This window comes from Kribbella sp. NPDC050281 (assembly GCF_040655855.1).
Lineage (GTDB): Bacteria > Actinomycetota > Actinomycetes > Propionibacteriales > Kribbellaceae > Kribbella.
Genome location: NZ_JBFAKS010000054.1, coordinates 1 through 57,069 on the forward strand (window position 1 = coordinate 1; position 57,069 = coordinate 57,069).

Annotated in this window: 48 protein-coding genes and 1 riboswitch; of the genes, 26 read left to right on the top strand and 22 right to left on the bottom strand. The window is 68.9% G+C overall.

The window, feature by feature from the left end:
* Positions 1 to 137 precede the first annotated feature (137 nt).
* A complete protein-coding gene (locus AB0I34_RS39155) occupies positions 138 to 1,451 on the bottom strand; it encodes a hypothetical protein (protein WP_360455983.1) in 1,314 nt (437 codons plus the stop codon).
* A 10-nt stretch (positions 1,452 to 1,461) separates the two neighbouring features.
* The gene (locus AB0I34_RS39160; RefSeq protein ID WP_360455986.1) at positions 1,462 to 3,081 is read right to left on the bottom strand and encodes a Wzz/FepE/Etk N-terminal domain-containing protein; all 1,620 of its coding nucleotides are present in this window, start codon (positions 3,079 to 3,081) and stop codon (positions 1,462 to 1,464) included.
* Between the two features lie 184 nt (positions 3,082 to 3,265).
* Here AB0I34_RS39160 and AB0I34_RS39165 point away from each other — a divergent pair, with 184 nt between their 5' ends.
* The 3 genes from AB0I34_RS39165 (at position 3,266) to AB0I34_RS39175 (ending at position 8,795) form a co-directional block, all read left to right on the top strand.
* Positions 3,266 to 5,479 carry a LamG-like jellyroll fold domain-containing protein gene (locus tag AB0I34_RS39165; protein WP_360455989.1) on the top strand — a complete coding sequence of 738 codons (2,214 nt, stop codon included), beginning with the start codon at positions 3,266 to 3,268 and terminating at the stop codon, positions 5,477 to 5,479.
* A gap of 159 nt (positions 5,480 to 5,638) precedes the next feature.
* On the top strand, positions 5,639 to 7,162 hold the full coding sequence (locus tag AB0I34_RS39170; RefSeq protein WP_360455992.1) for a fibronectin type III domain-containing protein: 1,524 nt from the start codon (positions 5,639 to 5,641) through the stop codon (positions 7,160 to 7,162).
* Between the two features lie 133 nt (positions 7,163 to 7,295).
* Positions 7,296 to 8,795, top strand: a complete 1,500-nt coding sequence (locus AB0I34_RS39175) for a fibronectin type III domain-containing protein (RefSeq protein WP_360455995.1) — start codon at positions 7,296 to 7,298, stop codon at positions 8,793 to 8,795.
* On the opposite strand, the gene AB0I34_RS39180 is transcribed toward AB0I34_RS39175, so the two are convergent.
* The 5 genes from AB0I34_RS39180 to AB0I34_RS39200 are packed head-to-tail and all read right to left on the bottom strand — an operon-like array spanning position 8,782 to position 14,254.
* A complete protein-coding gene (locus AB0I34_RS39180; RefSeq protein ID WP_360455998.1) occupies positions 8,782 to 10,053 on the bottom strand; it encodes a hypothetical protein in 1,272 nt (423 codons plus the stop codon). The two genes, AB0I34_RS39175 and AB0I34_RS39180, sit on opposite strands and share 14 nt — an antisense overlap.
* A 9-nt stretch (positions 10,054 to 10,062) precedes the next feature.
* Positions 10,063 to 10,851, bottom strand: coding sequence for a WecB/TagA/CpsF family glycosyltransferase (locus tag AB0I34_RS39185; protein WP_360456001.1), 789 nt, complete (start codon positions 10,849 to 10,851; stop codon positions 10,063 to 10,065).
* 3 nt (positions 10,852 to 10,854) lie between these two features.
* Positions 10,855 to 11,838, bottom strand: coding sequence for a GDP-mannose 4,6-dehydratase (gene gmd / locus AB0I34_RS39190; RefSeq protein ID WP_360456003.1), 984 nt, complete (start codon positions 11,836 to 11,838; stop codon positions 10,855 to 10,857).
* Positions 11,835 to 12,764 carry a GDP-L-fucose synthase gene (locus tag AB0I34_RS39195; RefSeq protein ID WP_360456006.1) on the bottom strand — a complete coding sequence of 310 codons (930 nt, stop codon included), beginning with the start codon at positions 12,762 to 12,764 and terminating at the stop codon, positions 11,835 to 11,837. The genes gmd and AB0I34_RS39195 overlap by 4 nt, the downstream gene beginning before the upstream one ends.
* The gene (locus AB0I34_RS39200; RefSeq protein ID WP_360456009.1) at positions 12,764 to 14,254 is read right to left on the bottom strand and encodes a sugar transferase; all 1,491 of its coding nucleotides are present in this window, start codon (positions 14,252 to 14,254) and stop codon (positions 12,764 to 12,766) included. The genes AB0I34_RS39195 and AB0I34_RS39200 overlap by 1 nt, the downstream gene beginning before the upstream one ends.
* A gap of 264 nt (positions 14,255 to 14,518) precedes the next feature.
* Here AB0I34_RS39200 and AB0I34_RS39205 point away from each other — a divergent pair, with 264 nt between their 5' ends.
* Entirely contained in the window at positions 14,519 to 15,202 is a 684-nt protein-coding gene (locus AB0I34_RS39205) for a phosphatase PAP2 family protein (protein WP_360456012.1), read from the top strand.
* A gap of 15 nt (positions 15,203 to 15,217) precedes the next feature.
* Here AB0I34_RS39205 and AB0I34_RS39210 read toward each other — a convergent pair whose 3' ends face one another.
* The 11 genes from AB0I34_RS39210 to AB0I34_RS39260 are packed head-to-tail and all read right to left on the bottom strand — an operon-like array spanning position 15,218 to position 26,596.
* Positions 15,218 to 16,111 carry a phytanoyl-CoA dioxygenase family protein gene (locus tag AB0I34_RS39210; protein WP_360456015.1) on the bottom strand — a complete coding sequence of 298 codons (894 nt, stop codon included), beginning with the start codon at positions 16,109 to 16,111 and terminating at the stop codon, positions 15,218 to 15,220.
* 54 nt (positions 16,112 to 16,165) lie between these two features.
* A complete protein-coding gene (locus AB0I34_RS39215; RefSeq protein ID WP_360456018.1) occupies positions 16,166 to 17,491 on the bottom strand; it encodes a glutamate-1-semialdehyde 2,1-aminomutase in 1,326 nt (441 codons plus the stop codon).
* Positions 17,488 to 18,036, bottom strand: a complete 549-nt coding sequence (locus AB0I34_RS39220) for a dTDP-4-dehydrorhamnose 3,5-epimerase family protein (RefSeq protein WP_360456021.1) — start codon at positions 18,034 to 18,036, stop codon at positions 17,488 to 17,490. Before AB0I34_RS39220 ends, AB0I34_RS39215 begins: the two co-directional genes overlap by 4 nt.
* Positions 18,037 to 18,044: 8 nt before the next feature.
* Positions 18,045 to 19,298, bottom strand: coding sequence for a polysaccharide pyruvyl transferase family protein (locus AB0I34_RS39225; RefSeq protein WP_360456024.1), 1,254 nt, complete (start codon positions 19,296 to 19,298; stop codon positions 18,045 to 18,047).
* A complete protein-coding gene (locus tag AB0I34_RS39230) occupies positions 19,295 to 20,245 on the bottom strand; it encodes a glycosyltransferase (RefSeq protein WP_360456027.1) in 951 nt (316 codons plus the stop codon). The genes AB0I34_RS39225 and AB0I34_RS39230 overlap by 4 nt, the downstream gene beginning before the upstream one ends.
* On the bottom strand, positions 20,242 to 21,552 hold the full coding sequence (locus AB0I34_RS39235) for a hypothetical protein (protein WP_360456030.1): 1,311 nt from the start codon (positions 21,550 to 21,552) through the stop codon (positions 20,242 to 20,244). Before AB0I34_RS39235 ends, AB0I34_RS39230 begins: the two co-directional genes overlap by 4 nt.
* A 1-nt stretch (position 21,553) precedes the next feature.
* Positions 21,554 to 22,693 (bottom strand): class I SAM-dependent methyltransferase, encoded by a 1,140-nt coding sequence (locus AB0I34_RS39240; RefSeq protein WP_360456033.1) that lies wholly within the window; start codon positions 22,691 to 22,693, stop codon positions 21,554 to 21,556.
* Positions 22,694 to 22,707: 14 nt separating this feature from the next.
* On the bottom strand, positions 22,708 to 23,373 hold the full coding sequence (locus tag AB0I34_RS39245; RefSeq protein WP_360456036.1) for a PIG-L family deacetylase: 666 nt from the start codon (positions 23,371 to 23,373) through the stop codon (positions 22,708 to 22,710).
* Positions 23,373 to 24,239, bottom strand: coding sequence for a glucose-1-phosphate cytidylyltransferase (locus AB0I34_RS39250; protein WP_360456039.1), 867 nt, complete (start codon positions 24,237 to 24,239; stop codon positions 23,373 to 23,375). Before AB0I34_RS39250 ends, AB0I34_RS39245 begins: the two co-directional genes overlap by 1 nt.
* Positions 24,240 to 24,287: 48 nt before the next feature.
* Positions 24,288 to 25,520: a class I SAM-dependent methyltransferase gene (locus AB0I34_RS39255; RefSeq protein ID WP_360456042.1), complete on the bottom strand. Its 1,233-nt coding sequence runs from the start codon at positions 25,518 to 25,520 to the stop codon at positions 24,288 to 24,290.
* On the bottom strand, positions 25,520 to 26,596 hold the full coding sequence (locus AB0I34_RS39260) for an SDR family oxidoreductase (protein WP_360456045.1): 1,077 nt from the start codon (positions 26,594 to 26,596) through the stop codon (positions 25,520 to 25,522). Before AB0I34_RS39260 ends, AB0I34_RS39255 begins: the two co-directional genes overlap by 1 nt.
* Positions 26,597 to 26,770: 174 nt before the next feature.
* Here AB0I34_RS39260 and AB0I34_RS39265 point away from each other — a divergent pair, with 174 nt between their 5' ends.
* From AB0I34_RS39265 to AB0I34_RS39315, 11 genes are all read left to right on the top strand, one after another.
* Positions 26,771 to 28,093, top strand: a complete 1,323-nt coding sequence (locus AB0I34_RS39265; RefSeq protein ID WP_360456048.1) for a nucleotide sugar dehydrogenase — start codon at positions 26,771 to 26,773, stop codon at positions 28,091 to 28,093.
* Positions 28,090 to 29,319 (top strand): glycosyltransferase family 4 protein, encoded by a 1,230-nt coding sequence (locus AB0I34_RS39270; protein WP_360456052.1) that lies wholly within the window; start codon positions 28,090 to 28,092, stop codon positions 29,317 to 29,319. Before AB0I34_RS39265 ends, AB0I34_RS39270 begins: the two co-directional genes overlap by 4 nt.
* 1 nt (position 29,320) lies before the next feature.
* Positions 29,321 to 31,240, top strand: coding sequence for an asparagine synthase (glutamine-hydrolyzing) (gene asnB, locus AB0I34_RS39275; RefSeq protein ID WP_360456055.1), 1,920 nt, complete (start codon positions 29,321 to 29,323; stop codon positions 31,238 to 31,240).
* 27 nt (positions 31,241 to 31,267) lie between these two features.
* Positions 31,268 to 33,556, top strand: coding sequence for a bi-domain-containing oxidoreductase (locus AB0I34_RS39280; RefSeq protein ID WP_360456058.1), 2,289 nt, complete (start codon positions 31,268 to 31,270; stop codon positions 33,554 to 33,556).
* Positions 33,553 to 35,514 (top strand): alginate lyase family protein, encoded by a 1,962-nt coding sequence (locus tag AB0I34_RS39285; RefSeq protein ID WP_360456060.1) that lies wholly within the window; start codon positions 33,553 to 33,555, stop codon positions 35,512 to 35,514. Before AB0I34_RS39280 ends, AB0I34_RS39285 begins: the two co-directional genes overlap by 4 nt.
* A 78-nt stretch (positions 35,515 to 35,592) precedes the next feature.
* Positions 35,593 to 36,807: a hypothetical protein gene (locus tag AB0I34_RS39290; protein ID WP_360456063.1), complete on the top strand. Its 1,215-nt coding sequence runs from the start codon at positions 35,593 to 35,595 to the stop codon at positions 36,805 to 36,807.
* Entirely contained in the window at positions 36,804 to 38,438 is a 1,635-nt protein-coding gene (locus AB0I34_RS39295) for a hypothetical protein (protein WP_360456066.1), read from the top strand. The genes AB0I34_RS39290 and AB0I34_RS39295 overlap by 4 nt, the downstream gene beginning before the upstream one ends.
* A complete protein-coding gene (locus AB0I34_RS39300) occupies positions 38,435 to 39,682 on the top strand; it encodes a hypothetical protein (protein ID WP_360456069.1) in 1,248 nt (415 codons plus the stop codon). The genes AB0I34_RS39295 and AB0I34_RS39300 overlap by 4 nt, the downstream gene beginning before the upstream one ends.
* A complete protein-coding gene (locus tag AB0I34_RS39305) occupies positions 39,679 to 40,881 on the top strand; it encodes a glycosyltransferase (protein ID WP_360456072.1) in 1,203 nt (400 codons plus the stop codon). The genes AB0I34_RS39300 and AB0I34_RS39305 overlap by 4 nt, the downstream gene beginning before the upstream one ends.
* A gap of 34 nt (positions 40,882 to 40,915) precedes the next feature.
* Positions 40,916 to 42,529, top strand: coding sequence for a right-handed parallel beta-helix repeat-containing protein (locus AB0I34_RS39310; RefSeq protein WP_360456075.1), 1,614 nt, complete (start codon positions 40,916 to 40,918; stop codon positions 42,527 to 42,529).
* Positions 42,530 to 42,534: 5 nt separating this feature from the next.
* On the top strand, positions 42,535 to 42,903 hold the full coding sequence (locus tag AB0I34_RS39315) for a hypothetical protein (protein WP_131350811.1): 369 nt from the start codon (positions 42,535 to 42,537) through the stop codon (positions 42,901 to 42,903).
* 41 nt (positions 42,904 to 42,944) lie between these two features.
* Here AB0I34_RS39315 and AB0I34_RS39320 read toward each other — a convergent pair whose 3' ends face one another.
* The 4 genes from AB0I34_RS39320 to AB0I34_RS39335 form a co-directional block, all read right to left on the bottom strand.
* Complete coding sequence (locus AB0I34_RS39320) at positions 42,945 to 43,544, bottom strand: sigma-70 family RNA polymerase sigma factor (protein WP_360456078.1); 600 nt, start codon at positions 43,542 to 43,544, stop codon at positions 42,945 to 42,947.
* Positions 43,545 to 43,640: 96 nt separating this feature from the next.
* Positions 43,641 to 45,167: a sugar transferase gene (locus AB0I34_RS39325; protein WP_360456081.1), complete on the bottom strand. Its 1,527-nt coding sequence runs from the start codon at positions 45,165 to 45,167 to the stop codon at positions 43,641 to 43,643.
* Between the two features lie 273 nt (positions 45,168 to 45,440).
* Complete coding sequence (locus AB0I34_RS39330) at positions 45,441 to 45,716, bottom strand: hypothetical protein (RefSeq protein WP_360456084.1); 276 nt, start codon at positions 45,714 to 45,716, stop codon at positions 45,441 to 45,443.
* The gene (locus AB0I34_RS39335) at positions 45,713 to 46,525 is read right to left on the bottom strand and encodes a PspA/IM30 family protein (RefSeq protein ID WP_360456087.1); all 813 of its coding nucleotides are present in this window, start codon (positions 46,523 to 46,525) and stop codon (positions 45,713 to 45,715) included. Before AB0I34_RS39335 ends, AB0I34_RS39330 begins: the two co-directional genes overlap by 4 nt.
* A gap of 165 nt (positions 46,526 to 46,690) precedes the next feature.
* Between AB0I34_RS39335 and AB0I34_RS39340 the strand changes: the two genes are divergently transcribed.
* From AB0I34_RS39340 to AB0I34_RS39390, 11 genes are all read left to right on the top strand, one after another.
* Positions 46,691 to 47,278 carry a DUF3043 domain-containing protein gene (locus AB0I34_RS39340; RefSeq protein WP_360456089.1) on the top strand — a complete coding sequence of 196 codons (588 nt, stop codon included), beginning with the start codon at positions 46,691 to 46,693 and terminating at the stop codon, positions 47,276 to 47,278.
* Positions 47,279 to 47,302: 24 nt separating this feature from the next.
* On the top strand, positions 47,303 to 48,316 hold the full coding sequence (locus AB0I34_RS39345; RefSeq protein WP_360456092.1) for an aldo/keto reductase family protein: 1,014 nt from the start codon (positions 47,303 to 47,305) through the stop codon (positions 48,314 to 48,316).
* A complete protein-coding gene (locus tag AB0I34_RS39350) occupies positions 48,313 to 48,522 on the top strand; it encodes a hypothetical protein (protein ID WP_360456095.1) in 210 nt (69 codons plus the stop codon). Before AB0I34_RS39345 ends, AB0I34_RS39350 begins: the two co-directional genes overlap by 4 nt.
* Positions 48,523 to 48,554: 32 nt before the next feature.
* A riboswitch (cobalamin riboswitch) is annotated at positions 48,555 to 48,620 on the top strand.
* Between the two features lie 115 nt (positions 48,621 to 48,735).
* The gene (locus AB0I34_RS39355) at positions 48,736 to 49,446 is read left to right on the top strand and encodes an SCO2322 family protein (RefSeq protein WP_360456098.1); all 711 of its coding nucleotides are present in this window, start codon (positions 48,736 to 48,738) and stop codon (positions 49,444 to 49,446) included.
* On the top strand, positions 49,446 to 50,534 hold the full coding sequence (locus tag AB0I34_RS39360) for an energy-coupling factor transporter transmembrane component T (RefSeq protein WP_360456101.1): 1,089 nt from the start codon (positions 49,446 to 49,448) through the stop codon (positions 50,532 to 50,534). Before AB0I34_RS39355 ends, AB0I34_RS39360 begins: the two co-directional genes overlap by 1 nt.
* Complete coding sequence (locus AB0I34_RS39365; protein WP_360456104.1) at positions 50,531 to 52,141, top strand: ATP-binding cassette domain-containing protein; 1,611 nt, start codon at positions 50,531 to 50,533, stop codon at positions 52,139 to 52,141. The genes AB0I34_RS39360 and AB0I34_RS39365 overlap by 4 nt, the downstream gene beginning before the upstream one ends.
* Positions 52,138 to 52,947: an ECF transporter S component gene (locus tag AB0I34_RS39370; protein ID WP_360456107.1), complete on the top strand. Its 810-nt coding sequence runs from the start codon at positions 52,138 to 52,140 to the stop codon at positions 52,945 to 52,947. The genes AB0I34_RS39365 and AB0I34_RS39370 overlap by 4 nt, the downstream gene beginning before the upstream one ends.
* Positions 52,940 to 53,470, top strand: a complete 531-nt coding sequence (locus AB0I34_RS39375) for a bifunctional adenosylcobinamide kinase/adenosylcobinamide-phosphate guanylyltransferase (protein WP_360456110.1) — start codon at positions 52,940 to 52,942, stop codon at positions 53,468 to 53,470. The genes AB0I34_RS39370 and AB0I34_RS39375 overlap by 8 nt, the downstream gene beginning before the upstream one ends.
* Before the next feature lie 107 nt (positions 53,471 to 53,577).
* The gene (gene cobS / locus AB0I34_RS39380; RefSeq protein ID WP_360456119.1) at positions 53,578 to 54,324 is read left to right on the top strand and encodes an adenosylcobinamide-GDP ribazoletransferase; all 747 of its coding nucleotides are present in this window, start codon (positions 53,578 to 53,580) and stop codon (positions 54,322 to 54,324) included.
* A 181-nt stretch (positions 54,325 to 54,505) separates the two neighbouring features.
* Entirely contained in the window at positions 54,506 to 55,693 is a 1,188-nt protein-coding gene (locus AB0I34_RS39385; protein WP_360456113.1) for an ROK family transcriptional regulator, read from the top strand.
* A gap of 162 nt (positions 55,694 to 55,855) precedes the next feature.
* Positions 55,856 to 56,929: a substrate-binding domain-containing protein gene (locus AB0I34_RS39390; protein WP_360456116.1), complete on the top strand. Its 1,074-nt coding sequence runs from the start codon at positions 55,856 to 55,858 to the stop codon at positions 56,927 to 56,929.
* Positions 56,930 to 57,069: the final 140 nt, after the last annotated feature.

A 57,069-nucleotide genomic window follows, 5' to 3' on the forward strand; every position in this document is an offset into this window, starting at 1 on the left:
GCCCTGGCGGCCGCACTACAGTCGGAAGAGCCGATCCGCTGGTCCACGATCGGCGACAGCATCGCCCAGGGCTAGCTGCAGGGCGGCGGTCAGGCCGGCACGCTGAGCAACTGGTGTGGCGGGGCTGCCGAGAGGTGTTAGCGGGTTAGAGCTCTGGCCTGGTTTCGGGATCTTTGGCGGATTCGGTCGGCGTCGCAGATGGCGGCGGCTACCAAGAGGTGGACGGTCATGGAGCTGAGGTCGGAGAGGCCGCTTTCGTTGAGGGAAGCGGCGGTGACGTAGCCGAGGAGGAGGGCGCCGCAGGCTCGGATGTACGGCGTGGGGGCTCGGAGAACCGAGACCCACGCGAGGATCAACGCGATCGCGACGATCGTGACCGCGAGCAGACCGGTCTCCCAGTACAGGCCGAGCCAGCTGTTGTCGATCGCCATCACATCGATGTCGCCCTCACCGCGACGCAGCAGTACCCGCTTGTTGCCGAGGCCGTGGCCGATGATCGCGGTCTGGATCGACACCTTCTCGTCCAGCACCGCCTGCCAGCTCGTCGTACGCCCACTGAGCGAGCTGATCTGCTGTGTCCCCTGCCCACGCAACACCCACGTGTGCAGCGATCCGATGGTCAGGAACGCGATCCCGATCAGCCCCGGCACCACCAGACTCGCGATCCGCCCGGCCCACGTCTTCCGGGTGATGATCAACGCGATCACCAAGCCGAACGCGATCGCCGCCGCCGACGTACGGGTCCGGCTCAACGCCACCAGAACGACGCCCAACCCCATCAGCCCGACCGACGGGATCATCGACAGCTTCCGGCACAGCAGCCCGAGCAGCGCCAGCCCGAACAGGATCGCGCCGACCTCACCGACCCGCGGCGGCAGCATCGGGATGATGACACCCTGCAGGCGATACCCAGTGCCGAGCGAGCTGAGCGGCCGCCACGCCTGACTGGGTGCGTACGCCAGACTCGCCACGACCGTGGCCGCCAGCAACACATGCGCCCACAGATGCGCCCGCACCAACCGCTCCGGCACCTGCACCAGCGGCCGCCAGAGCAGGAACACCAGGATCAGCCCGATCATGAACCGCGCCAACCGGGTCAGCGGCCCGAGCGGCTCCGCCAGCAGGAACGCCGTGGCGACCGCGAACATCACGTACAGCACGTAGAGACTGCTCGCCGGATTCACCCGGGTCCGGAATCCAGGCTTGGTCGCAGCCATCGCGATCAGGAAGATCGCCCCGAGCAGCAGCCCCTTCATCACACTGTTGGTCGACCCGGTGGTCCCCTGCGGCGCCGCGACTCGCGACGACCACGGCTGCACACCCAGGACGAACAAGCACCACAACACCAGCCAGAACCACGCCGGCTTCTGGATCTCGCCGTCGACCGTGCCCGGCACCGGCGGCGCCAGACGAGTCCCACCAGAACGGTAGGCGGTCGCGGATCGCATCATGACAACACGATCAGCGCAGCGGTGCGGCGGTGTCGAGCGGCTTGTAGTTCAACGGAATGCCCAGTGTCTCGTCGTGCGGCGAGGCACCGATCAGTACGACGCCCAGCACCGGAGCACCGGCGAACTGCAACGCACCGGTCAGCCGAGCCACGTCCATCTCCTTGTCGTGCCCGACCTGCACCACCAGCACCGACGCGTCCACAGCCGCGGCCAGCGGCGTGATCCCGTGCCGGCCGACCGACGCCGGTCCGTGGATGACGACGGAGTACCCAGGCGGCAGGTCCGCCACGATCCCCGGCACGAGCGACGGACCAACGGCCGCAGCCGTCTCCTCGTGGTTCAGGCCGGGCGGAAGCACGTACAGATCGGCGACCGTGCCCGGGCGGAACAGCTTCCGCGCCCGGATCGCCCGCGTCGCCGCAGGCTCCATCACCAGGTCGGTCAGCCCCTCGTGCCCGGTCACGTGCGACAGAACCGGCGTACCTTCGATGTCTGCCAGGACCAGCAAGGTCTCCCGGCCGTCGCGAGCGTTCGCTTCGGCCATCGCCAGCGCGATACCGGCCGAGTTCGGCGTCGGGGATGCGGAGACGACAAGCATCGCGCCCGGACCGCCACCGGCGAAGGCGCGCGGGTTCAACTCGCGGCGGGCAAGCGCACCGCTCGCCTCCGCACCCAGCGCAGTGATCTCGTACTGCGGCAACTCGGGAGCCGTCCGATGCCAGAACCGGCGCCGGTTGCCTTCCGACGCGGCGATGACCGGCGAGCTCGCCGCACGGGCCGCCTGGTCGCGAGTCACGATGTACGGCGTCAGGTGCGACCGGAGCAGCGCCAGACCGAAGCCGAGCACCAGACCGAGGATGCCGCCCACCAGGATGTCGCGGGCAACCATCGGTGAGGACGTCGCGGTATCCGTGGTGGCCGGGGTGACCAGTTCACTACCAGAGCCGACCGTGGTCAGCGCCTTCACCATCGCGGCCGCGTCGTCGGCCGCCTGCCGGGCCTCGGTCGCCAACCCGACCCGCTGGTCGCGCAGCGCGGCGGCGGTCTGGGAGTCGCCCCGCTGGACTGCCTCGTCGATCTGGCTGACCAGGCTCTTCGACTGCTGGGTCGCGGTCTTGGACCGGTCCTGGGCCTGCCCGGCGAGCGTGGTCAGCAGCGCCTTGGCCTCGTCGTTGCGCTGCTTCAGGTAGATGCTGGAGATCGCGTTGGCCCGCTCGACCGCCTTCGCCGCGGTCGGTCCGTCGGTGGTGACCAGGTACGCGTTGTCGGTGACCGCCTTGACCCGGGTCACCGACGCCAGTTCCTGGATCGCGTCGTCGGTGGTGTCCATGCCGAGCGACTTCGCCACACTGTGCAGCAGCGTCGGGCTGGCCATCACGCGGGCCTGCGTCTCGGCGGGCAGATCCATCCCGAGCGGACCGGTCTTGTCCGTGGTGGGCAGCTTCCCGACCAGGGCCGGCGGGACCGCCGGCCCGAGTACCAACTGGCTCGAGGCGGTCCACCGCGTCGTCTGGGACAGCGCGAAGACAGAAGCTCCGAGCAGGCCGAGGACGATGCAGCCCATGATGAGCCACTTCTGCCGTAGCAGTGACTGAGCGGTCTCCCGCCAGACCACGGTGCCCGGTTCCATCCCTACCCCACTTCCATCGCCCACAGGCTCGGTGCCAGCGACCCAGGATATAGGCAGCAGGGATCGTGCGTACCGAAGAGTCCGGTCCATGCCCTACTGTGACCTCCGGGGGATTCCCGGGGGCTGCCGGGAATTTGATTTGGCGCCGTTTCGCGCGCCTTCCGTCCGAGGGGGACACCGCAGGATGAACAAGAGATGGTTGCTCACGCGTCTGGGGCTCGTGGGCGCTCTCGTCGCCGGGGCACTGGTGGTCGTTTTCGCGCCGCCCGCCCAGAGCGTCGAGGCCTCGCTGTCAGCAGTGGCGAGCCCGACCTGGCAGACCAACGGAAGTGTGCAGGGCATCACGGTCGCAGCGGGCAAGGCGTACGCCGGCGGCCGATTCACGAGCGTGCGGCCACCGGGCGCCGCAGCCGGGACCGGAGAGGTCGCGCAGGCGTACCTCGCCGCTTTCGACGAGAACACCGGTGCTCTGGTCACCGCGTTCAACCCGGTCCTCAACGGCCAGGTCTACGCGGTCGCGGCCTCCGCCGACGGATCGCGGATCTTCGTCGGTGGTGACTTCACCACCGTCAACGGCGTCACCCGCAACCGGATCGCGGCCTTCGACACCGCCACCGGTGCGCTGGTGACGACCTGGAAGCCGTCGGTCTCCTTCCGGGTCAAGGCGATCGCCGTGCACGGCAACACCGTCTACTTCGGTGGATCCTTCGGCCTGGTGAACAACCTGACCCGGAACCGGCTCGCGGCCGTCAGCGCGGACGCCGGCACCCTGCTCCCGTTCGCCCCGTCGGTGAACGGCGACGTGTACGCCGTCGACGCCGCGGACGACGGCTCCAAGGTGTACGCCGGTGGCCAGTTCAGCGCGGTCAACGGCACCAACCAGAACACCGTGACCAGCCTCGACCCGGCGACCGGCGCCGTACTGCCGTTCCCGGGTGCGTCCGCGGTCCCGCCGCCGAACGGCTCCTGCACCACCCGGGTCAAGGCGATCGACGCCAGTGGCGACACCGTGTACTTCGGCAACGGCGGTGACGGCGGCGGCTGCTTCGACGGCACCTGGGCGGTCGACGTCTCGACCAACGCGCTGAAGTGGAAGAACTCGTGCCTGGGCGCGACCGAGGCGGTCAAGGTCGTCAACGGCTGGCTCTACAAGGGTTCGCACGCGCATGACTGCGCCAACCAGGGCGCCGGCGGCTTCCCGCAGGGCTTCGACTACCGGTACCTGCTGGTGGAGAAGATCTCCGACGGCACGCTCGGCCCGTGGTACCCGAACACCGATGCCGGACCGCCCACCGAGGTCGGACCGCTCGCGTTCGCGACCGGTGGCGACGACCTCTGGGTCGGTGGCGACTTCTTCAGCACGAACGGCGTCGGCCAGCAGGGCCTGACCCGCTTCACCAACGCGACGCCAGGTGCGGCTCCGGCCAAGCCGGCCAAGCTGCTGCCGTACAGCGTCCAGCCGGGTGTGGTGCAGATCCACTTCCCGACCGTGGTCGACAACGACGACAGCACGCTGACCTACCGGCTGCTGAAGGGCTTCAGCAACACCACGATCGCGACCTGGACAGCCAAGTCGACCCCGTGGGACCGGCCGTGGCTGCACTACACCGACACCAACGTGGTGCCGGGCGAGACGCCCAACTACCGGGTCGAGGTGACCGACGGAAGTACGACGTTGCGCGGCAACTACTCGGACCCGGTCACGGTCGCCAGTGCGCCGTCCACGGCGTACGACCAGATCATCAACGCCGACGGTCCGCAGGGCTACTGGCGGCTGGGTGAGGCGGCCGGTGCGACGACGTCCGTCGACTCGTCCGGGCAGAGCAACAACGGCACCTTCGGTGGCGCGGTGCTCGGCCAGCCCGGTGCGATCGCGGGGAACACCGCGATGACGGCGACGCTGACCAGCGGCCGGATGACGTCCGAAAAGGGCTACAGCATGCCGCAGCAGTTCACCGTCGAGGCCTGGGTCAAGCAGAGCGGCACCAACCGCGGCGGACGCATCATCGGCTTCGGCAACTCCAAGGCCGGCACAAGTGCGACCGGTGGCGACCGGCAGCTGTACATGCGCACCAACGGGTCGATCGTGTTCGGGGTGAACGACGGCGCCCAGAAGACGCTGACCAGCACCTCGGGCAAGAACGACGGCCAGTGGCACCACGTCGTCGGCACCTTCGACAACGGCGCGATGAAGCTGTACGTCGACGGTGCGCTCGCAGGAAGCGCAAGTGTCGGAACCGCGTCGCTGTACTACGGCTGGTGGCGGCTCGGGTACGACAACAACACCAACTGGCCGGGCGGTGGAGCGAGCCAGGTCGGGATGAGCATCGACGAGGGCGCGGTGTACCCGTACGCACTCACTCCGGTCCAGGTGCAGTCGCACTTCAAGGCCCGCTGAGTAAGGCTTCGGACAAGTTTTTCGGGTTTGCGACACAAAGTCATAACGCGGGTGGGAGCTCGCCTTCCGGTCGAGCTCCCACCCCGCTAATGTCCGCTGCTGGTGTGTGTTTTGAGGCCACGCACCGTTGTGAGGCACCCGCCCGTCCGAAGGACATAAATGAAGAAGTTAGTTCTGGCCATCGTCACCGGCGCGGCGGTGGTGGCCGCCGCACTGATTCCGTCCGGTCCGCCAGTGGTGGCGGCGGCCCCAGGTTTCGGTTCCGCCGTCTCGGCGATCAAGCAGACCTCGTGGCAGACCAACAACAGCGTCAACGCGTTGGCCATCGCCGGGAACACCGTCTTCGCCGGCGGTCTGTTCACCCGGATCCGCCCACCCGGCAAGGCCGCCGGTCAGGGCGAAGTAGTCCGCACCTACGTCGCCGCCTTCGACCGGACCACCGGCGCACCGACCACGTTCGCGCCGACCCTCAACGGCCCGGTGTACAGCATCGCCACCAGCCCGGACGGCAAGTGGGTGGTGATCGGCGGTGACTTCACCGTCGCGAACGGCCTGAAGCGCAGCAAGATCGCGATGTACAGCACCGTCACCGGCCGGATCGTGCAGGCCTGGAACCCGGTCGTCGCGGCCCGCGTCAAGGCGCTCGCCATCTCCGGCAGCACCGTCTACATCGGCGGCGCCTTCGGCCGCGTCGACGGCCAGACCCGCAACCGGCTCGCCGCGGTCCGGCTGCTCTACGGCGACCTGACGGCGTGGAACCCGAACGCGAACAAGGACGTGTACGCGATCGACGTGTCCGACAACGGCACCAGGGTCTTCGTCGGCGGGCCGTTCAGCACGATCAACGGCAAGGACCACTATTCGCTGGCGATGGTGAACACCACGACCGGAGCGGCGTACTCGATGCCGGCCGCGGCGGCGATCCCGAAGCCGACGGCCACGTGTACGACCAGGGTCAAGGACATCGACACCCTCGGCGACAAGGTGTTCGTCTCCAACGGCGGTGACGGCAGCGGCTGCTACGACGGCGTCCTGGCCGCCAACGCGACCACCGGCGAACTGCTCTGGCAGAACAAGTGCCTGGGCGCGACGGAGGCGATCAAGGCGATCGGCAGCTGGGTCTACAAGGGCTCGCACGCACACAACTGCAGCTCGTCGGGCGCCTTCGGCGACGGCACCGGTACGCACTACCTGCTGGTCGAGAGCGGCACCAACGGCAAGCTCGGCCCGTGGTTCCCGAACACCGACGCCAACCCGAACAGCACCACCAAGGTCGGACCGCTGGCGATGGCCGGCACCAACACCGACCTGTGGGTCGGCGGCGACTTCCTGCACGTGAACAACGCGGTGCAGCAGGGCCTGGCCCGGTTCACCAACACCCCGGGCGGCGCCTACCCGGCCAAGCCGACGGCACCGACCCTGACCAGTACGACGGCCAACCAGGTCCGGGTGGCGTTCAACGACGTCTACGACGTGGACAACCTGACGCTGACGTACAACGTGTTCCGGGGCTCGACGAACGTCGGTTCGTACAACTACGTCTCCTACTACTGGGAGAAGCGCAAGCTGTACTCGATGGTCGACACGGGTGTGAAGAGTGGCCAGACGGTCACCTATCACATCGAGGTGCACGACGGCCGCAACATCGTGAAGGGCCCGTCGGTCTCGATCAAGGTGAAGTAGGTCGTCAGGGGGTCTGCTCGAAAGGGCAGACCCCCTTCGGCTGTGGATCGGCGCGGGCCTGCCGGTCGTAGCCTGGGAGTCCGGGGAACTGGGGTACGGGGACATCTGAGGTACTCGGGAACTGGGGGGAATCATGGGGAGAAGACTGCTTGCTGTGCTCGGGGCGGCGGGTCTGGCGTTCGGCCTGATCCCGGCACCACCAGCTGTCAGCACCGGCGCGTCACTGACCGCCGTCGCGGGATCGTCCTGGCAGACCGATGCGAGTGTGCTCGGCCTGGCCGTTGCCAAGGGCAAGGCGTACGTCGGCGGCCGGTTCACGAAGGTCCGTCCGCCGGGTGCGGCGGCCGGGACGAACCAGACGACGCGGACTTATCTGGCGGCCTTCAACCAGACGACCGGTGCGCTCGACACGAGCTTCAACCACACCCTGAACGGTTTCGTCTGGGCGATCGTCGCGTCGGCCGACGGATCCCGGGTGTACGTCGGCGGTGACTTCACCCGCGTCGACGGCCAGGTGCGCAACCGGATCGCGGCGTTCGACGCGGCAACCGGCGCGCTGGTGTCCACCATCAAGCCGAGCGTCTCTTACCGGGTCAAGGCACTCGCGATCGGCGGGACCAGCCTGTACTTCGGAGGATCGTTCGGACTGGTCAACAACATCGCCCGGAACCGCGCGGCCGCGATCAGCACGGTCAACGGCAGCCTGCTGCCGTGGAACCCGAACGCGGACGCCGACGTCTACGCGATCGATGCGGCCGACGACAACTCGAAGGTCTATCTGGGCGGCACGTTCGCCAAGGTCGGCGGAGTGAGTCGCTGGGCCGTCGCGAGTGTGAACAACTCGACCGGCGCACTGCTCCCGTTCGCCGCGGCGTCCGCCGTACCGCTCCCGACCAGTGGGTGCACGTCCCGGGTGAAGGACATCGAGACGTCCGGGAACCGGGTGTACTTCGCCAACGCCGGCGACGGCGGTGGTTGCTTCGACGGGACCTGGGCCGCGGATGTTGCCACCGGCAACTTGGTGTGGAAGAACACCTGTCTGGGCGCGACCGAGGCACTGACCGTGGTGAACGGATGGCTGTTCAAGGGATCGCACGCGCACAGCTGCCCGGGTGCCTTCAGCGACGGCACCGGCACGCATTTCCTGCTGCTGCAGAACCCGGCCAACGGGTCGCTCGGACCCTGGTTCCCGAACACGAACGCCGGTCCGCCGACGCTGGTCGGTCCGCTCGTGTCCGCGACCGGTGGGAGCGACTTGTGGGTCGGTGGCGACTTCACCAAGGTCAACGGCGTGGGTCAGCAGGGCCTGACCCGCTTCACGAACCTCGGCAACGGCGCCGCTCCCCTTGGTCCGGTCCTGCCGACGCTCTCCAGTACGACGGTTGGTCAGGTCAAGGCCACCGTCCAGACCTCGCTGGACAACGACGACATCACCCTGACCTATCGGCTGCTCCGCGGCGCCACCAACACGATCGTCGCGACCACCACCGCCAACTCCACCTTCTGGAGCCGTCCGACCATCACCCTCACCGATCCGACTGCTCCGTCCGGTACGACGCAGATGTACCGCATCGAGGCCTACGACGGCCACAACGCCGTACGAGGCGGCTACTCAACAATCACGGTGCGCTGACGGCGCGGCGGTGGGCGGCGATAGCTCGGTGGGCTTCGTTCCACCACAGGAGAAGGGTGCAGAACGAAGCACTGGCCAGGCCCCAGGCGGCGCCTTTGGAGCCGGCCAGGACGGCACCGCCGACGCCGAAGGTGATGAGGATGACGGAGGACATGAGCCGCACGCGGAGGCCTCGGGTGGCGGCCGCGAGGGCGCGGAGGATGGCGAAGGCACCGGCATTGGAGGCCCCGAGAGCCTGCAGCAGGATGACGGGGATCAGTACGGCGTGAGCCTGCGTCCAGACTCCGGGTCCGAGTAGCTCACGGCCGACGGTGGCCGGCAGCAGAAGGAAGACGGCTCCCCAGGCAAGGGCGCCCGCGCCGACGCCCAACGAGATCGCGAGACCGACCAGCCACAGCCGGCGGTACGAATGGCGCAAGGCCCTGGCGGCTTCGGGGACGGAGATCATCCGGATGCCCTGGTTGATGACGTTCACGGGACCCAGCAGCACCTGCGCACCGCGGATGCCGGCCGTAGCGGCAAGACCGGCCGCGGCGGTGATGCCGAGCATGTAGACCTGGATCGTGCCGGAGACCGCGAGCATCTCCCCCATGTACTTCGGGGTGAGGTCCCAGTTCCGCCGTACCCATTCGCGGATCAACTGCCGGCGCGGCGAGATCCCGGCCTGGAACCGCCCGGCGACAGCCGCGATCACCGCACCCAGTCCCCACGCGAACGTCAGGGTGGACGCGGATGCCGTGTCGGTGAGATACAGCCCGCCGAAGATCACCAGCATCGCCAGCAACCAGATCAGGTCGTTGACGAGCGCCTTCTGCCCTTCCCCCACGACGAAGAACGCCCACCGCCACGCGTCCTGCAGCAGCAACCCCGGCATCGTCACCGCGAAGGCGATCAGCACTCCCTTCGACGGCACGCCCGGGAACGCCGCGATCCCCAGCCCCACGAGCATCCCGAGGAACCCGGCCAGCAACGCGGTCGCCGTACTGGCGCGCACTGCTCGTTCCCAGTCAGGAGTCCGGTCTCCGGAATGCCGGACTGCCAGCGGCTCGGTCGCGACCGCACGGGACACGTTCAACGCGATCGTGTAGCCCCCGAAGGCCAGCGCGTAGACACCGAAGTCAGCGACAGTGCTGGAGCGGGCGACGACGACTCCGACGGCGAGATTGCTCAGACTCGACAGCGCCTGGTCGGCCAAACCCCAACTGGCGCGACCGGCCGGCCCGGCCAGCCGACGTAGCTTCGGCCGCCGGAACCTCACTGAAGCACCCTAGACCGGACGCGGAGGTCGCCGGAGGATGCCGACGCCGAAACGGGGGATGCCCAGCAGATAGCGCTTCCAGAGGCGCCGCGGCTCCTTGTACAGCCGGTAGCTCCACTCCAGCCCGGACCGCTGCATCCACAGCGGTGCCCGGTCCAGGCGGCCGGTGTGGAAGTCGAAGGCGGCGCCGACCCCGATCAGGATCGACGCGTTCAGCCGGTCCCGGTGTTCGGCCATCCAGCGCTCCTGCTTGGGCGCGCCGAGACCGACCCAGACAATGTCCGGCTTCGCCGCGTTGATCCGTGCGACGGCCGCGGCGTCCTCCGCCTCGGTGAGCGGCCGGTACGGCGGGCAGTCGGTACCGACCACCTTCAACGCGGGGTGGCGCTCCTGGAACGTGTCCCGCAGATCCTCGGCCACGCCCTCGGCGCCGCCGTAGAAGTACTGTGTCCAGCCCCGATCGGCAGCCTCTGCCATCACGCGCTCGAGCAGGTCCGGGCCGGCGACGCGCGCCATCCGGTCGAAACCGGCTCGCTTGCCCGCCCACACCAGCGGCATCCCGTCGGCGACCGTCAGCCCGGCGTTGTTGTAGACCTCGGTCAACCATTCGTCGGCGCGCGCGTGCAGCAGCGCGTTCACGTCCGAGACGCAGACCAGTTGCCGCTCACCGTCGTCGATCCAGCGCGCGAACGTCTCGACCGTCTCGTCCAGATCGGTCACGCTCACGTGGATCCCGAGTACGTCGACGCGATCGTGCGCCGACGTGGCGAGCCGGGGGTCAGTGGTCTCCGCAGTCATTCCTCAGTCCTCGCGGGTCAGCGCGGCCAGGTCCGCGTCGACCATGATCCGGACCAGCTCGGGCACATGCACCTGGGCTTTCCACCCGAGCTCGGTCGTGGCTTTGGACGCGTCCCCGATCAGCGAGTCCACTTCGGTCGGGCGTTCGTACCGCGCGTCGTAGTCGACGTACTGCTCCCAGTCCAGCCCGACGTGGTCGAACGCCAGCGAGACGAAGTCGCGGACGGAGTACGACGTCCCGGTCGCGATCACGTAGTCGGCGGGGGTGTCGTGCTGCAGCATGCGCCACATGCCCTCGACGTACTCCGGCGCATAGCCCCAGTCGCGGGCGGCCTCCAGGTTGCCCAGGTACACCCGCTGCTCCAGGCCGAGCTTGATCCGGGCCACCGCGCGGGAGATCTTCCGGGTCACGAAGGTCTCTCCGCGGCGCGGGCTCTCGTGGTTGAACAGGATCCCGTTCACCGCGAACATGTCGTACGCCTCGCGGTAGTTCCGGGTCATCCAGTAGCTGTAGAGCTTGGCCGCGCCGTACGGCGACCGCGGGTAGAACGGGGTCTCCTCGTTCTGCGGCGGCGGCGTCGCACCGAACATCTCCGACGACGACGCCTGGTAGAACCGGCAGTCCAGCCCGATCATCCGGATCGCCTCGAGCAGCCGCGTCGTCCCCATCCCGGTGGTGTCACCGGTGTACTCCGGCTCGTCGAAGCTGACCCGGACATGGCTCTGCGCAGCCAGGTGGTAGACCTCGGCCGGCTGGATCGACGCCAGCAGAGTGACGAGCCGCGACCCGTCGGTCAGGTCGCCGTAGTGCAGGAACAGCCGCTTGTCCTTCGCGTGCGGATCCTCGTACAGGTGGTCGATCCGGCGCGTGTTGAACGTCGACGCCCGGCGGATCAGGCCGTGGACCTCGTACCCCTTTTCCAGCAGCAGCTCCGCCAGGTACGACCCGTCCTGCCCGGTGATCCCGGTGACGAACGCCTTCTTCATGAGGTCCGCCCCTGATACCAGGCGTAGGTGGCCGCGACGCCTTCCTCGAGCCCGATCGACGGCTTCCAGCCGAGTGCCCGCAACCGGCTCACGTCGAGCAACTTGCGCGGCGTACCGTCCGGCTTGGACAGATCGTTGCTGATGGCACCGGTGTAGCCGACCACCCGGGCCACCAGTTCGGCCAGCTCGCGGATCGTCACATCCTCGCCGACGCCGACGTTGATCGGCTCCGGCTCGTCGTAGTGCTCCAGCAGGTGCAGGCACGCATCGGCCAGGTCGTCGACGTGCAGGAACTCCCGCCGCGGCGTCCCGCTCCCCCACAGCACGACCTCAGCGGCATCGGTACGACGGGCGTCGTCGAACCGCCGGATCAACGCAGGCAGCACATGCGAGCTGGTCAGGTCGAAGTTGTCGTTCGGCCCGTAGAGGTTGGTCGGCATGGCCGAGATCCAGCGCAGCCCGTACTGGCGGCGGACCGCCTGGACCTGCATGATGCCGGCGATCTTGGCGATCGCGTACGCGTCGTTGGTCGGCTCCAGTTCACCGGTCAGCAGGCTCGACTCGCGGATCGGCTGGTCGGCGTACTTCGGGTAGATGCAGGACGAGCCGAGGAACAGCAGCCGGGGCGTGCGGACCTCGAGGGCCGCGTCCATCAGGTTCACCTGGATGCGCAGGTTGTCGCTGAGGAACTCGGTCGGGTGGTCGCGGTTCGCGAGGATGCCGCCGACGCGGGCCGCCGCGTCGATCACCACGGCCGGCCGGTGGTGGGCCAGGAACGCGAACGTCGCGGCCCGGTCCCGCAGGTCCAGGTCCGCCGACGACGCGCCGATCAGTTGGGTGAAGCCGGCCGCTTCCAACCGCCGCCAGATCGCGGACCCGACCAGGCCGCGGTGGCCCGCGACGTACACCGGTGCTTTCAGGTCCATCAGTACGCTCCTGCGCCGTAGATCACCGCGCGCACGGTCTTCCAGAGAATCAGCAGGTCCAGCGTCATCGACCAGTTGTCGACGTACCGCAGGTCGAGCCGGACCGACTCGTCCCAGGACAGGTCGCTGCGGCCGCTGACCTGCCACAGTCCCGTGATGCCGGGCTTGACCAGCATCCGGCGGGAGTCGTCGGCAGCGTACAGCGCGACCTCCTCCGACAGCGGAGGGCGGGGGCCGACCAGGGACATGTCGCCGCGCAGCACGTTGAACAGCTGCGGGAGCTCGTCGAGCGAGAAGCGGCGGATCCACCGGCCGAACGGGGTCATCCGCGGGTCGTCGCGCATCTTGAAGATCACGCCGTTGCCGTCGCTCAGTGCGAACAGGTCACCGAGCCGGTGCTCGGCATCGGCGTACATGCTGCGGAACTTCAGCATGGTGAACTCGGCGCCGCCCCGGCCGACCCGCTGCTGACGGAACAGCACGGGTCCGGTGCTGGACAGCCGGACGGCGATCGCGAGACCGATCAGCACCGGCGCGAGCAGGACGATCATCCCGAGTGCCAGGATCCGGTCGAAGACCGCCTTCATCAGGTGCGGGCCGCCGCTGACCGACGGCCGCTCCAGGTGCAGCAGGGACAGACCGGCGACCGGCCGGACCGAGATGCGGGGACCGGCGACCTCGATGATGCCGGGCGAGACGATCAGCTCGATGCCGCGCTGCTCCAAGGCCCACGACAGCCGGCGCAGCGACTGCCCGGCGAGCTCGGGCTCGGTGGCGATCGCCACGACCTCGACCGCGTGCCGGTCGGCGGCGGCCAGGATGTCCGGCTCGTCCAGCTCCTCCGACGGCATCGGCCCGGTCCCGTGCTGGTCGCCGCGCGGGCGGCAGGTGGCCACGACGCGGAAGCCGTCCGTCGGACGGCTCTCCAAGTGCTCACAAAGTGTTGCGGCCGGGCCATTTCGCCCGACCACGAGAACCCGATGCATGCAGCGGCCTCTGACCCGGTGCCGGTGCAAGTCCTTGCGCAGGGCGTACCGCAGTACCAAGGCAGAACCGACCATCACCGGAATCGCGAGTACAACGAAGCCGCGCGCGATCTCGGTCTTGGTCACGTACGCCGCCATCGCCACGGCTGCGGTGAGGCCAACTCCGGACCGCAGCAGCGACCGGAACTCGTCCGGTCCGGCACCGAAGTAGCGAGGGTCGTACCCCTTGGACATGGCGACCGCGCCGACCCAGGCCAGCGGGAGCAGGCTGCTGACAATCAGATAGCCGCTGCCGACGTGGTAGCCGAACCGGGTCAGCAGAGCGATGGAGACACCGAGCATGGCCGCGAGCAGGTCACCGCCGACGGCGGCCCAGCGGTACACACCGATCCAGCGCGGCTCGGTCGACCGCGACGGGAGCGGGACGATCGCCGGCACCTCGCGCGGAAGCACCCACAGCGGACGGCGGCCGTCAACCGCATCCGGCGCCTCTGCTCCGCTCAAAACGGCCCCTTGCTCCAAGCTGCAAGTGCACGAACACGGTACGTGTCCGTCGCAGCGTGCAGTCTGCCATCAACACTGTCCAACGGAGATCGCCACCCACGGCGACGACAAAGCATGCGTGCCCCACATCCCCAGAAATTCACCCGCCCGTCGGCGGTGCGACATCGCACAGTACTACGACCGAGGGCCGTCGGCGACGGCGGCTCAGGAACCCTTGGATAGAATTTGCGTCGGGGTGCGGGACTGGTGGGGTGGGGGTAAGGAATGGCGTCGCAGGATGCTGCTCGGCCGCGTGCGGCCATGCGGCCGGCGTTGGTGCCGGCGGTCCGCGGGCCGGCCGTCGTACTGGCGGTCATCGGGGCGGTGCTGTGGATCGTCCCGGCCGTGCTGTACGCCGGCGACACCGGCCCGAGCCGGCTGGATGTCCGGGTGCAGAACCTCGTCGACGACTCGCCCGCCGGGGCGTGGAACCTCGTCCGCGCGATGGACTGGCTCGGGGAGCCTGTCGGCCGGGTCGTCCTGGTGTTCGTCACCGCAGCGCTCTGCCTGATCGCCGGACGCCAGGCTCTGGCGGTCGCCGCCGTCCTCGGCATCGTGACGACCAGCGTGCTCACGACGGCGCTCAAACCGCTGGTGAACCGCCGGATCCACGACGACTTCCTGTCCTATCCCAGCGGACATGTCGCCGCGGCCACAGCGGCGGCGATGGTGATCGGCCTGCTCCTGGCCGACCTGCTGCGCACGGGCCGGATCGCGGGTACGGCGATCCTGCTCACCGTCACCGTCATCGGCGGTGGTCTCAGCGCCTTTGCCCAGATCCACCTGACCGCTCACTACCCCACCGACGCGCTCGGCGGCTTCGGCTGCGGGCTGTTCGTGATCCCGCCGACGGCGCTGGTGATGAACCGGCTCGCCCGGATGCGAGCGGCCCGGCCGGCGTCGGAGTGACGCCGGCCGGAGCAGTCACGCGATCGCGTGGCTCGGCGTGTCGTACTCACGGACGACGTCGGCCGGGATGTGCTCCAGGTCGCTGACCCGAAGGTAGTCGCCCATCGTCGTACCGGTGCACTCCGAGTCGATGTTCGGCGCCGACCGGCGATCCATCGCGTCGCCCAGGTGCACGGTCCGCAGGTCGATACTGAACCGCGTCCGGCCCGAGGTGTTCGGCACGCTGGAGTGCAACTGCGCACCGGAGAACAAGATGATGCCGCCCGGCTTGCAGATCGGCCGGATCTGCGGCAGCAGTTCCACCTCTTCCTCCGGCACCGGCTGGACCCGGGTGTCGGTGCCGATCTGGGTCGCGGCGATCTTCCGGCTGGTCGCGTTCCACTCCGCGTAGTTGTAGACCCGGGAGCTGTTCCTGACCGGGGTCTGCCAGTACTTCGGATGGAAGGCGAGCCCGTTGTCCGCGGTGATCGGGAAGATCGGCAGCCACCAGTTGAGCTGGAAGTGCGGCGCCGAGTACCAGGTGTCGCGGTGCGGGTGGAAGGCGAACGCGATCCCGGTGGTCAGGTAGTCGTTCGACGTCGAACTCCGCATCCGCGGTACGTCGAAGTAGACCTGCTCGGTGTCGCAGCCGAAGTCGGCCAGCATCGCCTGGATCAGCCGCTTCGACTCCGGGTGATGGATGAAGCGCGGCTTGAGTTCGGCCAGCAGCGCCGCGTAGTCCTCGACGGCCATGTCGAACTGCGCCGTCTCCGGATCCAGCGGTGCGAACGCCGCCCGGGCCATCTCACCGGCGAACTCGGTGAGGGCCAGAGTGGACGGCCGCGGTGAGTAGACGAACAGGTCGCCGTCGTACAGCTTCTGCCTGCGTTCGTCGTCGCCGAACTCGGCGTCGACATAGATGGAATGCATGATGGAACCCCCCTCTTACGGAACCGGCCCCGCGCCGGCACTTCGCCGAACCGTCTACGCAAATCGGCGGAACACCGGCTTGACCGGACGTCCGCCCATCCACCCCCTCGGGTCGTCGGCGTCGAGCGCCTTGCGGTAGACGACACATGCCTGCGCGACCGCCTCGACCGTGCGGGCGATGTCCTCGTCGGTCAGGGCCGCGCTCACGACGAACGACGGACCGACCACCCCACCGAGGATCAGCTCACGCAGGAACAGCGTCCGGTACTCCTGGGACGGCTGCAGGTCCTGGTCGAGGGTCGCGAAGACCAAGTTGCTGGAGCGGCCGCGGGTCACCACGTGATCGCCGACACCGGCCGCCTCGGCCACCTCGCGGACGCCGCCGGCCAGCCGGTCGCCCAACGCGTGCAGCCGGGCTGCGATGCCTTCGTTCTCGTAGGTGTCCAGCACCGCCATCGCCGCGGCCAGCGAGTGGCTCTCGGCGCCGTGCGTGGTGGAGAGCAGGAAGACCCGTTCGCGGTCGTCGCGCAGGCCACCCCGCTCCATGAACTCGCGCTTCCCGGCCAGTGCCGAGATCGCGAAGCCGTTGCCGAGTGCCTTGCCGAAGGTCGAGAGGTCGGGCGTGACGCCGTACACGGCCTGCGCGCCGGCCTCCGACCAGCGGAAGCCGGTGATCATCTCGTCGAAGATCAGCAGGCAGCCGTGCCGGTGGGCCAGGTCCCGTAGGCCGGCCAGGTAACCGTCCGGCGGGTCGTGCTGGGTGGCTGCCTCCAGGATCAGGCAGCTGACCTGTCCTTCGTGCTCCTGCAGCAGCCGCTCGGTCGCGGGCAGATCGCCGTACGGGAAGCGGACCGTCAGGTCGGCGGCCGAACCAGGGATGCCGGCCGACATCGCCGTGGTCGAGATGAACCAGTCGTCGATCGAGAAGAACGGCTGGTCCTCGCAGATCGCCACCAGCGGCCGGCCGGTGGCGGCCCTGGCCAGCTTGACGGCGGCGGTGGTGACGTCCGAGCCGTTCTTGGCGAACTTGACCATCTCGGCCGTCTGCACGGTCGCCAGGAAACGTTCGGCGGCATCGAGCTCGATCACCCCCGGCCGGACGAAGTTCGTGCCCAGGCCGAGCTGGGCGCGGACCGCTTCCAGCACCGCCGGGTGGGCGTGCCCGAGACTGACCGCGCGCAGGCCGGATCCGTACTCGACGTATTCGTTGCCGTCGGCATCCCAGACGTGGGCGCCGCGACCATGCGTCATCACCGGCGCCATGTTCTCCGGGTACTGGTCCACCCCCTTGGCGTAAGTGTGCGCGCCGCCGGGTACGACGTCCTGCAATCGTGCGTTCAGCTCGACCGAACGGCCGAACGACTTCTCCGTCGGTGTCATGTCAGCCTCCTGCTGGCCTCCGCCAGCGACGGTGCGGCCTTGTCCCGCTCGGACATCAGCGTGACCGGCAGCGGCCACTCGATGGCCAGACCCGGGTCGTCGAACCGGATCGACACGTCCTCTCTCGGGTCGTGGGCCCGGTCGATCCGGTACGACACGTCGGCCGGATCGGTCAGAGCCTGGAAGCCATGCGCGCAGCCGGCCGGGACGTACACCGTGACCTGGTTCTCGCCGGTCAGATCGAAGTACTCCGTGTTCCGGTACGTCGGTGAGTCCGGCCGCAGGTCGACCACCACGTCGAGCACGGCACCGGACGAGCAGCGCACCAGCTTGGCCTCACCGGCCCCGGACCGCACATGCATGCCACGGACGACACCCTTGACCGAGCGGGAGATGCTGTCCTGCTCGAACGCGTCGGGATCGAGCCCGGCCGCGGCGACCACCGCGCGGTCGAAGGTGCGGCAGAAGAAGCCGCGCTCGTCCACGTAGGGCTCAGGCAGGAACAGCAGCGCGCCGGCGATCCTCGGAACCTGAATGACGTCCATCGATCCTCCTACTGGTCGCTGCCTGTCGCCATCGGCCGTCCGGCGCCGAAGAACCGGTCGGACAGTACGGCGAACTGCTGCTCGAGCTGCTCGACGTACTCGGCGTTCCTCTCCTGCATCACGGCCTCGAGGCCGCCCGCACGCGCTTCGAGCGCCCGCAGCTGGTCCATCAGCCGGGTCACGTCGAGGTCCTTGATCGGCTGCCGGAACTCGGCCAGCCGCATCCCCTCCATCAAGATGTCGTTCTTGACCGCGTAGCTGACCGAGATGGTCGGCTTCGACAGCTTCAGCGCCGACTGCACGTTGTGGTAGCGCGAGGCAACGACCAGGTCGACGCTCGCCAGCTGCTCCATCAGTTCGCCGAGCGAGTCCGCGGGCTCCCGGACCAGTCGCTCGTCGACCAGGTCCGGCCGGGTCCGGCGCAGGTCGTCGGAGATGGCGGTGACGACGGCCTCGTCGGCCGGGTCGCCGGTGACGAGCCGGATCCGGTAGCCCTCGTCGACGACCTGGCGGGCGACCTCGACGATCTTGCCGACGTACTCGGTGTAGATCTCGTCCGACCGGGACCGGTCGGTCGATGCGCCGTGGTACTCCATCACGCCGAGGCCGATGGTCCGGCGCGGATCGCGCGACTCCGGCTCCTTGGGTTCCGGCAGCGCGAACGCGAGGTCCGGGTAGACCGCGTCGTTGCTGGTGTCCAATCCCATCTGCCGCATCGCGTCGCGCGAATAGCTGTCCCGATAGGACCGGTACGTCGCCATCCGCGCGGCGTTGGTGAACAGGTAGCGGATCGACCGTTCGCGCGCGAAGTTCGCGCCGATGCTGACGAACGCGACCTGCGCTCCCACGATCCGGGCCGACAGGCACATCAGGAACAGGGCGTACGGGAAGCCCCACGGGTTCAGCTCGAGCGTCGTCTCCAGCACACCCATGCCCGGCACGATGATCAGGTCGTAGCGACGTAGCAGCAACGGCATCCGGACCAGGTCGGCGAACTTCCCGAAGATCTTGCGCGCGATCGTGGACACCCGGGACCGGCCGGGGCCGTGGGCCTGGAACCAGGTCATCGCCGTCGCCGGGATGCCGTACTGGCGCTCCAGCGTCTCCGGGCCGGAGCAGACGCAGCTGATCTCCACCTCCGGGTGGTCGCGCCGGAGGAACCACAGCATCGAATCGAGCGACCCGTGGTTGCCCAGGTTGCCCGATCCCAGCAGGCCGAAGATGGCGATCCGCGGCGGCCTGCCCGCAACGGCGGCGCTCATCCCTGTGCGACCCTCCTCTGACCGGCCACCGCCGAGCTGTCCGGAATCGATATCGGGGCGCTCGGCGGCGCGCTGTCCTCGATCCGTTGCTTCGATCCGGGTTTGGCCCGGCTGGCCATCCAGCGGATCAGCTGCGCGTAGCACCCGCGCCGCTGCGCGGACGACAACGGCGCCCGGCGGATCGCGCCGACGAAACCACCGATGTACTCGGCCAGCAGCCGGACGGTGGGATGGCGCAGCCGGCTGGCGCGCCGCGGTTCCATGTTCGCCGAGCGGGACCGGATGGTCGGCTTGGCCCGCTCTGCCCGGTCCGGGTGGTCCCGGCGGAAGAACAGCAGCTCGGGGACCTGGTAGAACCGGCCGTGCAACGCCAGTTCGGCGATGATCGTCCGGTCCGAGTGGTGGTAGCTCCCGTTCAGCGGCGTACGGCGCAACACGTCGGAGCGCATCACGCCGTAGAAGTCGTCGCCGCCGACCGCGAACAGCTGGCTGCGGAACCGCTCGACCGGGTTCGGGTCGTCGGTGGCCAGCGGGTAGTCGACCTTCAGCACGATGTCGCCGTTGCCGTCGATGATCGCCTGGTGGGCGTGGGCCAGCACGATTCCGGGGTCGGCATCCAGCGCCTCGACGCACCGCAGCAGCAGGTCCTGGCCGTACAGGTCGTCGTACGACGCCCACTTGAACAGCTCACCGCGGGCCTGTTCGAAGGTCCAGTTGTGGTTCGGTGTGGCGCCGATGTTCACCGGCTGGCGGAAGTAGCTGATCCGCGAGTCCCTCGCCAGGTAGTCGCGGCAGATCTCCGCGGTCCGATCGGTCGACGCGTTGTCCGAGATGATCAGCTCGAAGTCGGTATAGGTCTGTCCCAGCAGGGCGTCCAGGGACTCGGCCAGATACTTCTCCCCGTTGTAGACCGGGAGGCCGACGCTCAGCCGTGGTACAGCGTTCATGTGCTCCTCATTTCTGGCATCTCCTGTATCTCCGCGGCCTCGGGAGGCTGGACGACCTCGACCGGTTCGGCAGCCTCGGCTTCCAGCTGCGCCCACCGCTCGCGGATCCCCACCCCGAAGCTCCACCACCACACGATCGCGCCGACGAACGTCGCACAGGCCGCACCCCAGGACGACCCGAGCGCACCGGCGATGGCAGCGCCGCCGACACCGCCGATCAGGTACGCCGCCGACGCCCACAGCTGGGCGCGGAGACTCCTCCTGGCCACGCCGAGTGCACGCAGCCCGGCCGACGCACCGGTGTAGAAGCTTGCGAACATCACCGACAAAGTTGCCGGTAGCAACAGTGCGGACGAGGTCAGCCACACCTCACCCAGCAGCGCGTGGCCCCATGCGTCCGGCAGGGCGAACAACAGCGCCAGGCCCCACGCCAACGCGGCGAAGGCCTGAGCCCCACCGAGCAGCAGGCAGAACCACGGCAGCGCCCGTGGCCGCCGGCGAAGGACCCTGGCGGCTTCCGGAACCGCCACCAGACCGATCCCGGACAGCACGATGAAGAACGGGCCCAGCATCATCTCGGCGCCGCGGACGGTACCGACCGCGGCGATCCCGGCGAGGGCGCCGAGACCGTACATCTTGAACTGGTAGGCACCGCTGATGGTCAGGTTCTCCGCCAGGTAGCGCAGCCCGAGATCCCGGTGCTGCCGCAACCAGTCGAGCGCCCTGAACAACCGGGGAGCGACGCCTGCCTGCAGACCACTGACCAGCGCGGCGAATGCCCCGGCCAGTCCCCAGGCCAGCACGAACCGGGTGACACTGGGGTCCCGCGACGCCAGGTAGAGCAGCGGGACGAGCGCGGTGGCCCAGGTGATGTCGGCGACGAACGCCTTGCCACCCTGGCCGGACGAGAAGAACGCGAACCGCCAGCTGTCCTGCAGCATCAGGCCCGGCAGCACGATCCCGAGCGCGATGAACGCCGCACCCGGCCGGCCGCCGAGCAGGACACCGACGAGCACACAGATCGTGCCCATGATCAGACCGACCGCGATCGCCATCCCGGTCGAACTTGCCACTGCCTTCCGCCACACCGGCCTGGGCACTCCACTGAACCGCACCGCCAACGGGTCGGTGGCGAGGCCGCGGGAAATGTTCACCACGACCCCGTACGTCACCCACGCGAGGCTGAAGGCGCCGAACTCCACGGCACCCAGCGATCGCGCGACGACGATACCGACCACGAAGCTGACCAGGCTGGTCACAGCCTGGTCAGCGAGTCCCCAGGTGAGGCGGCGCAGAACACCTTTCATGTCAACCCACGACTTCGTGCGGTTCGGGCAGCGGGACCAGGTACGTGGCACCCCAGCCGCCACCGGCTTCGAGTTGGGAGATGACCTCGTCGGCGATGTCCCAGGTCAGTACCAGGACGACATCCGGCTGTGCGGCCCGCAGTTCGTCGATCGGCCGGATCGGGACACCACAGCCGCCGGGGATCCGGCGTCCGTGCTTGCCCGGTGCGGCGTCGACGGTGAACTCCAGCAGGTCGGTCCCGATCCTGCTCAGGTCGAGCAACACCGGCGCCTTCGACGGAGCGCCGTACCCGAGCACTGTGCGCCCGGCGGCCTTGTGCCGGACCAGTTCGTCGTGCAACGCGCCGGCGGCGTGCCACGCGGCCTCCTGCAAGCTGGCCAACTGGACTTCCTCGGCGATGCCGGCCGCGTCCTCGTCCTCCAGCAGTACGTCGACCGATGCGTCCGGCTTGGCGTCGTCCGCGTGCCGCAGCATCACCATCAGGCTGCCACCGAACATGTCGACCTGGCGCACCGACTCGACCGCGAGCCCGTGCAGGGCGGACAGCCGCTTCACCGCTCCGAGCGACAGGTACGACCAGTGGCCGTGCCGGATGGTGTCGAACTGGTTGCCGATGAACAGCGGCAGCAGGTGGTGGAACTCCAGCACCAGCAGACCGCCCGGTGCGAGCCGTTCGGCGCGCAGCCGCAGCATCTCGCCGACCGACGGCTCGTGCGCGATGCCATGCACGTCCACGACCAGGTCGGCTCGTTCGCCGTCACCGGCCAGCCGGCAACCGGCGGCGTACAGGTGCTCGAGCCAGGAGCCACCGTGGTGGCTGGCGAACTCGAAGACCACTCCACCGGTGAGCTCCGGGTAGTCCCTCAGCAGTTCCTTCACCGACGACTCGGCGTGCGCGATGCTCGTCGCCGACTCCACCGCCAGCGGCGGTTCGGGCAGCTGCGGCTCGACCGGGCCGAGCTGCACCAGCGTGCAGTCCCGGCACAGCCACAGCTCCAGCGGCCAGCGCGGATCAGGCCCCGGCGTGTCCGCCGTCGGGAAGTAGTCGGCGCACGGCTGTGCACCGAGATCCACCACGGGTACGACGTTCTCCCCCGCGCACCCACGACACTTGAAGCTCGCCTCTTGTTGATCTCGCACTGCATCCCCTCCGGTCACCATGTCAACGTCGCCTTGGCCGTGGTGAACGCTTCGGCGTACCGCGCGCGGCACTCCATCCCGCGCAGACGGGCCAGTCCGGCGAAGACTTCTTCGTCGAACCAGTCGTGCGGGACCTGGGACGGGTAGGCCTTGCGCAGCAGGGCGATCTTGTCGCGCAGCTGCTCCTCGGTCAGTTCGACGTACAGCCACGGCCGGCTGATGTCGCCGTCCCACTTGGGGATCTCGTAGTGCAGCACCAGCTGGTCCCGCCAGACCGTCGGCGCCAGCTCGGCGATCAGGCGGTGGTCCTGGTGCGCGTCGGTGCGGCTCGGCGCGAGCACCAGGTCCGGGCGCCGCGACGATCCGGTCTGAGCCGCCCGAGCCGTTGCCTCGAGCAACTCCTTGGTCTCGTTCCAGTACGACGGCAGCCGGCCGTCCGGCAGCTCGGCCGAGGTGACGGTCACCTCGCACTCGGGCAGGAACAGCTCCGCCGCGCGGCGGGCCTCCTCCAGCCGGAGTGCGGACCCGGTCGCGATGACGAACTCGGCGGTCAGCTCCGGGACCGACTCGGCCAGCTTCAGCAGCGTGCCGCCGCAGCCGATCTCGATGTCGTCCGGATGGGCGCCGAGGGCAACCAGATGAACCGGCCCGTCGATCAGGCCGAGCTGGAACGGCAACATCAGATCGCCACCACTACAGGGTCGTCGCCGACGGATCCGGCCGGAGCGTCGAAGCCCTTGTCCATCACCTGGCCACGCTGCGCGCGGGCCTCGTGGCTCCACAGCGCCCACGGCTTCTTGCCGGACCGGTACAGCTCCTCGAGCTGACTGCGCTCCTTGAGGGTGTCCATCGGCGCCCAGAACCCGTGGTGCGGGATGGCCTCGAGCCTGCGCATCGCGGCCAGTCGCGGGAACGCGTCGCCGACCAGGTCCTCGTCCTCGTGCAGGACGTCGAAGATCTCCTTCTTGATGACGAAGTAGCCGCCGTTGATCCACGCGTTCAGGTCGGCCGCCGACCGCAGCCCGGTGACCCGGGCGTCGGTGCCGAACTCGACCACGTGGAACGACGCCTGCGGCGGCACCGCGAGCAGGCTGGCGGTGATGTCACTGGTCATCACGTGGTCGACGATCTTGTCCATCGGAGCGTCGGTCAGCACGTCGCCGTAGTTGGCCAGGAACGCGTCGTCGTCCTCGAGGTACGGCCGGACCCGGCGCAACCGCTCACCGATGCTGGTATCGATCCCGGTGTCGACGAAGGTGATCTTCCACTCGCTGATGTCGGAGTCGAGCAGCTGGATCCGTTGCCCGCCCTTCGACATCACGAAGTCGTTGGAGACCGTCTCCTCGTACCGCAGGAAGTACTCCTTGACCGCGGACCCCCCGAAGCCCAGGCACAGGATGAACTCGGTGTGGCCGAAGTGTGCGTAGTAGCGCATCACGTGCCACAGGACCGGCCGGTCGCCGATCGTCATCATCGGTTTCGGCGCGGAGTCCACGCCGCTGCGCATCCGCAGCCCGAACCCCCCACAGAAGATCACGACCTTCATCGCGCTGTTCCTTCCCCCCACTGAGTGCTGTCAGATCCCTCTTACGATTCAGAGCAGTTCGAGACGCGGGATGGGTACGACGAACTTCGCGCCCCACTCCCGTGCGTAGCCGAGCTGGTGGACGATCTCCTCCCGCAGGTTCCACGGCAGGATCACGATGTAGTCGGGGCGCGTCTCGGCGAGGCGCTCCGGGGCGAAGATCGGGATGTGTGTGCCCGGCAGGAACATGCCGTGCTTGTGCGGGCTGCGGTCGACCGTGTACGGCAGCAGGTCCTCGCGGATGCCGCAGTGGTTCAGCAGCGTGTTGCCCTTGCCGGGTGCGCCGTAGCCGGCGACCGACTTGCCGTCGCGCTGGGCCTGGATCAGGAACTCCAGCAGATCGGACTTGATCGTGAAGACCTCGGTCGCGAAGCCCAGGTGGCCCTCGACCGTGTGCAGGCCGGCGTCCGCCTCGTCCTGCAGGACCTTCCCGACCAGCTCGGTCGGCTCGCCCGCGGTCTCGATCGGCGTCGACATGACCCGCAGCGAACCGCCGTGGCTGGCCAGTTCCTGCACGTCGACGACCTTCAGGCCGGCCTTCTCCAGCGCCAGCGCGGCGGTCTTCAGGCTCAGGTACGAGTAGTGCTCGTGGTAGATCGTGTCGTACTGGCGACGCTCGATCAGCCGGAGCAGGTGCGGGAACTCCAGCGACACCAGGCCGTCGTCCTTCACCAGCGCACGCAGGCCCTTGGCGAAGTCGACGATGTCCGGCACGTGCGCGAACACGTTGTTGCCGACGACAAGGTCTGCCTGTCCGTGCCGCGCCGCCGCGTCCTTGCCGGTCTCCTCGCCGAGGAAGTAGCTCTCGGTCCGGATGCCCTTCTCGTTGGCGATCGCGGCGATGTTCGCGGCCGGCTCGATGCCGAGCACCGGGATGCCGAGCGCCGTCGCGTGCTGCAGCAGGTAGCCGTCGTTGCTGGCCGCCTCGACGATCAGGCTCTCCGCGCCGAGGTCGAGCCGCTCCTGCATGTCCACGACGAACCGGCGGGCGTGCTCCACCCAGCTGGTCGAGTACGACGAGAAGTACAGGTAGTCGCTGAACACGTCGTCGGCCGCGACGTACGCCGGGAGCTGGACCAGCAGGCAGTTGTCGCAGATCCGGACGTTCAGCGGATAGAAGGTCTCACCGCTGTCGATCTGGTCGGCGCGCAGGAAGCTCTCGCACGGCGGGGACATGCCCAGGTCGACGAACGTCCGCGTCAGTGTCTCGCCACACAGGCGGCAGGCGACTGATTCCCCCATCAGTGCTTCTCCTTGAATAGTGCGTCCCCGGGACCGGGGAACTGCTCGTCGGTCTGGCGGCGCAGCTGGTCGTCGACCATGCCGGCACCGAGCAGCTGCTGGATCCGGCGCAGCCGGACGAACTGCGCGGAGTTGAAGTCCTCCAGCGTCAGGCCGTGCCGCTCGTACGCGGCGGCCAGTTCGTCGGCGCCCCTGCGCACAGTCCACGCCAGCTTGAGGTTCGGGAAGGTGTCGTTGAGCTTGCTGAAGTCGACCTTGTAGTTGCGCAGGTCCGGTCCGGCGCCGTCGGCGATCGACAGGGTCGAGCCGGGCACCGCCTCGCGGACCATCTCGGCGATGTCGCGGACCTGGACCACGTCCTCGGACCGGCCGACGTTGAACGCCTCGTCGTGGATCACCTCGCGTGGCGACTCGAGCACCGTCAGGAAGGCCCGGCTGATGTCCTCGATGTGCACCAGCGGCCGCCACGGCGTCCCGTCGCTCTCCAGCCGCACCTGCCCGGTCGTCATCGCGATCGCGGTCAGGTTGTTCACCACGATGTCGAGCCGTAGCCGGGTGGACACGCCGTACGCGGTCGCGTTGCGTAGGTAGGTCGGGCTGAACGTGTCATCGGCAAGCTTCGACAGTTCCTTCTCGGCCAGCGCCTTGGTCTCGCCGTACGGCGTGACCGGGTACATGTCCGCGTCCTCACCGACCGCCTCGGAGCCGGCCGCGCCGTACAGGCTGCAGGAGGAGGCGAACAGGAACCGCTCGATGCCGGCGTCCTTGGCCGCCTGGGCCACCTTGAGCGTCCCGTCCAGGTTCACCGAATACGTCGCGTCGCGGTTCAGATGACCGAGTGGATCGTTCGACAACGCGGCCAGACAGACCACGGCGTCGTACCCCTCGAGCTCGGCCGCGGTGACGTCCCGCATGTCGCGCGGTTTCCGGTTCCCGATCGGATCCGGTCCTCCCAGCAGATCGCACCCCTCGTACAACCCGGTGTCCAGCCCGTCCACCTGATGTCCGGCATCGCGCAGGAACGGCACCATCACAGCGCCGATATATCCCCGGTCCCCGGTGACCAGAACCCTCATCCGTCGCTCCCTCACCCCAGCACTGGTCTGTCGCCCAATACAGATCGGCGACCGGGCCGCCTGATACACGCAATTTCTTCCGGCGGTGTGTATCAGGGGGCGGCCGCGGCTGCTCTTCTCTGCGCTGCTGCCGTACGTGGGGGTTGCCCGCGTCATGAGCCTGTGGGGGGCGTTATGAAGGTTGCCGTATTCGGCTTGGGCTATGTGGGGTCAGTGACGGCTGCGTGCCTGGCTGCCAACGGCCACGACGTCTGGGGCGTCGATGTCGATACTGCGAAGGTCGGTCCGATCACCGGGGGACACAGCCCGGTGGTCGAACCGGGCCTGGACGAACTGGTGGCGGACGGAGTCACCGCGGGAAGACTGCATGCGACCACCGATCCGCGACTCGCGCTGGAACGCGCCGACGTCTCGCTGATCTGTGTGGGGACGCCGTCGACCGCGGCGGGCAGTACCGACCTGACCTACATCCGGCGGGCGGTCCGCGACATCGCCGAGGCGGCGCATGTCGCTGAGCCGCCGGAATCCGGGTTCCACAGCATCGTGGTCCGGAGCACGGTCCCGCCGGGAACCGTGGACGAGGTCGTCGCGCAGGTGCTGGCCGACGTACCGGTCGCCGAGGGTTTCACCTTCGGTACGGCGATGTGCCCGGAGTTCCTGCGGGAAGGATCCGGGCTGGCCGACTTCTACGATCCACCCTTCGTCGTCGTCGGGACACGCAACGCGAAGGTCGGCACCGCCCTGACCGACCTGTTCGGGTTCCTCGGCGTCGACGTTCAGGTTGTCGACGTCCGGACCGCGGAGGCGCTCAAGTACGCCTGCAACGCGTTCCACGCGACCAAGGTGTCGTTCGCCAACGAAATGGGCCGGATCTTTCGGTACTACGGCGTGGACTCGCGCGAGGTCATGCGGATCTTCGTCCAGGACACGAGCCTCAACATCTCGCCGTACTACCTGCGGCCTGGGTTCGCGTTCGGCGGCTCGTGCCTGCCGAAGGACCTGCGCTCGGTCCTGCACCTGGCCCGGGTCAACGACACGGACCTGCCGCTGCTCGCCGGAACGCTGGCGACCAACGAGCTGACTGTCCGTGACGTCGTCGACCGGGTCGTGGCCGGCCCGGGACGCGAGATCGCACTGCTCGGCCTGAGTTTCAAGCACGCGACCGACGATCTGCGCGAGAGCCCGAGCGTCGAGCTGGCCGAACGGCTGATCGGTAAGGGCTACAACCTGCGTATCTACGACGCGATCGTGAACCCGAGCCGCCTGGTCGGCGCGAACCTGCGGCACGTGACGTCGAAGCTGCCACACCTGCAACGGGTGCTGACCGACGACCCGACCGCGGCGCTCGCCGGCGCGGACCTGGCGATCGTGTCGGCGACCGACACCGCCGCGATCGACGCCCTGCTGAGCACTCCGCCGTCCCGGACCATCGACCTCAGCGGCCGGCTCGGCGACGCCGTCGAGGCACTGCCCGGATACGAAGGAGTCGGCTGGTGAGCGGTCCGCGCGTACTGATCATCATCCAGAACCTGTGGGTGCCGTTCGACCGCCGGGTCTGGCTGGAGTGCCAGGCCCTGGTGGCGTCCGGGTACGAGGTGACCGTCGTCTGCCCGAAGGGCCCGGGCGACCCGTCGTACCAGGTCATCGACGGGGTGACCGTGCACCAGTACAAGGCCTACTCCCCCGGCGGGAGCAAGATCGGGTTCGTCGCGGAGTACGCGTACTCGTTCCTGGCGACGCTGCGGCTGGTGCTGCGGGCGCGCAAGGCCGGCACGTTCGACGTATTGCAGGCGTGCAACCCGCCGGACATCTTCTGGCCGATCGCGATGCTGCTGCGCCGGCTGGACCGGACGAAGTTCGTCTTCGACCACCACGACCTGTGCCCGGAGCTGTTCCAGTCCCGCTTCGGCGGTACGACGAGCCTGCCGTACAAGGGACTGCGGTTCCTGGAGCGGATGACGCACCGCAAGGCCGACCACGTGACCTCGACCAACGACTCCTACCGCCGGATCGCGATCACGCGCAGCGGCAAGGCGAACCACGACGTGACCGTGGTCCGCACCGGGCCCGACCCGGACAAGTTGCGCCGCGGCGGGGTGGACGAGTCCCTGCGTCGCGGTCACCGGTACCTGGTCACCTACATCGGTGTGATGGGACCGCAGGACGGGGTCGACATCGTGGTCCGCGCGGCGGATCACATTGTCAACAATCTCGGCCGGACCGACATCGCGTTCACGCTGATGGGTGGCGGTGACTCCTTCGACGACGTGGTCGCGCTGCGGGACGAGCTCGGCCTCGCCGAGCACGTCGAGTTCACCGGCCGGGTGCCGGACGAGACGGTGCGTGCGGTCATGTCGACCGCGGACGCGGGCCTGTCGCCGGACCCGAAGAATCCGCTGAACGACGTGTCGACGATGAACAAAACGATGGAGTACATGGCCTTCGAGCTCCCGGTCGTCGCCTTCGACCTGATCGAGACCAAGGTGTCCGCCGAGGACGCCGCGGTGTACGTCGAGCCCAACGACGTCGCGAAGTACGGGCAGGCGATCGTCGACCTGCTCGACGACGAGGTTCGGCGCCGCCGGATGGGCCGGCTCGGCCGCGAACGGGTCGAGCAGGTGCTCGCCTGGAAACACCAGCAGAAGGCCTACCTCGAGGTGTACGACGGCCTGACCGGTCACGTCAGCGAGGTCGGCGACGTGGCCCGGGCCACGGGGTCCTGAGGTGTGCGGCATCGCCGGCTGCTACCAGCAGCACGACGGCTTCGCGCTGGCCGAGACGATGAGCGACCGGATCGCGCACCGCGGTCCGGACGCCGACCATGTCTACCGGTTCGAGGACGGTGACGTGCGGGCGCACCTCGCACATCGTCGATTGTCGATCATCGACCTGTCGTCGGGCGCGGACCAGCCGTTCACCAAGCGCGGCCTGACGATCTGCTACAACGGCGAGCTCTACAACTACAAGGAACTGCGCGCCGAGCTGTCCAGGTCGGGCGTCGCGTTCCGGACCAGCTCGGACACCGAGGTGGTGCTCGAGGCGTGGCGGCGCTGGGGTCCGGCCGCGCTGTCGCGGTTCCGCGGCATGTTCGCGTTCGCGATGCTGGACGAGGACAGCGGCAGCATGTACCTGGCCCGCGACCCGCTCGGCATCAAGCCGCTGTACTTCCTGCGCCGCGAGGGCGGCGTGGTCTTCGCGTCCGAACTGAAGGCATTGGTCGCCGCGGTCGGGTCGGAGCTCCGCACCGAGCCAGGCGCGTTGATCGCGTCGATGCTCTACTACTGGCTGCCCGAGCAGCGCTGCGCGATCGACGGCGTGGAGAAGTTGCCGCCGGGTTCGTGGGCCGAGTTCCGGCCGGATGGCAGCAGCCGGCACGAGACGTACTGGCGCGTGACCGACATCGCGACCCAGGCAGCCGCAGGGCCGCGGGCAGATCTGCGGACGGTGATCGAGGAGTCGGTCGCCGCTCACATGGTCGCCGACGTGCCGGTGTCGACGTTCCTGAGTGGCGGTCTCGACTCGAGCCTCGTCACCGTGCTGGCGAAGCGGCTCGATCCGGGTGTCGACTCGTACACGATCACGTTCCGCGCGCAGGACCAGCGGCTCGAGGCGATGCCCGACGACGCGATCTACGCGCGCAAGGTGGCGCAGCAGTTCGGCATCGACCTGCACGAGATCGAGATTGCCCCGGACGTGGTCGACCTGCTTCCGCGGATTGTCGACACGCTCGACGAGCCGATCGGTGATCCGGCCGCGATCAACACCCTGCTGATGTGCGACGCCGCGCGCGCCGCCGGGGTCAAGGTGCTGCTGTCCGGGATGGGCGCCGACGAACTGTTCGGTGGCTACCGCAAACACCTCGCGTGCGTGATGGGAGCGCAGTACCAGCGGCTCCCCGGCGTACTGCGGAACGGTCTGATCGGCCCGGCGGTACGGCGGATGCCGGTCACGGTGAACGGTCGCGGACTGCGATACGCCCGCTGGGCGAAGCGGTTCCTGACCTTCGCGGATCTGCCGGAGGAGACGGCGTTCCGGCGCAGCTACACGATGTACGACGGCGACCAGCTGACCGGACTGCTGAGCCCGGACCTGGAGCCGTACGTCGGGAAGCTGCTGTCGGAGCACAGCGACATCTATCACGACACGACGCTCGACGATCACGTGAACCGGATGTGCCTGGCGGACTCGCGGATGTTCCTGCCCGGGCTCAACCTGGCCTACACCGATCGGTCCAGCATGGCCGCGTCGACCGAGGTGCGGACGCCGTTCGTGGACCCGATCGTCGCCTCCGCGGCGTTCTCGATCCCGGGCAGCGAGAAGATCCACCGCCGGCAGGGCAAGCTCGCGCTGAAGAAGGCGGCCGAGGCCTGGCTGCCGAAGGAGATCATCTACCGGCCGAAGGCGTCGTTCAGTGCGCCGCTGCGGGCCTGGGTCCGCAACGACCTGCGGGAGCTGGTCGACGACACCTTGCTCCGCGGCGAACTCGTCGGCAGCGGCTTCCTCCAGCAGGCCGCCGTACAGCGGTTGGTCGACGACGAGCGGGCCGGTCGCGAGGACTACTCGAAGCAGATCTGGCAGCTGCTGACGCTGGAGACCTGGACCCGCCACATGCGCTCCCTGGGCGTGACCATCACCTCACTCTGAAGGCTCCACACTCTCTGAAGGACTGGCATGAAACAGGTTGCACAGAACTACAAGTCCGGTGAGCTCGCGGTCCTGGACGTGCCTCCGCCCACCTGTGCGCCGGGCGGCGTGCTGGTCCGCTCGCTGTACTCGCTGATCTCCACCGGCACCGAGCTGATGAAGGTCGGCGAGGCCAAGCTGTCCATGCTCGGCAAGGCGCGGGCGCGGCCGGACCAGGTCCGCAAGGTGCTGGACTCGGTCGCCCAGCAGGGCGCGGTCAACACCTACAAGAAGGTGATGAACAAGCTCGACTCGTACACGCCGCTGGGCTACTCGCTGTGTGGTGTGGTGGTCGAGGTCGGCGCCGGCGCCGAGGAGTTCAGCGTCGGGCAACTGGTCGCTGCCGCGGGCAACGAGTTCGCGCTGCACGCGGAGTACAACTGGGTCCCGGTCAACCTGTGCGTGCCGGTGCCGGACGGCGTACCGCCGGAGCAGGCCGCGTTCTCGACGGTCGGTGCGATCGCGATGCACGGCGTACGGCAGTCGGAGGTGCAGCTCGGCGACACCGCGGTGGTGATCGGGCTCGGGCTGGTCGGTCAGCTCGTTGTGCGGCTGCTGGTTGCGGCCGGAGTACGGGTGTTCGGGATCGACACCGTCGACGACCGGTGCCGGATGGCGGAGAAGGCCGGCGCGCTGCACTGCTCGTCCGCGGACGAGGCGGGCATCGCGTCGCTGGAGCGGTCGATCCTCGAGGCCTCCAGCGGACTGGGTGCCGACCACATCCTGCTCGCCGCTGGTGGTCACTCGAACGGCCCGGTGGAAACCGCGGCCCGGCTGGCGCGCGACCGCGCCCGGGTGGTCGACATCGGCAAGACCAGGCTCGACCTGCCGTGGAACGCGTACTACGACAAGGAACTCGACGTCCGGTTCTCCCGCTCCTACGGTCCCGGGCGGTACGACGACCGCTACGAACTCCAGGGCATCGACTACCCCGCCGGCTACGTCCGTTGGACCGAACGCCGCAACCTGGCGTGCTTCATAGACCTGATCGCCCGCGAACAGATGGACATCGGTTCCCTGATCGCCGGCACCTTCCCGATCGCCGACGCGACAGACGTCTACCAGCAACTCAGCACAGGAGCCCTCCCCGGAGTCGGCTTCCTCTTCGAATACCCGAAGGACGCCGCGGAAACGGCGGAAGGCAATGGAGCGGCCCACACCGGAGCCAGCGCGGCGCACAACACCGGAGCCAGCGCGGCGCACAACACCGGAGCCGGCGCGGCGCAGAGCGCGGCGGGAATTGCCCGAACCGCGCCCGGGTCCACGGATGCTGCGACTACTACCCGCCGGCGGGAGCCGGCCGGGCGGCCGGCTTCCGCCGGCGGAGCACGGCTGGGGTTCATCGGGGCAGGCAACTACGCATCGAGCATGCTCCTGCCGCACCTGCAGAAGAACGAGGATGCGGTCCTGGCTCACGTCGCGACCAACAAGTCACTGTCCGCCGCCAACGCCCAGCGCAGGTTCGGGTTCGAGAACATCTCGACCGAGGCGAACGCCGTACTGTCCGACGAGAGCCTGGACGCGGTGTTCGTGGTGACTCGGCACAGTAGTCACGCGGAGTTGGCGTGCCGGGCGCTGGAGACCGGGAAGGCGGTCTTCGTGGAGAAGCCGCTGGCGCTGACCACCGAGGACGTGGACCGGATCGTCGCCACGGTCGATGCTACCGGCAACGACCGGCTGATGGTCGGGTTCAACCGCCGGTTCGCTCCCCTGCTCACCGACCTGCGCGACCGGTTCGGCGACCCGGGCGGCAACTACTCGCTGCGCTACCTGGTCAACGCCGGCCGGCTGGACCCGTCCAGCTGGTACCTCGACCAGGACAAGGAGGGCAGCCGGTTCGGCGGCGAGGGCGGTCACTTCATCGACACCCTGGCCTGGTGGCTGAACAGCCCGCCCACCGAGGTGTACGCCGTACCCGGACCGGACGCCGGCGACGTCATCGTCACCCTGCGGTTCGCGAACGGCTCGGCCGGCCAGATCACGTACGTCGGCGGCGGCAACGCGCGGTTCCCGAAGGAGACGCTGGACATCACCGGCGGCGGCCGCAACGGCCGGCTGGACAACTTCCAGAGCGCCTCGGTCTGGGCCGGCCGGAAGCCGTCGACCCGGAAGGCCCGCGGCACCGACAAGGGCCAGCGTGTCGAACTCGAACGCTTCGTCGCCGCGGTCAAGTCCGGCGGCCCGATGCCGATCTCGTTCGACTCACTGATCGCCACCACGCGCGCGGCCATCGCCGTCGACCGGAGCCTGGCCAGCGGCCGTCCGGAGATGGTGTGAGCCGCCAGCCCTTGGGTTGGTACGTCCGCCGCTTGCGCCGGATGTCCCCCACCGAGCTGGCCTGGCGTACGCGCGACCACGTACGTCGTACCACCTGGGCCTATCAGCAGGTCAGGCCCGGGCAGGACGTGCAGGTGCATCCGCCGGTACGCAAGGAGCTGACCTTCGGTACGACGCTGCCGTCGCATGCGGCGGACGCCGTACCGGAGGAAGCGCGCAAGGCGATCATCGCGACCGCGGACGCGATCATGGCCGGAAAGCTCGAGGTGCTCGGCGCCGACCGGACGGATCTGCGCTCGCCGGACTGGTTCCGCGACCCGACCACCGGCCGGCGGTCCGACCCGGCGCAGTACACCTTCCGGCAGAACCACCGCAACGAGGAACTGGTCGGGAACGTCAAGCAGGTCTGGGAATTGTCCCGGCACCACCACCTCACCCAGCTGGCCGCGGCCTGGTACCTGACCCTCGACGACGCGTACGCCGAGCGTGTCGCCGAGCACCTGAACGACTGGTGGCGGTCCAACCCGTTCCTGTCCGGTGTGCACTGGGCGAGCGGGATCGAGATCGGCATCCGGCTGATCAGCTGGACCTGGATCCGGCGACTGCTGAACGACTGGCCCGAGGTCACCGACCTGTTCGAGCACAACGAACTCGCGCTCCGGCAGATCTACTGGCACCAGCGCTATCTGGCCGCGTTCCGCAGCCGTGGTTCGTCGGCGAACAATCATGTGATCGCCGAGGCCGCCGGGCAGCTCGTGGGTGCTTGCGCGTTCCCGTGGTTCACCCAGAGCTCGCGCTGGCGCGACGATGCGGCCGCGCTCCTCGAGAGTGAACTGGACGCCAACACCTTCCCGTCCGGCGTGAACCGCGAACTCGCGACCGACTACCACCGCTTCGTCTCCGAGCTCGGCCTGTACGCCGCTCTCGAGGCGGACAAGGCCGGCCATCCGTTGACCGAGAAGACCTGGGCACTGCTGACCCGCACGATCGACGTGGCCGCGGCGATTGTCGACAACACCCTGCGGCCGCCACGTCAGGGCGACGACGACGAGGGCATGGTGCTGGTCCTGGATCCGCCGAATGTCAGCAATTGGTCGGCGTTCCTGTCCCTCGGCGCCGCCGTCGTCGGCCGCGCGCCCTGGTGGCCGGAGGTCCCGGTCACGGCGACCGCGGCCCTGGTCGGTTCACTGGTAGATGGTCGACAATCCGATCGTCCAGCCGAACGACCAGAGCATTTCGAGGATGCGGGCCTCACGATCCTGCGCAGCCGCGACGCAGGGCCGGAGATCTGGTGCCGCGCCGACGCGGGCCCGCACGGCTTCCTGTCCATCGCCGCCCACGCGCACTGCGACGCGCTCTCGCTCGAGGTCCGGGTCGGCGGCGTCGACGTCCTGGCGGATCCAGGCACGTACTGCTACCACGGTGAAGAGGCCTGGCGAAACTACTTCCGCTCGACCATCGCCCACAACACCGTCGAGGTATCCGGAACCGAGCAGTCCGTCCAAGGCGGCCCGTTCCTCTGGTTGCGCGGGGCAACAGGCCGGGTACGCCGCTTCGCCGCCGATGATGATGTGGCGACGTGGGACGCCGAACAAGACGGCTACCAATCCGGCGACAACCCGGTGATACACCGGCGGACCGCCGTACTGGATCACGGGGTACTGCGGGTCGAGGACCGGCTCGATACGACAGCCGGCGTACGGATCGCGTGGCATCTCGGGCCGGAAGTGACGATCGACCTGGATGGAGCGACCGGACGACTGGAGTGGCCGAACGGCTCGGCGGTCGTCGAGTTGCCGGCCGGCCTGAGCTGGTCCGCGCACCGTGGTGACGACGATCCGTTGCTGGGCTGGTACTCACCGCGATTCGGGCACAAGGTCCCGATCACGACGCTCGTCGGTACCGGGAACCTCACGGCGGAGGACCCGGCGATCAGCACATTTCGATTCCGGTCTTGACCGGAGATCGGCTGTATCACCCCTCTTTCACCGCCCTCTATTACAGGACACCACCGTGGCGTTCGACTGGAGGGGACTGTGAGCGCACAGCAGCTCGACGTCAAGAAGTCCTGGCGGGCCATTCGCAGGTACCGCCTGATCGTGGCTGCCGTGGCAGCGGTCGGCCTGCTCGTCGGTCTTGCCGCCGGGTTCTTGGTGCCGCCACTGCACACCGCCACTTCGCTCGTGGTGCTGCCGCCACCACTGGCAGCCGATCCGGAGAAGGCGACGGGCACGCAGAGCATCGAGACGCAGGTCTTCATCGCGGAGAGCGAGCCGGTGCTGAGGAGCGCGGGGCAGAACCTGTCGCCCGCGCTGCCCTCCGAAGTGGTCAAGGGCAGGGTCAAGGTCACCGCCGTCACCGACGACGTCATCCAGATCGACGCCAAGGGAACGACGGCCGGTCAGTCGATGCGACTGGCGAATGCTGTCGCCGAGGTCTACCTGGTCTTCGTCACCACGGACCAGAAGCTGCCCGGCGACCTGGGGAAGAAAACGGGGGCACGGGTCTTGGAGCAGGCGACTACCGCACGGGGCGGGAATCTCGCGATTCACTTGGGAATCTTCGGGTTGCTCGGCGCACTGATCGGCGCCGTGGCCGGCTCGATCGGCGTACTGGCGAAGGTCCGCGGCGACCGGCGGCTGCGGCTGCGGGACGAGATCGCGGACGCGGTCGGACTTCCGGTGCTGGCGTCGGTTTCGTCGTACCAGGCAACCGATGTGTCCGACTGGGCCTATCTGCTCGAGCACTACTCACCAACGGCTGTCGAGGCCTGGAGTCTGCGCAAGACGCTGCATCACCTCGGCCTGGACGTGAAGGGCGGCGGGCCTGTCTCGCTGACCGTCATCTCGTTCGCGGGTGACGACAAGGCACTGCCGCTCGGCCCGCAACTGGCCGCGCTCGCCACGTCGATCGGCATCACCACCTCGATCGTGGTCGACTCGCACCAAGAGCCGGCCGGCACCACCGCATTGAGCATCCACCTGGTCGTCGTCGATCGGGACGCGCCGCACCTGGTCGGCGCCGAGCGCACCACCAACACGATCGTCGCCCTGTCGGCCGGCACCGTGACGGCCGAGGAACTGGCCCGGCTGGCTGTCGCGGCCGCGGCCGACGACCGGAACATCGACGGCCTGGTCGTCACCGATCCCGACCCGACGGACCGCACCATCGGCCGCGTCTCGCAGTCGATGCGCCGGTCGAGTTCCCGGCTGCCGACCCTCCTCACCGGTACCGCGAGGAGGGGCAAATGAGTAACCAGCCCTCCACCGAGCCCGTGGTGAGCCAGCCGGCCTGGACCGACGACGACGGCCTGTTCGCCGACGACGGACCGTCGACCGCGTACCCGCCGGACGCGCTGGTCACCTTTCGGTTTCTCCGCGACGCAGTCCGCCGGCACCTGCGGATCTGGCTGATCGTCGCCATCGTCGGGCTGGGCTGTGGCCTGGCGTCGACCGTCGTAGTGCCGACGACGAACGCTTCATCGACCCGCCTGCTGCTCACCCATCGCGATGGTGAGGACCCGGCCAAGGCGATGGCCACGGATGTCAGCCTGGCGACCACGCACACGGTGGCGCAGCGGGTCATCGACCTGCTCAAGCTGCCCGAGACCCAGGACGATCTGCTCAAGGAGTACACCGTGGGCGCCAAGACCGACCGGGTGCTCGAGATCACGGCCTCGGCGAAGACTCCTGAGCAGGCGACCAAGCTGGCGACCGTCGTCGCACAGGTGTTTCTGGTTTACCGCAAGGAGCAGATCGCGCTGCAGGACGCGCCGCTGATTCGCGACAAGACCGCGGCCGACAGCGACGTGACCGTGGCCGAGCAGGCGGTCCGCGCCGCCGGCGACGATCCTGACGAGCTGAAGAGCCCGACCAGCGCGGTGGCGACCCGGCTCGGTGCCGCCCGCGACCGGGCGCAGTACATCCGGCAGCAACTGGACGACCAGAAGGTCCAGGCTTCGCGGATGAACAGCAGCCGGATGCTCGACGCGGCCGCGCCGGTGCCGGTCTCGGCCAAGCGGACGATCGCGATCAACGCGGCCACCGGGCTGCTCGCCGGGCTGTTCATCGGTCTCGGCTTCGTCATCGTTCGTGCGTTGATCTCGGACCGGCTGTGGAAGCGGCAGGACATCGCCCGTGCGCTGGGTACCCGGGTCCGGCTGAGCAGCGAACGGCCGCCGCGCTGGCGGCTGCTGCCCTATCCCCGGTACCTGAGCGACTCGCAGCGACGGCAGCCGGAGGTCCGGCTGATGGTGCAGCACCTCGCTCAGCGCATCTTCTGGGGCGAGCGTCCCACGCCGGGCATGACCGTGGTCAGTGTCGACGACGTGAAGACCTGTGCCCTTGTGGTGGCGTCGCTGGCGGTCGCGCTGGCCGAGGAGGGCAAGCACGTACTGGTGGCCGACCTCACCGAGACCGGCAGGCTCGCGGGCATGCTCGGCGTCAAGACTCCCGGCACGCACGAGTCACGGTTCAGCGAACCGGGCCGTCGGATCGACGTCCATCGCCCCGATCCGGACCGCGGACCGGCGCAAGGCTGCTATCTGCACCTGAGCGACTCCAACCGGCCGTCGAGCTCCGGCGACATCGCCCTCGACTCGGCCTGGGAGGTCTCGGACATCGTTCTCACCCTGACCACCCTGACGCCGGAGATCGGCGCCGATCACCTGGGCACGTGGGCGTCGCACGCCGCCGTCGTGGTGACCGCGGGCCAATCGACCACCACCAAGATCCAGGCCACCGGCGAGATGCTGCGGCTGGCCGGACTCGAGCTGGACACCGCTGTCGTCCTCCGTCCGGATCAGACCGACGAGGGTGTCGGCGTCGCCGAAGCCGAGGCCGGTACGCCGAGGACGGTGGACGTCGAGATGTTCGGCCGATGACCACGATCACCACCCGGTGGAGCACGCAGCTGGCCACGCGGCTCGGCCACCGCCCGACCAGGCGGGTGGTCGCGCCCGAGGTCCGGCGGCGCCGGCGGGTCCAGCTCACCTGGGCACTGCTCGTCCTGAACGTGATGACGTTCTTCCCGGGTGCACCGCACCTGCTGCCGATCCCGGGGTCCGTCGGCAAGCTCATCGCCCAGGGGGCACTGGTCGGCGCACTGATGATGGCGCTGTCGGTGAACCGGCCGGTCCGGATCCGGCCGAGTGTGTTCATCTTCCTGCTGCTGATGCTGGCGGCCGAGGGCCTGCTCGCCAGCGTCCGGGCCGAGTTCCTGTTCGGTGCGCTGTTCCGCGCGGGCCGCCTGTTCACCTTCGCGATGGTGCTGTGGCTGCTGACACCGTGGTGGACCCGCCGGGATCTCCTGCTCGTCCGGACGCACCTCCTGGTCTTGTGGAGCATCCTCGGCTCGGTCGTCCTCGGGCTGCTCGTCGCGCCGGGGTTGGCGCTGACCGAGGACCGGCTCGGCGGCGCCCTCTGGCCGATTCCACCGACGCAGGTCGGGCACTACGCCGCGGTGGCGGCCGGCCTCACGATCGTGCTGTGGCTGTCCGGGCTGCTCCGGCGCGGAGTCGCGCTCACCAGCGTGCTGGTGGCTATTCCTGTGCTGCTGCTGACGCATACCCGTACCGCATTGGTCGCGATGCTGGCCGGCGTACTGATCGCCGGGCTGAGCCTGTTCACCGCACGGTCGCGGGTCCGCAAGTCGTTCGCGATCGGCTTCGCCGCCTTCTCCGTCGGGGCGCTCACCCTCGGCTCGGTGGTAGCGACCTGGCTGGCTCGTGGCCAGGACGCCGAAGAGGTGACCGCGCTGACCGGCCGCCGGGAAGTCTGGGACTCGATCCTGGCCCAGCCGCGGTCGGCCTTCGAGACCCTGTTCGGCTTCGGCCTGTCCAACAAGTCCTTCAACGGCCTGCCGATCGACAGCAACTGGCTCGGCACGTACTACGACGTCGGGCTGGTCGGGGTCGCGATCACGATCATGCTGGTGCTGTTCGTCCTGACCGCCGCCTGGTTCCGCCCGCAGGGCCCGCATCGCGCGCTCGCGCTCTTCCTGGTCGCGTACTGCGTGGTCGCGTCCTTCACCGAGAGCGGCCTCAGCGAAGCGTCGCCGTACCTGCTCGAGCTGACGCTGGCGGCGTCACTCGTGTACTCCACATCCACCCGTGAAGGAGTGCGATGAAGATCCTGCTGGTACACAACCGGTACCGGTCGACCGCGCCGAGCGGGGAGAACCGGGTGGTCGACCAGGAGAGCGAGGCGCTGACCGCCCTCGGCCACGAGGTCCGGCACTTCGAGCGGCACAGTGACGCCATCGAGGACTGGCCCGCATGGCAGAAGGCGACGCTGCCCGCCCGCGTGGTCTGGAACCCGGCGAGCCGGCGGGACCTCGCCGCTGCCCTGGCCGAGGACCGGCCTGACGTCGTTCACATCCACAACACGTTCCCGCTGCTGAGCCCGTCCGTGCTGTACGCGTGCCGCAAGGCGGGCGTCCCGGTCGTGATCACCCTGCACAACTACAAGCTGCTGTGCGCCAGCGGCGACTTCTTCCGCAACGGCGAGGTCTGCCACGACTGCGCCGGTGGCAACCCGGCGCCCGCGGTGATCCACCGTTGCTACCGGGGATCCGCGCTGGCGACCTCGACCACGGTGCTGAACGCCCGGAGCCACCGGCGCAGCTGGCGCCGCCTGGTATCGGCGTACATCTTCATCTCCGAGTCCCAACGACAGCTGATGGCCGCGATGGACTTCGAGCCGGACCGGACGTTCGTCAAACACAACGTGGTCCCGTACGACGGCCCCGTCGGCGGACCGAAGGAGCGCCAGGTCACGTACGTCGGACGTCTGGACGCGGCCAAGGGCGCTCCCCTGCTGATGAAGGGCTGGGACGCGTACCGCGCGATCGCCGGCGACGACGCGCTCCGGCTCGTGATCGCCGGCGGCGGCCCGATGCTGGACGAGGTCACCGCCTGGGCGGCCACCCGGCCGTCCGTCGAGCTGCGCGGGATGATGACCAAGCCGGAGGTGTTCGAGCTGATCCGCTCGTCCCGGGCGGTCGTCCTGCCGTCGGAGTGGGAGGAGACGTTCGGCCTGGTGGTCGTCGAGGCGATGGCAGTCGGAGTACCACTGCTGGCGTCCGGCCACGGGTCGTTCCCGGACCTGATCACCGACGGCGTCGACGGCGCATTGTTCGAACCGGGACGTCCGGACGCGCTCGCCAAGTTGCTGCTCGACGTCGACACATCCCCCGATCGGTACGACGATCTCGGCCGGCAGGCCCGGACGACGTACGAGAAGAAGCACCAGCCACACCAGAGCATCGATCAGTTGCTCGACATCTACCGGTACGCGATCGAGCACCCGGTAACCGCCACCGCCTGAGTCCGAGGCCCAGATGCCCCCCGAAGGAAACGCCATGGAACAACGCGACCCGTCTACGGGACACGCGTGGTACCGCCGCCCGCCGTTCCTCATCGCCTCGGTATCGGTCGTGGTCGCCGCGCTCGTCGTGGTCGGGATCACCGTGCTCGACGGCGACGCGAGATCGAAGGCTCAGTCCAGTCCGTCCGCTTCACCTGCGGCCACGGAAACGAACGTCACCGCACCGACAGCGCCGCCGGCGCGGGTCTGCGGGAACGAGAAGGCCCTGGCCGGTCCGGCCACGGCTCCGTCCGGCGCGGTCGTGGTCGGCACGGGCCAGAACCTCAACGAGCTCACCACCTCGCATCCGGCCGGTACGACGTTCTGGCTGTCGCCGGGCATGCACCGGGTCGGGACCGGGCCGTACGCCCAGGTCATCCCGAAGGACGGCAACGTCTACGTCGGCGCGCCCGGCGCGGTCCTCGACGGCGGGAAGAGCAACCGGTACGCCTTCACCGGGTACGCCGCCGGGGTCACGGTGAAGAACCTGACCATCCAGAACTTCGGCGCACCCCGGACCAACAACGACGAGGGCGTGGTGAACCACGACGCCGGCTCGCGCTGGACGATCCAGGCCAACACGATCCGGCTGAACGCCGGCGCCGGGCTGATGGTCGGCGACCACAACGTTGTCCGCGGCAACTGTTTGGAGAAGAACGGCCAGTACGGCTTCAACGCCTACAACCCGGGCAAGGTCAAGGGCATCACGATCGAGAAGAACGAGATCGCCGGCAACAACACCGACGACTGGGAGAAGCTGAAGAAGGGCTGCGGCTGTACCGGCGGCGGCAAGTTCTGGGAGGTCACCGGCGCGGTGGTGCGAGGCAACTGGGTGCACGACAACCTCAGCGCGGGGCTGTGGGCCGACACCAACAACACCGGGTTCGTGATCGAGGGCAACTACATCTCCGACAACCTGGCCGAGGGCATCGTCTACGAGACCAGCTACAACGCCGGCATCCGGGGCAACACCTTCACCCGCAACGGTCTCCGCAAAGGCCTGCAGAACAAGGGCTTCCCGACCCCGGCGGTGTACATCTCCGAGTCCGGCAGCGACTCCCGGGTGACGGGCGTCTACAACAAGACCTTCGAGATCAGTGGGAACGTCTTCACCGACAACTGGTCCGGCGTCGTGCTGTGGGAGAACGCCGACCGGTTCGCCGGGTCGCCGGCCAACACCAGCACCGGCTCGGGCACGCTGGTCAACCCGTCGGTGGTCACCGCCAAGACCTGCAACAAGAACACCATCGACACCGAGCCGTACAAAGGCGACTGCCGGTGGAAGACCCAGAACGTGCGGGTGCACGACAACGTCTTCAGCCTCGACCCGGACAAGATCGGGATAACCTGCGCGTTCCGCAGCGGCTGCGGCTTCAACGGCCTGTTCTCCAACTGGGGCACGTTCCCGGATTGGTCGCCGTACAAGGAGGCGAGGGTGCAGGACGCGATCACGTTCCACCAGGGCAACCGGTTCTTCGACAACACCTACGCCGGTCCGTGGAACTTCGTCGTGCACGAGCAGGGCAGCCGGGTGAACTGGGCCGCCTGGCAGGGCGCGCCGTACGGGCAGGACCAGGACAGCGTGATCAAGGTGCAAGGGGAGCGCTGAGCACGATGATCGGGCCCCCTGAGCGTGCCGCCGGCGAGCAGATCGCGCTGCTCCGCTCGGTCGGGTACGCCGCGTTCGGGCGGCACGAGCGGGATCTCGATGTCCTCGACGTGGTCTTCGACAGCCTCGTCGACGCCCCGGACAGCGGCGACGTACGGCGGCTGCGGTTCGCCGGGTACGGCATCACCCTGGACGTGGACGTGCACGGACAGACCGACCTGACCGTCGAGCTGCGGGTCTCCCCGTCCGGCCCGGTCATGGTCGAGTCCCGCGGTGCCGACGACGGACCGACCGCGGCCCGGCTGGTCAGCTTCCTGCTCCGGTGGCCGGGCAGCACACAACGGCCGGTCCGGACCGCCTGGATCATGCTCTGATCAGACGGATCCGGACCAGCCGCCGGATACAGGCTCCTGCTTCAGGAGGCAAGCAGCAGTCTGAGCTTCTCCAGGCACCGGCCGCGGATCGGGCCGATGCTGCCGATCGGGATTCCGATCGTCGCCGAGATCTCCGCGTACGGCGCGGGCGGGTCGGCCATCAGCATGCCGAGCAGCTGCTGCCACCGGTCCGGCAGGCTCTCCAGAGCCCGCCGTACGTCGACCGCCCGCTCGTCGGCGAGTAGATCCGCGTCCAGCTCCGGCAGGTCGCCGGGCACCCCCTCGAACGCGGCCGACTCGTAGGTGAGCAGGACCCGCTTGCGGAACGCCAGCACCCGCAGGCATTCCCGGCGGGTGGTGACGACCAGCCACGCGCCGACCCGCTCGGGGTCGACGCGGTGGATGTGCTCGAGCAACCGCAGCCAGACCATCTGGGATACGTCCGCGGCGTCGCTGTCGCTGAGCCGGAAGCTGCGGGTAACGGCCCACACGAGCCGCGCATAGTGGTCGACCAACCGGCTCCAGGCGCCCTGGTCCCCGGACGCGGCCTGGATCACCAGGGTCGCGGCCTCGGACCGGACGACGACAGCGTCGTCGGCCGTTTCCTGATCAGTACCGGGCTCGGCACTGAGGTGTTGCATCATGAATTCCCCCCTCGGGAATGCACCGCGTGTTCTGACGTCCCCCGACGTAGTGGTGCGGTTGACTCGCCCGGCCGGCAGATGACCGGGCGGGTTTCAGTAGGCGCCGTCGCTTCCCAGGACGGCGCGGGCGGTCTTCCACAAGATCAGCAGGTCCAGCGCGATCGACCAGTTGTCGGCGTAGCGCAGGTCGAGCCGCATGGACTCCTCCCAGGTCAGATCGCTGCGACCGCTGACCTGCCACAGGCCGGTCAGGCCGGGCTTCACGAGCATCCGCCGCGCGTCGTCGATCTGGTACTTCGCGACCTCGGCGGGCAGCGGTGGCCGTGGGCCGACCAGTGACATGTCCCCCCGGAGCACGTTCACCAGTTGCGGCAGCTCGTCGATCGAGAACCGGCGCAGGTACTTGCCGACCCTGGTCACCCGTGGATCGTCGCGGAGCTTGAACAGCACCCCGTTGCCCTCGTTCAGCTTCTGCAGTTCGGCCTTGCGTTCCTCGGCGTCGGCCACCATCGTGCGGAACTTCAGCATCGAGAACTGCTCACCGCCGCGGCCGACCCTGGTCTGCCGGAACAGCACCGGCCCCCGGCTGGTCGCCTTCACCATGACCGCGGTCACGATCAGGATCGGCGAGACCGCCAGCAGTAACAGACACCCGAGTACCCGGTCGAAGATGGTCTTCAACAGGTGTGGCCCGCCGCTGACCGACGGCCGCTCCAGGTGCAGCAGCGAGAGTCCGGCGACCGGTCGGATCGAGATCCGCGGCCCGGCGACCTCGACGATGCCCGGCGAGACGATCAGTTCGACACCGCGCTGTTCGAGCGCCCACGACAACTTCCGCAGCGTGTACCCCGCCAGCTCAGGATCCGCGGCCACTGCCACGACCTCGACGTCGTACTGGTCGACCGCGGCCAGGATGTTCATCTCGGTCCGGCCCAGACGTTCGGGCTCCGGTTCCTCGAAGGCGTCGCCACGCGGCAGGCAGCTCGCGACCACGATGTAGCCGTCGGCCGGCCGCTCCTCCAGGTGCCGCCGCAGCGTGGTCACCTGGTCGTTGCGTCCGACAACGAGCACCCGGCGCATGCACCGCCCGGCGAACCGCCGCCAGGAGATGCTGCGGTGCAGCACCCACCGGCCGAACATCGCCGCCAGGCACGTCATCGGCACCGCCAGGATGACGAAACCACGAGCGACCTCGCTCTTGGTCGCGTACGACGTGATGGCGACCAGGGCGGTCAGCGCGACCGCGGCCCGGATGATCGAGCGGAACTCCTCCGGCCCGGTGCCGAAGTACCGGGTCTCGTAGCCCCGCTGCAGCGCCACACAGGCCAGCCAGGCGATCGGCAGCAGCGCGCCCACCAGGATGTAGCCAAGGTTGATCTGGGCTCCGAACCGGGCCACCAGCGCGAGCGAGCCGCCGGTCACAGCCGCGGCCAGGTCGGCCGTCAGCGCGGCTCGGCGGTACCTGCCCACCCAACGCGCCTCGGTGAACCGGGCCGACAACGGCACGATCGCCGGAATCTCGTCCGGTACCACCCAGACCGGCCGACGACGCTCCCCCGACGGCGCCGGCCGTAGATCAGCCGAATCGGCCAACCCCTCGGACATGACAAATTCAGTCACGCACAGTCACCCCCCACAGGTGAAAAGCGATGCCCGCGACCAACCCACTCCCCGTCACGGACCTCGATGAAATGCCGCCCCCACAACGGCATTGACCCAGAGAGTACTACGGGAACGCCTGGTCGGACAGTACCCGGAGCGAGTGTTTACCCGTGCGAAATCCAGCACCCAGACGAAGACCCCCGGAGCCTGTTTTCCAGGCTCAGGGGGTCTCGTGTCGACTACAGCAGGTAATCGGCCGCCGGGTCGGGACGGCGATCGCCGGCAGTGTGTTCAGCCGGCGATCAGGCCGTCACCGCTGATCAACTCGCGCATCTCTCCCAGCGTGCTGTCGCCCGGCGGCAGGATCGCGTCGGAGTTGTGCAGCTCGTCGTCCGGCAGCTTGTCGCCGGCCCGGACGAACTCCAGCAGCGCGGCGAAGGAAGTCTTGAAGCCCGCCTCGTCACCGGCGGAGACAGCCTTCTCCAGATCGGTGTCGACCGCATTCAGCTGGTCCAGCTTGTCGTCGGCCAGTCGCCACTGACCTTCGCCCATGATGCGAACGATCATCGAACATCACCGTCCTGCGGGCGGGCGGGCTCGGCGGCCGGCTGCTGGGCAGGGGCCTGCGCCTGGGCCGGCCCAGGGGTCTCACCGGACAGCTCCTTGGGTGCACTGCCGCCGGCGAGCTGCGCCTTCATCGCGGCCAGCTCGCTCTCCACGTCGGAGCCGGACGACATCCGCTCCAGCTCCAGCGTGATGTTGTCCTTCGCCGTACCGCTGGCGTCGTCGAGCGCGCCGGAGGCGAGCAGCTCGTCGATCGCGCCGGCCCGGGCCTGCATCTGCTGGGTCTTGTCCTCGGCCCGCTGGACTGCCAGACCGACGTCGCTCATCTCCTCGGAGATGCCCGAGAACGCCTCGTTGATCCGGGTCTGCGCCTCGGCCGCGGTGTAGGTGGCCTTGATGGTCTCCTTGCGGGTCCGGAACGACTCGACCTTGGCCTGCAGCCGCTGGGAGGCGAGCGTCAGCTTCTCCTCCTCACCCTGCAACTGGGCGTGCTGGGTCTGCAGATCGTCGATCTGGCCCTGCAGCCCGGACTTGCGGGTCAGGGCCTCCCGGGCCAGGTCCTCGCGGCCCATCGAGAGCGCCTTCTGCGCCTGGTCCTGGAGCTTGCTGGACTGGGACTGCAGCTGGGAGGCCTGCAGCTCCACCCGCTTGCGGCTGGTGGCCACGTCGGCCACACCTCGCCGCACCTTCTGCAGCAGCTCCAGCTGCCTCTGATACGAGTAGTCAAGGGTTTCGCGAGGATCCTCGGCCTTGTCCAGGGCGGAATTCGCCTTGGCCTTGAAGATCGTCGACATCCGCCTGAAGATGCTCATCGATATCCGTACCCCTTCTGTGCCGGCGTGACGACCCGGCGTGCCTTGTCCACCCTATGTCCCCACGGGTCACCACACCATCAGGACCGGCCCCGATAAAGTGGGTGTCAGGTCCGGGGACCACCCCGAGTCGCGACCTGCCCTGCCGAATGAGGTTCAGACCCCGTGTTCCGTCGTACCAAGTCTGAGACAGATACCACCGTACCCGCCGAGCCCCAGGGCAAGCCGGGCGGGAAGGGACGCCCCACCCCGACCCGCAAGGAGGCGGAGGCGGCCCGCAAGGCCGCGCTGCGCAAGCCGCGCAACCGCAAGGAGGCGTCGGCGTACCGGCGGGAGAAGGTCCGCACCGAGCGGTCCAAGATGCAGGACGCGATGCGTACGGGCGACGACCGGTACCTGCCGGCCGCCGACAAGGGGCCGGTGCGGCGGTTCGCCCGGGATTACGTGGACGCCCGCTACTCGGTGATGGAGTTCGCGCTGCCGGTGCTCCTGGTGGTGTCCCTGGTCGGCGTCGTGTTCTCGGCGCAGTTCCCCTGGCTGGCCGGCATCGTCAACCTGCTCTTCCTGGTGATGATCGTGCTGATCGCGCTGGACTGGTTCCTGCTCTCGGCCGGCCTGCGGAAGGCGGTCACGGCGAAGTTCCCGAAGGAGCCGACCAAGGGCATCGGGTTCTACGCGGTCCGGCGGACCATGCAGATGCGCCGCTGGCGGCTGCCCAAGCCGATGGTGAAGCGCGGCGAGAAGCCGAGCTGATCCGGGCCCAGTAGGGTCGGGGGTATGGACTTCCGCTATCTCGGCAACAGTGGTTTGAAGGTCAGCGAGATCTCGTACGGGAACTGGCTGACGCACGGCTCCCAGGTGGAGAACGAACAGGCCAAGGCGTGTGTGCGGGCGGCCCTGGAGGCCGGCATCACCACGTTCGACACGGCCGACGTGTACGCCAACACCAAGGCCGAGTCGGTTCTCGGCGAGGCGCTGGAGGGTCAGCGGCGCGAGTCGCTGGAGATCTTCACGAAGGTCTACTGGCCGACCGGCCCGGGCGGACCGAACGACACCGGCCTGTCCCGCAAGCACATCCACGAGTCGATCAACGGGTCGCTGAAGCGGCTCAAGACCGACTACGTCGACCTCTACCAGGCGCACCGGTACGACACCGAGACACCGCTGGAGGAGACGATGGAGGCCTTCGCCGACGTCGTCCGCTCCGGCAAGGCGCTCTACATCGGTGTGTCCGAGTGGACCGCCGAGCAGCTGCAGGAGGGCCACCGGCTGGCCCGTGAGCTGCGCATCCCGTTCGTCTCGAACCAGCCGCAGTACAGCATGCTCTGGCGGGTGATCGAGGCCGAGGTGGTGCCGGCTTCGGAGGAGCTGGGCATCGGTCAGGTCGTGTTCTCCCCGATCGCGCAGGGTGTGCTGACCGGCAAGTACCTGCCGGGCCAGCAGCCGCCGGAGGGCTCCCGGGCCACCGACGACAAGGGCGGCGCGAACATGATCCGGCGTTTCCTCAACGACGACGTGCTCACCCGGGTGCAGGAGCTGAAGCCACTCGCCGACGAGGCCGGCCTGTCGCTGTCCCAGCTGGCCGTCGCCTGGGTGCTGCAGAACCCGAACGTCTCGTCGGCCATCGTCGGCGCCTCCCGGCCCGAGCAGGTGGTCGAGAACGTGAAGGCGTCCGGCGTGAAGCTCGAGGACGGCCTGCTCAAGCGCATCGACGAGGTCCTGGGCGGCATCGTCGAGCGCGATCCGGCCAAGACCGTGCAGAACGCGCCGCAGACCCGGCCGGGCTCGTGAGCTGGAGCTGGCGGTTCGAGACCGCGAGCGGCGCCCTGGTCGACCCCGGTGAGGTCGGCGGGGCCGACTTCTCCGCGCAGGGCGACGCGGAGAGCTGGCTGGGTGAGACCTGGCGGGACCTGTCCGAGCGTGGCGTCGGGCAGGTCTACCTGCTGGAGGACGGCCGTGAGGTCTACGGCCCGATGAGTCTCGCCGCGCCAGAGTAGGCTTCGGTCCGAACCAAACGCCTGCGTCACAGGGAAGCCGGTCCGAGTCCGGCGCTGACCCGCAACCGTAGGCCACCTCAGGTGGCGAGCCGGAACACTGTGACGCAGGCAGACAGGCTCAGCTACCCGCCGTGGTCCGCGGGTGGAGCCCCTACCCTGCCTGCGCAGGCGGGACCTCCTCCATCGGGCCGCGGCCTGACCGAGGACAATCAGATGACTGCACAACGGACGCTACGACTGGTCCTCAGCCTGCTGGCGGGTCTCCTGCTCGCGGGGACCGTCGCCACCACAGCACAGGCCGAGGACGGCTACCGCTTCTGGGGCTACTACCAGTGGACCGCGGGCAAGTGGGCCTTCGCCCAGAAGGGCGCGGACGTCGTCGTACCGGCCGATGGCGCCGTGGAGGGCTGGCGGTTCGCCGTCGGCGGCGCGGCGCCCCGGATGCCGCGCGCGGCCGGTGACTTCGAGGCGATCTGCGGCAAGACCCCGGCCGAGACCGGGAAGAAGCGGGTGGCCCTGGTGGTCGACCCGGGTACGCCGGAAGACGCGCTCAGCGGTGAGACGCCGAAGCCGGCCACCGGCACCTGCGTGGTGACGGATCCGAAGTCGACCGGGGCGAAGATCCTGGCCGCGGTCGGCCCGGTCCGGATCGAGAAGGGCCTGACCTGCGGGATCGACGGGTACCCGTCCAAGGGCTGCGGCGACCAGGTGAAGAACATCAAGGTGCCGGCCACGGATACGCCGGTGACGCTGGAGATCGGTGCCGCGGTCGGCTCCACCGCTGCCCCCGCGCCGACGACCTCCGACTCGTCCTCGTCCGACGACGGTGCACCGTGGACCGGCATCATCATCGCCGCGGTGGTCGTCCTCGTACTGGCAGGCGGCGGTCTGGTCCTCAGCCGCCGGCGCTCCTCGAGTCAGTAGTGCGCACTGTCCACCACCTGACGCTCCCCCGGGCCCTGCACCCGGGGGCATGGTGGCTGTGGTCCCTGGGGATGGCCGTGGCCGCCAGCAGGACGCGTAACCCGGTGCTGCTCCTGCTGATCCTCGCAGTGACCGGTTTCGTCGTGGCGGCCCGCCGGAGCGACGCTCCCTGGGCCAACAGCTACGCCGCGTTCCTCAAACTCGGGCTGGTGGTCATCGGTCTCCGAGTGGTCCTGCAAGCGCTGCTGTCCACTCGCTCGCAGGGCAACACAGTGCTGTTCACGCTGCCCCAGATCCCGTTGCCGGACTGGGCCAGCGGGGTCAAGCTCGGCGGCGAGGTCACCGCCGAGGCCTTGATCACCGCTCTGTACGACGGCCTCCAGTTGGCGGTCATGCTCTGCTGCATTGGTGCCGCCAACGCACTGGCCAGTCCGCGGCGACTGCTGAAGTCGTTGCCTGGAGCCCTCTACGAGATGGGCGTGGCCTGTGTGGTGGCGTTGACCTTCGCACCGCAACTGGTGACGGACTCCCGCCGCATCCGCGCCGCCCGCCGCCTGCGTGGCCGCACCCGCGGTTCCTTCCGTACGACGGCCATGCCGGTGCTGGAAGGTGCGTTGGACAGGTCCGTGGAACTCGCGGCCGCGATGGACTCCCGCGGCTACGGCCGTACGGCGCAGGTCCCCAAGCAGCAGCGCCGCCTGACCGGATTGTGCGTGCTGCTGGGTTTGCTGGGCATCCTGCTCGGCGTCTACGCGCTCCTCACCGACTCCATGGCGTTCCCGTTCGCTGCGGCCGCTCTCGGCGTCGGACTGCTGATGGCCGTCGGTGCGATGGCGGTCGGGCGGCAGCGGGTGACACGGACGCGGTACCGGCCGGATCCGTGGGCTCTCCCCGAGTGGCTGGTCGTCGGCTCCGGTGCGATCGCCGCCGCGGCCATGGTGACCGCAGCGTCGCGTGGCGTGGCCGGTCTGGTGTTGCCGGGGCCGATGGTGGTTCCACCTGCTCCGCTGCTGCCGATTCTCGGCATCCTCGTGGGCCTGGCTCCCGCGCTGGCCGCGCCGCCACTGGTGAGGCGGGTGGCCACATGATCGAGTTCGACCGGGTGACGGTCACCTACGACGGCGCGACGGAACCAGCCCTGCGGGACGTGAGTTTCACCGTGCCCGAGGGCGAACTGGCGCTCGTCATCGGCCGGACCGGTTCCGGCAAGTCAACGTTGCTGAGGGCAATCAACGGGCTGGTGCCGCACTTCACCGGTGGGACGCTGTCCGGGCGAGTCCTGATCGCCGGGCGGGACACCCGCGAGTTCCGGCCCCGCGACCTGGCCGATGTCGTCGGTATGGTCGGGCAGGACCCGATGGCCGGGTTCGTCACCGACACAGTGGAGGACGAACTCGCGTACAGCATGGAGTCACTCGGAGTCGCTCCGGACGTCATGCGGCGCCGGGTCGAGGAGACGCTCGACCTGCTGGGACTGGCCGACGTACGCGATCGTGCGCTGACGTCGCTGTCCGGCGGACAGCGACAGCGGACCGCCATCGGCGCGGCCCTCACCTCTCACCCGGCTGTGCTCGTTCTGGACGAGCCGACGTCCGCTCTGGACCCCCAGGCGGCGGAGGAGGTGCTGGCCGCGCTGCAGCGGCTCGTCCACGACCTGAGTGTCACTGTGGTGATGGCCGAACACCGGCTCGAGCGCGTCATCCAGTACGCCGACCGCGTGATCGAAGTACCCGGCGGATCGGCTGCTGTGTCGACAGGGCTGCCTGCGGACCAGATGGTGACCGCACCGGTCGCACCGCCTGTTGTGGAGCTCGGACGACTGGCCGGCTGGTCTCCCCTGCCACTGTCGGTGCGGGACGCCCGGCGGGCTGCTGTCGCGTTGCGCAGCCGGTTGGACTCGGCTGCGCCGGTCAGACCCGACGCGTCACTTGGCTCTGAGCTCGCGCGGTGCACCGACCTAGTGGCCGGCTACGGCACCGTCATGGCGCTGCGTGGAGTGTCCCTGAGCATCAAGGCAGGCGAGGTCGTCGCTCTGATGGGCCGCAACGGCGCCGGTAAGTCGACGCTCCTGAACGCACTGGTCGGCATCGTCCCGGCCCGATCCGGTACGGCGGTCGCCGGCGGCGCGGACCCACGTCGTACCAAGCCTGACAAGCTCGTGAAGGCGGTCGGACTGGTGCCGCAGGAGCCTGCGGACCTGCTGTACGCCGCCACGGTCGCCGACGAGTGCGCCAGTGCCGACTCCGACTTCAGAGTGCCGTCCGGTAGTTGCCGAGCGCTACTGAACCGGCTGGCGCCCGACATCGACGACCGGATGCATCCGCGGGACCTGTCCGAGGGACAGCGGCTCTGTCTGGCGTTGGCCGTCGTACTGTGTGGTGCCCCGCCGCTCCTGTTGCTCGACGAGCCGACGCGTGGGCTGGACTACGGCGCCAAGCGGCGGCTCGTGGAGATCCTGCGTGAGCTCGCAACTGCCGGACATGCGGTGGTGCTGTCGACGCATGACGTGGAGATGGTCGCCGAGGTCGCCACGCGGGTTCTGGTGCTCGCTGAGGGCGAGTTGGTGAGTGACGGCGAGACTGCGGCGGTGATCGCCGGGTCGCCGGCGTTCGCGCCGCAGGTTGCGAAGATCCTTGCTCCGCTGCCGTTCCTGACCGTCGGCGAGGTCGCCACCGCACTGGACCGTGCGTCGTGAACCTCGTCCGGCTGAAGCCTCGCAGTACGGCGGCTCTCATGGTCGCCTCGTTGGCCGGGCTGCTGGCCTTCGGTTGGCCGTTCTTCTTGCACACGGATCAGGCGGGTGCGTCCGCGATCGGCCACACCACCGACGCACCGTGGCTCTTCGTCCTGCTGCTGCCGTTGCTGGTCGCCGTCGTACTCGCGGAGCTGTCCGAGTCGGGGATCGACGCGAAGGTGATCTCACTGCTCGGCATGCTGGCGGCTGTCGGCGCTGCGCTGCGGGCGCTGGGTCCTGGTACGGCGGGGCTGGAGCCGGGATTCTTCCTGCTGGTGCTGGCCGGGCGGGCGTTCGGGGCAGGGTTCGGGTTCGTGCTGGGAGCTGTATCGCTGCTGGGTGGGGCGTTGATCAGTGGCGGGGTCGGGCCGTGGATGCCGTTCCAGATGTTCGCGTGCGCCTGGGTTGGGTGCCTGGCCGGGCTGTTGCCACGGGCGGGTGGACGGCTGGAGTTGTTGCTGCTGGCGGCGTACTCGCTGGTCTCCGGCGTGCTGTACGGCCTGGTGATGAACCTGTGGTTCTGGCCGTACGCGACCTTCGGCAGCGACTTCTCGTTCATCCCGGGCGACGCGCTGGCTGGGAACCTGCATCGCTACCTCCTGTTCGTGGTGGCGACGTCGTTGGGCTGGGACATTCCGCGCGGGATCCTCAGCGCGGTCCTGGTGCTGCTCGTCGGGGGGCCGGTGTTGAAGGCCTTCCGCCGCACGGCGCGGAAGGCGGCCTTCGACGTACCAGTGGTGTTCGATTCCGGGAGGGCGGATGGCTGAGCAGCGCACATTGATCCTCGGCGGGGCGCGATCCGGCAAGTCGGTCGCAGCCGAACGCCGCCTGGCCGCAGAGCCCGAGGTGTTGTACGTCGCTACTGGTGGCGACGACTCCGGTGACGCGGAATGGGCGGAGCGGGTCCTAAAGCATCAGGCCCGGCGCCCAGCGAGTTGGGGTCTGGCGGAGACGATCGATCTGGTCCCGCTGCTCGAGTCGTCCGGGCCGCCGATGTTGATCGACTGCCTGACGCTGTGGCTCTCCCGCACCATGGACTCCCTCGACGTCTGGTCGGATCTGAGTCGCTCGGACCTGGTCGACCAACGCATCGCGGAGCTCGCCGGCGCCTGGTCGGGCACGTCCCGGGTCGTGGTTGCCGTCAGCAACGACGTCGGCTCCGGCGTGGTCCCCGCCGATGCCGGCACCCGTCTCTTCCGCGATCTGATGGGCCGCCTCAACACCACTATCTCCCTGGCCTCCGACCAGGTCCTCTGGACCATCGCCGGCCGAACCCTCCCCCTGACATGACAGAGAACGAGGGCCAATCCGACGACCCGGCCAACCGTTCCAGCGGTGGCTCGGCCGGCCCGGCCGGAGGTGGATGGTTGGACGGGGCCCGGTTGAGTTTGGGCACGTTGTCGGTGCTCCCTGCTCCGATGCCGTCGACGGTGGACCGTCCGGTCGGTGGGCGGGCGATGGTGCTGGCGCCCGCCGTCGGCTTGGTGATCGGCTCGGTCGCTGCCGGCGTGGTGGCGCTGGTCCAACTGGTGCGGCCGAATGCGGATCTGCTTACCGCCGTGCTTGCCGTGCTTGTGGTGGCGGGCCTGTCCGGCGCACTGCACCTGGACGGCTTGGCGGATTTCGCGGATGCGCTCGGCAGCCGCCGCGACCGCGAGACCATGCTCCGGATCATGAAGCAGAGCGACATCGGGCCATTCGGTGTCGTCAGCATCATCGGCGTACTACTGGTCGACGTCGCGGCCCTCACCACCTGCATCCAGGCCGGCTTCGGCTGGCAAGCAGCCCTGATCGCCACCACAGCCAGTCGCCTGACTCTCCCGTGGTCCTGCCGCACCACAACTCCCGCAGCCCGCCCGGACGGCCTCGGCGCAGTCGTCGCCGCCACCGTCCGCCCTCTGACAGCAGCCGCGGCCACAGTCGTCGTACTGGCCGCTGCCCTGGTCCTCACCTGGCTGACCACCGCGCCCGACTTCCTCCGACTCGCAGGCACCGCAGCCGCAGTCCTGCTGGCCGTAGCCACCGCGTTCGCCACCACCCGCCGCGCCCACACCGCCCTCGGCGGCACCACCGGCGACGTACTCGGCGCCACTGTCGAACTGGCGCTCCCGGTCGCTCTGCTGACCCTCGCCCTGACCACCTAGTGCCCGCAGGGCACTAGCGCATGACGTACCGAGTGTGTCTTCTGTAGGCGGCGGGCAGGCGTGCATTAATGTCGCCGGTGGACGGCGAACGTGGGGTAGTGACGGCGAGGACAGATGTGATGTTGGCGGTTTACGGCCGGTACAGGGCCGGGTACACCTCGCGATCCGTTATGTTTATGTAATGAACGCAACCCGCCCCGCACCTGGCTCGCAGGCTTCGCTGCGCGAAGCCAACCGCGAACGCGTTCTGGGAGTCGTCCGGCAACACGGCCCCCTGACCCAGGTCGAGATCGCCACCGCCTCCGGGCTGTCGGCCGCCACCGTGTCGAACATGGTCCGCGAACTGGACCAGTCCGGCATGGTCGGCCTGTCCCGCAGCATCCGCAACGGCCGCCGCGCGGTCCTGGTCTCGCTCGCGTCGGGCGGCGGTCTCCTCGCGGGGGTCGCCTTCGGCGAGCGTGACGTCCGGGTCGCGATCGCGAACGAGTCCCGTGAGGTCCTCGCCCAGCAGTTGATGCCGCTGCAGGCCGACCACGTCGCCGACGACGGGATGGAGCGCGCCGCCCGGCTGCTCGCCGACCTGGCCGAGACGGTCAGCTCCGGCGTCGAGGACATCAGCGCGATCGGCTTCGGCCTGCCCGCGCCGGTCGACTCGGTCAGCGGCGAGGCGGGGTCCGACGCGGTCCTGCCCGGCTGGCGCGGCGTGAACGTCGCCGAGGCGATGGCCGGCCACCTGCGAGCGCCGGTCGCGCTCGACAACACCGCCAACCTGGCCGCCCTCGGCGAGCTGCGCAACGGCGCGCTTCGCGGCGTCCGGCACGGCTGCTACCTCAAGTTTTCCTACGGTGTCGGCGCCGGCATCGTGCTGGGCGGCGAGGTGTTCCGCGGCGCAGCCGGTACTGCGGGCGAGATCGGTCACGTCACCATCGACGAGAACGGCCCGATCTGCCGCTGCGGCAATCGGGGCTGCCTGGACACGTTCGTCGGATCCCGCGCCCTGATCAGCAGCCTTGCCGCGTCGCACGGCCCGCTCCGGCTGAAGGACATCATCAGCCGGGCCCTGCAGGACGACCTCGGCTGCCGACGGGTGATCGAGGATGCCGGCCGCCGGGTCGGTGTCGCGGTGGCCGGACTGGTGAACCTGTTCAACCCCGAGGTGATCGTCGTCGGCGGCCTGATGGCGGAGGCCGGCGACCTGATCCTGCACCCGCTCCGCGAAGCTCTCGACCGCTGCGCGATCCCCAGCGCCGCCGCGACCGTGGATCTGCGACGCGCCGAACTCGGCGACGAGGCCGACATCATCGGCGCCATCCACCTGGCCTCCGTGCTCAGCCACGCTCACGCCACCAAGTCGCTCAGCATCTCCTGACATCACCTCCCCACTCGGACTACGACGGGGGCTTCCGCCTGCCTTGCGACGGTCGCGTTGCAGGAATATGTCTATTTCTTGAATTCAAGTCTTGACGTCAAGGCTATCGGGAGCTTGACTTCCGTCAGGCCTACCCGGGCCTTCACGTCAAGGAGCCGCCATATGTCCGTGTCAGCATCCCGTCTCGTCGGCCTCGGCCTCGCCGTCTCGGCCCTCGCCGTCTCCCTCGTCGCCTGTGGCTCCGACGACGGTGACTCCGGTTCGGGCGGCGCCAAGAAGATCGCGCTGCTGCTGCCGGAGTCGAAGACGACCCGCTACGAGGCGCTCGACCGGCCGCTGTTCACCGAGGCACTGAAGGCCGCCTGCGCCGACTGCGAACTGATCTACAGCAACGCCGACCAGGACGCGGCCAAGCAGCAACAGCAGGCCGAGGCGGCGCTGACCCAGGGCGCGAACGTGCTCGTGCTCGACCCGGTCGACGGCAAGGCCGCCGCCGCGGTCGTCGCCTCCGCGAAGAGCCAGAGCGTCCCCGTGGTTGCGTACGACCGGTTCATCGAGAACGCCGACTACTACGTGTCGTTCGAGAACGAGGCGGTCGGGAAGCTGCAGGCCCAGACCCTGGTCGACACCCTCAAGGCGGCCGGCAAGACCTCCGGCAACCTGGCCATGATCAACGGCGCGCCGACGGACCCGAACGCGGCCGACTTCAAGAAGGGCGCGCACAGCGTGCTGGACGGCAGCGGCTTCAAGGTCGCCGCCGAGTTCGACACCCCGGACTGGAGCCCGGACAAGGCGCAGGCCTGGATGGAAGGCCAGTTGAGCGCGATCAAGAACGGCCTGGTCGGTGTGTACGCCGCCAACGACGGTACAGCGGGCGGCGCGATCGCAGCGCTGAAGGGTGGCGGCGTCACCCCGCTGCCGCCGGTCACCGGGCAGGACTCCGAACTGGCCGCGATCCAGCGGATCGTCGCCGGGGACCAGGCGATGACGATCTACAAGGCGGTCAAGCCGCAGGCCGAGGCCGCCGCGAAGGGCGCGCTGGCGCTGGCGAACGGCAGCAAGCCCGAGTCGACCACCGAGAAGAGCGGCATCCCGTCGACGATCCTCGACCCGGTCGCGGTGACCAAGGCCAACATCAAGGACACCGTGGTCAAGGACAACATCTACAAGGTGAGCGACATCTGCACCGCGTCGTTCGCCGCCGCCTGCACAGCGGCCGGCCTGACCAGCAACTGACCCGCCCCTTCGGCGTTGGGCCCCCCGGGGGGGGGGGGGGCCCCCCGGGGGGTAGCCGCCGGCGGGGAGCCGCCCGCGAGGGCGGGAAGAAAAACCCACGAGGGGGTGGGGGTGGAAGGGGACCCCCCCCCAGAAACCCA

Bases quoted from the DNA above. Each gene is read 5' to 3' on its own strand.
- AB0I34_RS39155 (WP_360455983.1), bottom strand. From the start codon at position 1,451: ATGATGCGATCCGCGACCGCCTACCGTTCTGGTGGGACTCGTCTGGCG.
- AB0I34_RS39160 (WP_360455986.1), bottom strand. From the start codon at position 3,081: ATGGAACCGGGCACCGTGGTCTGGCGGGAGACCGCTCAGTCACTGCTA.
- AB0I34_RS39165 (WP_360455989.1), top strand. From the start codon at position 3,266: ATGAACAAGAGATGGTTGCTCACGCGTCTGGGGCTCGTGGGCGCTCTC.
- AB0I34_RS39170 (WP_360455992.1), top strand. From the start codon at position 5,639: ATGAAGAAGTTAGTTCTGGCCATCGTCACCGGCGCGGCGGTGGTGGCC.
- AB0I34_RS39175 (WP_360455995.1), top strand. From the start codon at position 7,296: ATGGGGAGAAGACTGCTTGCTGTGCTCGGGGCGGCGGGTCTGGCGTTC.
- AB0I34_RS39185 (WP_360456001.1), bottom strand. From the start codon at position 10,851: ATGACTGCGGAGACCACTGACCCCCGGCTCGCCACGTCGGCGCACGAT.
- gmd (WP_360456003.1), bottom strand. From the start codon at position 11,838: ATGAAGAAGGCGTTCGTCACCGGGATCACCGGGCAGGACGGGTCGTAC.
- AB0I34_RS39195 (WP_360456006.1), bottom strand. From the start codon at position 12,764: ATGGACCTGAAAGCACCGGTGTACGTCGCGGGCCACCGCGGCCTGGTC.
- AB0I34_RS39205 (WP_360456012.1), top strand. From the start codon at position 14,519: ATGGCGTCGCAGGATGCTGCTCGGCCGCGTGCGGCCATGCGGCCGGCG.
- AB0I34_RS39210 (WP_360456015.1), bottom strand. From the start codon at position 16,111: ATGCATTCCATCTATGTCGACGCCGAGTTCGGCGACGACGAACGCAGG.
- AB0I34_RS39215 (WP_360456018.1), bottom strand. From the start codon at position 17,491: ATGACACCGACGGAGAAGTCGTTCGGCCGTTCGGTCGAGCTGAACGCA.
- AB0I34_RS39220 (WP_360456021.1), bottom strand. From the start codon at position 18,036: ATGGACGTCATTCAGGTTCCGAGGATCGCCGGCGCGCTGCTGTTCCTG.
- AB0I34_RS39225 (WP_360456024.1), bottom strand. From the start codon at position 19,298: ATGAGCGCCGCCGTTGCGGGCAGGCCGCCGCGGATCGCCATCTTCGGC.
- AB0I34_RS39230 (WP_360456027.1), bottom strand. From the start codon at position 20,245: ATGAACGCTGTACCACGGCTGAGCGTCGGCCTCCCGGTCTACAACGGG.
- AB0I34_RS39235 (WP_360456030.1), bottom strand. From the start codon at position 21,552: ATGAAAGGTGTTCTGCGCCGCCTCACCTGGGGACTCGCTGACCAGGCT.
- AB0I34_RS39245 (WP_360456036.1), bottom strand. From the start codon at position 23,373: ATGTTGCCGTTCCAGCTCGGCCTGATCGACGGGCCGGTTCATCTGGTT.
- AB0I34_RS39250 (WP_360456039.1), bottom strand. From the start codon at position 24,239: ATGAAGGTCGTGATCTTCTGTGGGGGGTTCGGGCTGCGGATGCGCAGC.
- AB0I34_RS39255 (WP_360456042.1), bottom strand. From the start codon at position 25,520: ATGGGGGAATCAGTCGCCTGCCGCCTGTGTGGCGAGACACTGACGCGG.
- AB0I34_RS39260 (WP_360456045.1), bottom strand. From the start codon at position 26,596: ATGAGGGTTCTGGTCACCGGGGACCGGGGATATATCGGCGCTGTGATG.
- AB0I34_RS39265 (WP_360456048.1), top strand. From the start codon at position 26,771: ATGAAGGTTGCCGTATTCGGCTTGGGCTATGTGGGGTCAGTGACGGCT.
- AB0I34_RS39280 (WP_360456058.1), top strand. From the start codon at position 31,268: ATGAAACAGGTTGCACAGAACTACAAGTCCGGTGAGCTCGCGGTCCTG.
- AB0I34_RS39295 (WP_360456066.1), top strand. From the start codon at position 36,804: ATGAGTAACCAGCCCTCCACCGAGCCCGTGGTGAGCCAGCCGGCCTGG.
- AB0I34_RS39300 (WP_360456069.1), top strand. From the start codon at position 38,435: ATGACCACGATCACCACCCGGTGGAGCACGCAGCTGGCCACGCGGCTC.
- AB0I34_RS39305 (WP_360456072.1), top strand. From the start codon at position 39,679: ATGAAGATCCTGCTGGTACACAACCGGTACCGGTCGACCGCGCCGAGC.
- AB0I34_RS39310 (WP_360456075.1), top strand. From the start codon at position 40,916: ATGGAACAACGCGACCCGTCTACGGGACACGCGTGGTACCGCCGCCCG.
- AB0I34_RS39315 (WP_131350811.1), top strand. From the start codon at position 42,535: ATGATCGGGCCCCCTGAGCGTGCCGCCGGCGAGCAGATCGCGCTGCTC.
- AB0I34_RS39320 (WP_360456078.1), bottom strand. From the start codon at position 43,544: ATGCAACACCTCAGTGCCGAGCCCGGTACTGATCAGGAAACGGCCGAC.
- AB0I34_RS39330 (WP_360456084.1), bottom strand. From the start codon at position 45,716: ATGATCGTTCGCATCATGGGCGAAGGTCAGTGGCGACTGGCCGACGAC.
- AB0I34_RS39335 (WP_360456087.1), bottom strand. From the start codon at position 46,525: ATGAGCATCTTCAGGCGGATGTCGACGATCTTCAAGGCCAAGGCGAAT.
- AB0I34_RS39345 (WP_360456092.1), top strand. From the start codon at position 47,303: ATGGACTTCCGCTATCTCGGCAACAGTGGTTTGAAGGTCAGCGAGATC.
- AB0I34_RS39355 (WP_360456098.1), top strand. From the start codon at position 48,736: ATGACTGCACAACGGACGCTACGACTGGTCCTCAGCCTGCTGGCGGGT.
- AB0I34_RS39365 (WP_360456104.1), top strand. From the start codon at position 50,531: ATGATCGAGTTCGACCGGGTGACGGTCACCTACGACGGCGCGACGGAA.
- AB0I34_RS39375 (WP_360456110.1), top strand. From the start codon at position 52,940: ATGGCTGAGCAGCGCACATTGATCCTCGGCGGGGCGCGATCCGGCAAG.
- AB0I34_RS39385 (WP_360456113.1), top strand. From the start codon at position 54,506: ATGAACGCAACCCGCCCCGCACCTGGCTCGCAGGCTTCGCTGCGCGAA.
- AB0I34_RS39390 (WP_360456116.1), top strand. From the start codon at position 55,856: ATGTCCGTGTCAGCATCCCGTCTCGTCGGCCTCGGCCTCGCCGTCTCG.